We start from the raw sequence: 57,671 nt of genomic DNA on the forward strand, positions 1-57,671 counted from the left end.
AAAAAGTCTCAAAACCACCGGCTCAAAGCCCCCCTCAACAAGCACAAGGCCCTTAAATTATTGCACATAACCTTTCGTATCTTACACACAGTCAATTAAATATTGCACAATGCATTAATAATATGCGGCATAAAGCAAAAAATGTGCGGCATAGCCCAAAAAATATGCGGCATAACACTAAAATTCTTGCACACTGTCAATAAATTTTAAGGCTTTCCGCTAAAATTATTACACACAGCTTTTTAACTTTAGTACTCAAACATTTTTTTCTAACAATTTAATCTTTTCACTCATGGCATCAACTTCAGAAGTTACCATTGGAGCTAAGGTAACAAACGCAGAAAAAATCTCCACAAACCTAAAAGCATTTGCAGGTTACGCCCCGTCAGACCCTGCCCTCACAGCAGCCGAGTTAGACACCCTAATCAACAACACAAAAGCCAAAAACACCGAAGCCGCTTCCGCCGCCCAGGATTATTCTGCCGCGGTGGACACAAGGCAAAACTTATTTCAAAAAGACACCAATTCATTAATTAGGATAATGTCTCCAATTGGTGCAACGGTTCGTGCTTCCTGTGGCAAAACATCCAAAGAAGCCAGCGACATTGCCGCGATGATTACAAAAATCAGGGGCGTAAAAGTTAAGAAACCCACCAAAGAACCAACGGCAGATTTTGTAAGCCAAAGTGAACGTTCTTATGGCAGCATGACACAGAATTTTTCAGCCATGATAACCACACTTACAAAATATGGGGCTAAATATGCACCGGTAAATACGGATATAACTATAGCAACCCTTCAAACAAAACTTACCGCCCTTACAGCAGCAAACATTGCAGTAACAGCCACATACGGCCAGCTAAAACAAAAACGAGACGACCGTTCAGATTTATATAAACAACTTACAGACCTAACACAACGCATTAAAGACGCAGTAAAAAGTCAGTATGGGTTAAAATCAACAGAGTACAATTTAATCAAGGGAATAAGAGTGTAACGCTCCTTAGGGCAACCACACCAACCCAGGCACTTAAGCACGCTCTAAAGCCCCCCACGCCGCAAATCCAACCTGTCTAAAAGCCCCCTCAAACAGCCAATATCTTTCCATACAATCTAAGCCAATACTTCATGAAAGAATTATAAGCGTATGCAATGCAAATAAAAAAGGCCGTTGTAAATAACAACGGCCTTTTTATTATGTAGTTAGGTTTAATTAAAAACCTTTTGTAGCAACACCATCTGCAATAGCTTGTAAAGCTTTTGCTTCGTTTAAAATAGAAGCCATTTTGTTGCCTTTTCCATCATGACCGGTTGCCATATAACCACCTTTGGCAGTTTTGGTAACAACAGCATCCTGCATGGGAACATTTTTTTCTTTTGTTTTAAGGCAATAGGCCTTTAGCATTTTTGAAGTATCCATCTTTGTTATTTTTTGGATTAGTAATTAAAAATATGGCACAAACTACAAAGTTTTCACCTAAAAAAACAATTTAAACCATTTTAACCTTGCCTTGTGCCTGTTGCAAAAGTATCGCCTTTTACAAAAAGGGTAACATAAAAACTGTTGATTCGTAATTTTTTTATTATTTGTTGCAATTGTATAAAACTTTATAGATACTGGTTTAACCCAAATTTTGCAGTAGAATTTTTTTTAGCCGGGCAATATATTGCTATGGCATCGATACTTGCGTCGCACACTTGTACTGCAGCATTTAATTAAGCTTTTTACAGCCAATACAAATAATTACAAAATCTGGTTTTTAAAACTGTTCGCTGCAGAAAAAGCTATCAACACAACTGTCCTATACCCCCAGCTGCCATGAAAGAGGAACCTTGAACCGAGCGTGGCAAGCGGTGTTGCACATGGAACTTAAGCTGGTAACCAAATAATTGGCTTTAATAGCTAATTGAACATATGCAAGACTTTGGTAGCAATAAAAAAGGGTATGAAATAATTCATACCCTTTTTACTATAAGTGGCTTTTTTATACGCTGCTGGTAAATTGCTGCAAAAAGCGAATATCGTTTTGGGAATAAAGCCTTAAATCGTTTACCCTGAATTTTAGCTGACAAACCCGCTCTACACCCATTCCAAAGGCAAAACCAGTGTGTTTATTGGGGTCTATACCAAAATTCTCCAACACTTTGGGGTGTACCATGCCACTACCCAATATTTCTACCCAGCCGGTATGTTTACATACATTGCAGCCGCTGCCTTCGCATATTAAACAGCTAATGTCCATTTCGGCACTTGGCTCGGTAAATGGAAAATAAGACGGGCGGAAACGCACTTTTACATCTTTGCCAAACATTTCCTGTACAAAATAATAAAGGGTTTGCTTAAGATCAGCAAAGCTTACATGTTCATCAATACATAAACCTTCAATCTGGTGAAAAAAGCAATGTGCCCTTGCGCTAATGGTTTCGTTGCGGTATACACGGCCTGGGCATATTACCCTGATGGGTGGCTTTTGTTTTTCCATAACCCTGGCTTGTACACTGCTGGTATGAGTACGCAGTAACCAATCGGGGTTTTGGTTAATATAAAAGGTGTCCTGCATATCGCGGGCCGGATGATCTGCGGGCAGGTTCATGGCGCCAAAGTTGTGCCAGTCATCTTCAATTTCCGGGCCTTCGGCAATAGCAAACCCAAGGTGTTGAAAAATAGACACTATTTTATTGCGCACCATGGTAATGGGGTGCCGGGTACCCACCGGAAATGGATCGCCGGGTAGCGTCCAGTCAAAACTGGCATGACTGGCTGCACCTGTATTTTCGGTGGCTGCTTTTAACAGCTCGTATTTTTCTTCTGTAAATTTTTTAAACTCGTTTAGTAGCTGGCCAAAGTTTTTCTTTTGCTCATTGGGCACATTTTTCATTTCGCCCATAATGGCTTTTACAATACCCTTGGTGCCCAGGTATTTTATCCTGAATGTCTCGGCTGTATCTGCTGAATCGGGTTCATAAGCTGCAATATCTGCCTTATGTTGTTCTATCTGTTGCAACAATTCTTCCATGCCGCGAAGATAAGGAATGTGTGGTTGTACCTGTACATGCTTTGCTTTACCATTTTTTTAGATTTAATGTACTTAACTTGCTTATTCTTTAAAATAAACATATGAAAAAGGCAACCATATTTATACATGCCGGCACAGAACCTGACCCAAGTACCGGGGCTATTATGACACCAATTTACCAAACATCTACCTATGTGCAGGAGGCGCCGGGTGTGAATAAGGGCTATGAATATGCCCGTTCTCAAAACCCTACCAGGTTTGCACTGGAAGCAGCTTTTGCCGCAATAGAAAATGGGAAATACGGACTGGCATTTAGCAGTGGGGTTGCAGCAACAGATGCGGTTATAAAATTATTGGCACCGGGCGATGAAGTAATTGCAGGTAGTGATATGTATGGGGGTACATACCGTTTATTTACCAAGATTTTTGAAAAATTTGGTATTGTATTTAAGTATGTAAACATGCAACATGCACAAACTATTCAGGAAGCCATTAGCCCAAACACAAAGCTAATTTGGACTGAAACACCCACCAACCCATTAATGAATATTACAGATATAGCCGCTGTAGCAGCCATAGCAAAAGCAAATAATATTTTGCTTTGTGTGGATAATACATTTGCTTCTCCCTATTTACAAAACCCGCTTGATTTAGGTGCAGATATAGTAATGCACTCCGCAACCAAATACCTGGGTGGACATAGTGATGTAATACAGGGCTGCCTTGTAATGAATGATACTAATTTGCGGGATCAGTTGTATTTTATACAAAAAAGCTCAGGGGCTGTTCCGGGGCCGCAGGATTGCTTTTTGGTATTACGTGGGATAAAAACCCTGCACGTACGTATGCAGCGGCATTGTGAAAATGGCGCCAAAATAGCCCAGTATTTAAGGGCTAACCCAAAGGTGGCAAAAGTATACTGGCCTGGTTTTGAAGACCATCCAAACCATGATATTGCCCGCAAACAAATGAGCGGATTTGGCGGGATGATTAGCTTTGAATTAAAGAACGACAGTGCTGATGAAACACGAAGGGTGCTATCTTCTACCAAAATATTTGCGTTGGCCGAAAGCTTAGGCGGTGTAGAAAGCCTTATAAACCACCCGGCTACCATGACACATGCTTCAATACCTAGGGAAGAACGTATAAAAAATGGATTGAGCGACCATTTAATAAGATTGAGCGTGGGTATTGAAGATGCAGATGATTTAATGGCAGATCTGTCTCAAGCTATTGGTGAATGAGTAAGAATAAGCAGTTGAAAGATTTTCTGGATACTAAGGTTGCAGCGTATAATCAGCCTGCATTTATTAAAGATGATCCGGTTTGTATACCACATCTTTTTTCAAAACAGCCCGATATTGAAATTGCTGCATTATTTGCAGCTGTGTTTGCCTGGGGTGGCCGAACTACCATCATTAATAAGTCAAAAGAGTTGATGCAACTAATGCATATGGCCCCTTTTGATTTTGTAATGCACCATTCCACAGCAGATTTAAAAGCCCTGATGCAATTTAAACACCGTACTTTTAATACAACAGATCTTTTATATTTTATTGAGTTTTTGCGGTTTCATTATACAAAACATGCTTCATTAGAAACTGCATTTACTTTACAGTTTGATGCGGGGGAAGATAATACAGCTAAGGCTTTAACGGGTTTTCATGATTACTTTTTTTCCCTGGAAGATGTGCCGCACAGAACCAAAAAGCATATTGCCACCCCAGTTAAAAAATCTACCTGCAAAAGGCTGAATATGTTTTTGCGGTGGATGGTAAGAAATGATAATTGCGGGGTTGATTTTGGGCTATGGAAAAACATATCGCCGGCACAGCTTATTTGCCCGATTGACTTGCATGTGGCCCGGGTAGCTAAAAGATTTAACCTGATTCAAAGAAAGCAAATTGACTGGGAAACAGGGGTTGAATTAACCAATTACCTGCGTTTATTAGATGCTACTGACCCGGTTAAATACGATTTTGCCCTATTTGGCCTGGGCGTTATTGAACAATACTATTAAATTATATTTATGCAAACATCTGCTGCTATTGCATTACAAATGAAGGAAGTTTACGAAGGTGGCAACTGGAGCGAGGTGGATTTAGCCGCCACCCTGGCAGATATTACCTGGGCGGAAGCCAATATTATTACCCCGGTTTCTGCCAATAGCATAGCGGCTATTTTGATTCACCTGCAGTTTTACAATAATGTGGTGAAGGATAGGTTGGCTGGAATAAATACCGCCATACCAGATACCAATGGATTTGATGTACCCAAAATGAAAAATGCGGCTGATTGGAAACTGCTGCAACAGAATAGTTTTGCAAGCGCCCTTGCATTAATGGATGTAGTAAGTGCTTTGCCGGATGAAAAACTGTTTGAGGTATTGACTAGTAGTGGGGTCACCGTTTATAAAACATTGCATGGGGTGGTAGAACATGCTTATTACCATCTTGGCCAAATAGTAATGCTAAAAAAAATTATAAGAACCAAGTTAAGAATAGAGGAAAGAAACAATAGTTTATGACTTTAGAAGAAAATCTGATACAGGAAGAAATTCTGAAAGCAGTAAGCTACGATGTTTTATTGCCTCAATCTACCTATGAGTTGTTTAGAAAGCAATTGGCAGATTATATTAATGCACTGATTAATAATAATTTTCAGCAACTGATTTATTTGTTGTACCGGCTTGATATTAACGAGAAAAAACTAAAAGGCTTACTGGCTGGCCAACCCGGCAGCGATGCCGGCTTTTTAATTGCAGATATGATGATAGAAAGACAGCTGCAAAAAATACAATCAAGGCAGCAGTACAGGCAACCCTACAGGCCTATACCAGATGATGAGCGATGGTAATACACAATGTTGCATTACTTGATGCAGAACAAGAGTGCGACGCAAGCGGTGATTGGCTTTTTGTAAAGGCCGGGCCAATAAATCAGGGCAAAACAAACCCCACCGCGGCAACTGTATTATTATTTACATTGGGAAAAACTGATTTACCGGTGCTGATATCTATATAATCGTTAGGCACCAACGATTCTCCATACGATTTTACATATACCGAGTCGCCTGTACGATAGCCAAGACTATAGAAATCGGCATAAGAAAATCTGGCAGAACCGGTAGCTTGTTTGGCTTTATATAACCCGCTGAAAGAATTATAGGCAGTTGCTGAAACAGCCTGTGTACTGCCAAAAAACAAGCGAATACCCCGGGCAGTATCAGCATTGGCTGGTGGTTGTACAGTGGAGATTATTTTTATGGTATCGGCAAGCGTATCAATGGTAATACTAAGGTTAGAAATGGAGGTAGTGGCCATAGCGCCCAATATTTTTTCGGGAGCCAGCACCGGTGTATCAGAGAAATTATCGGCAAACCTGAAAGTATCCAGCTTATAAGTGCCAAAACCTTGTTTTGTAAATACCAATGTATAAGTACCAAAAGGTAAGTTTTTAAAAGAGTATTTGCCCGATGAGTCGGTAACTGTGCTATAACTGGTGCCTTGCAGACTAACTGTCATGCCATTTGAGATAATGGGGTTACCCAAATCGTCGTACAATTTTACAGAACCATTTAATTTTTCGTTAGAACCGCCGTTCGGCACAAAATCGCTTTTGTTACAGGCTACTGCTAATGCTATACAACCCAAAACCAATACTAATTTTTGTAAAAAAGATACCATAGAAAAATAGCTTGATAATTTCATATTTAATATTAAGTAATATGGCATTAGGAAAAATGCGATACCATATATATGCCGGATATTTTTTATTAGCCCGGCGCCAGAAAATCTATCAGGCACCGCTTGCGTCGCACACTGCATCAATTGGCAAATAGCCCGGCTTTATAGCGGCAAAGATAAAAACTGTACCATCTAAATAATGTTAAGCTATAGGCATAATAGCTGGTTTTTATTAAATTAGGCTTAAAGCCAATACTGCAGGTGGTCTTTGGGCACACTAATTTTATTGTAGGTTGTATTTCGCCAATACCACTTCTTCAATTATTCGTGGAAAATGTTCGTGTTCCAACTGGTGAATTTTATTAGCCAGTGTTTCCGGGGTATCTGTAGGTAAAACAGAGCAGGTTGCCTGAAATATATGTTTACCATGGTCATAGTGCTCATCTACAAAATGTATAGTAATACCACTTTTATCTTTTTTCGCGTTAATAACTGCTTCATGCACATGGTTGCCATACATGCCTTTGCCTCCAAAATCGGGTAATAAGGCCGGGTGTATATTGATGATGGCTGTTGGGTAGATATGGATAAGGTGGGCAGGTATTTTCCATAAAAAACCTGCCAGCACTAAAAAATCAATTCCAAATTCCTTAAGAACGGGTTCATAGGCATCCCCTTTAAAAAAACGCTCTTTTTCCAATATCAGGGTACTTATACTATTTGCCCGGGCTATGTCAAGTACACCAGCCTCAGGCTTGTTACTTACAATAAGTGCTATGGTAATAAATGAAGAAGCCTCAAAAAATTCAATGATTTTTTTGGTATTGCTGCCGGTGCCCGATGCGAATATGGCTAAGTTGTATTGCTTTGTTTCCACCAGAATGTATACTATATATTAAAGGTGCAAAACTGCCGCAAAACTTTGATTTAAAAGAATCTATTTATTGGGGTAAATAATTACACAAATAACAAAAAGCCTTAATAACAGATTTAATTTTACTAAGAATTAAATGTGGGTAACAATGAAAATAAGCGCTAAAAAAAAATTAAAACGTGTTATGTTTTGTCAAATTCCTGTCATACTTTTGTCGCCATTCAAGGATATTTCTCCACATCTATATAATAGTACTGTGAATATGATCCACTTAAGAAGCATTATGGGAAAACTAACTTTTATCGCAGCTTTCTGTTTTTTTGTGCTTTTCAGTAATCAATCTTTCTCGCAGGATGGTAAGGCGCTGTTCTCTCAAAATTGCGCTTCCTGCCATGCGATTAATAAAGATTTGACAGGTCCTGCGCTTGCGGGAGTTGAAGATCGCTGGCCCGACAAGAAAATGCTGTATTCCTGGATCAAGAATAATCAGGCAGTAATTAAATCCGGATATCCTTATGCGGTTGACTTGTACAATAAGTGGAATAAAACCCAAATGAACTTATTTACATCTCTTCCAGATAAAGATATTGATGCTATCCTCGGATATATCAAAGTAGAGGGAAGTAAGCCGGCTGTTGACCCCAACAAGCCCGTTCCTGGTGGAGTAGTTGCAGAAGAAGGCGATAATACCTTACTTTTTGGTATTCTTACCCTAATTCTTGCCATAGTAGCATTTGTTTTGTTACAGGTAAATGCCAATCTTAAAAAATTAGCCGACGATAAAGAAGGTATCCCAGCTACTGAACCGGTGCCAGTTTGGAGAAATAAAGTATACATTATGTTTGCCACACTGGTATTATTTACCATTGGGGGTTATTATACTGTTATGGGGGCTATTGGTTTAGGTCGATCGCAAGATTATCAGCCAGAGCAGCCTATATTCTACTCTCATAAGGTGCATGCAGGCACCAATCAAATCAGCTGTTTATATTGCCATGGAGGTGCACAGGAAAGCAAACATGCTAATATCCCTTCTGTAAATGTTTGTATGAACTGCCATATGGCAATTAACGAATATAAGGGTGAAGCTTTATATACTGCAGAAGGTGAAGAGGTTAATGGTACAAATGAAATAAAGAAATTGTATAAATACGCCGGATACGAAGAAGGTAAACCTTGGGATGCTACCAAAGCAAAGCCAGTTGAATGGGTTAAAATACATAGTTTGCCTGATCATGTTTACTTTAATCACTCTCAACACGTAGCTGTTGGTAAAGTACAATGTCAAACCTGTCATGGTGAAATAACCAAGATGAATGAAGTATACCAATTTGCAGATTTAAGCATGGGTTGGTGTATCAACTGTCACCGTGAAACTAAAGTACAGTTTGCTGATAATGGTTTTTACAGCATTTATGAAAAGTACCATGAAGATATGAAAAATGGTACAATGGATAGTGTAACTGTAGCTAATATAGGTGGTACAGAGTGTCAGAAATGCCACTACTAATATAAAGTGAATCTGTTTTTTCAAATTAGAGAACTGAAGTAACTGTAAATATAAATCCCTGATTTATACCATTATGAGTAATAATAAGCATTGGCAAAGTTTTGGAGAATTAAATAATTCAGCCGCTTTTCAGAAAGCCTCCAAGGATGAGTTTCAAGAGGATTTACCTTTTGTATCAGAAAATGAATCTTTTTTAGATGCTAAAGCGCCCAGAAGAGATTTTCTGAAATATCTTGGATTTAGTACTGCTGCAGCAGCAATTGCTGCCAGTTGCGAAATTCCGGTAAAGAAGGCAATTCCTTTTGCAAATAAACCTGAAGACATTGTTCCTGGTGTTGCTAATTATTATGCCACTACTTATGTACAGGAAGGGGATGCTGTAAGTATCGTTGCTAAAGTAAGAGACGGCAGACCAATAAAAGTGGAGGGAAATGATTTATCTCCCATCACCAAAGGCGGAACATCTGCCAGGGTACAGGCAAGTGTATTAGATTTATATGATACAGCCCGTTTACGTTTCCCTACAATTGATGGTAAAGAAGTTACATTAGAATCGGTAGATAAAGCCGTTGCCTCTTCATTAGGTACTGGCCCTGTTGTAATATTAACTTCTACAATTAATTCGCCAACTTCACTCGAAGTTATTAATCAATTTATAGCTAAATATCCTGGAAGTCGCCATGTTCAATATGATGCGATATCTTATTCAGGCTTATTATTGGCTAATGAAGCTTCTTATGGTAAAAAGGCAATCCCTTCTTATAGGTTTGATAATGCCAAAACCATTGTAAGTATTGCCGCAGATTTTTTGGGAACCTGGTTAAATCCTATTGAGTTTTCAAAACAATATGCCACCGGAAAAAGGATAGATGAAAAAAATCCTTCAATGAGCAAGCACATTCATTTTGAAACAGTGGCTAGCTTAACCGGTTCAAATGCTGATGACAGATTCTTATGTCGTCCATCTGAAATTGGAGCTGTAGCAGCAGCCTTATTATCTGCTGTAAATGGTCAGGGTGTTGCCGGAATACTTGATGCCAAATTAAAATCAGGTATTGAAAAAGCGGCTAAAGAATTAGTAGCTGCTAAAGGTGCATCATTGGTAGTTTGTGGTAGTAATGATGTAAATGTTCAAATTATTGTTAATGCAATAAATGATGCTATCCAATCAGGTGGTAAAACGATTGATTGGTCTGCAACATTAAATTATAAGGGCGGTATTGATGCCGATTTTGCAAAATTGGTGGATGATATGAATGCCGGCGCAGTTGGAGCCCTGTTTATTCAAGGCGCCAACCCAGCATATACCTGGTATGATGCTGATAAATTTGTGGCCGGTCTTAAAAAAGTTAAAACAACTGTTTCATTTAATTCCAGAAATGATGAAACAACGGCTTCTTGCAAATTTGTAATTCCGGATAATCACTTTTTGGAAAGCTGGGGTGATGCAGAACCTAAGTCAGGATATTATTCTTTGATGCAACCTACCATTCACCCATTATTCAAAACACGCCAATGGCAGGATAGCTTATTAAAATGGAGTGGTATAACTACTACCTATCTTGATTTAGTGAAAAGTTATTGGGTGGCTAAACTGGGTAATGAAGTAGCATGGGATAAAGCATTGCAGGATGGTGTTATTAATCCTGCTACAGAAGTTATGGCAACAGCTTTACCTTTCAATGCAGCAACTTTGTCTGGGGCTTTGGCTGCTGTTAGTGCTGCTAAAAAAGGCGGTAAAATTGAACTTTCTTTATATCAAAAAATTGCAATAGGGGCAGGTCAGGGTGCTACTAACCCCTGGTTACAGGAAATGCCTGACCCAATTACAAAAGCTACTTGGGATAATTACCTGATTGTTTCTCCGGCTCTGGCTAAAACATTACTGGATATTGATTTAAGTAATGGCGGGCAGTCTGATGATTACGAGGTACATCCTGAAAAGAAAGTAGTTTCTGTTACAGTAAATAATAAAACTGTTCAACTGCCTGTTTTGATAATTCCAGGTACGCAACCGGATACTGTTGGTATAGCAGTGGGTTATGGAAGATCTGCAGGAAATGGAAAAACAGCTGATGGTGTTGGTAAAAATGTGTTTCAATTTGCGTCATTATCTGGTGGTACAGTAAGTTTTGAAATAGCAAATGTGGATTTGAAACTTACAGATGACACCTATACTGTAGCACTAACACAAACACATGCTATTTATAATACAGATCAGGGTAACCGTACTGAAGTAATGAAAGAGCTTACTTTGGCAGATTACAAGAAAAATCCTGAAACTGTAAGAGAAGAAAGAGAAGAGGAATTAAAACCTTTTGGTGGTATTGAGAAATTTGAGACTCAGGGAACAATTTACCCTTATTATGACAGGCCAGGTATTCACTGGGGTATGAGTGTTGATTTAAACACCTGTACTGGTTGCGGAGCCTGTGTTGTGGCTTGTAATGCAGAGAATAATGTTTCTGTTGTGGGTAAAAGCGAAGTAGCACGTTTCCATGATATGCAATGGATAAGGATTGATCGCTATTACAGTGGAGATTTGGATAATCCAAAAGTGGTTTTCCAACCATTAATGTGTCAACATTGTGACAATGCGCCTTGTGAGAATGTTTGCCCTGTTGCAGCAACAAATCACAGCACTGAAGGTTTAAACCAAATGACGTATAACCGTTGTATTGGTACAAGATATTGTGCTAACAACTGTCCTTATAAAGTTAGAAGATTTAACTGGGCTGATTATACTGGCGCTGATAGCTTCCCTGATAATCAGAATCAACAGTTGGTTGGTAAACTTGATGATGTAGTATTTGTAATGAACGATGATTTATCCAGAATGGTGTTAAATCCGGATGTAACGGTACGTAGCCGTGGTGTTATTGAAAAATGTTCATTCTGCGTACAACGTTTACAGGAAGGTAAGTTAAAGGCTAAGAAAGCTAGCCGCCCATTAAAGACTGGCGCAGATGATGAGTGGGATTTAAAAGTTGCTTGTCAACAATCTTGCCCCACCAATGCAATTGTATTTGGTAATATCAATGACAGCAAGAGTGCCGTTGTTAAAAGCAGGGTAGATAATAAGTTTAGAGAGTTTTACTCAATTGAACAGGTACATACCTTGCCTAATGTTAGCTATTTGGCCAAAGTGCGTAATACTTACGACGAAGCCGAAAAAGCAGAAGGGTAAATATAGCTGCCAAATGCTTTGCAGTACAAGTGTGCGACGCAAGAATGATGATAATTGTACAGGTAGTTTGGCTAAACAAAATAATTTCTTTTATAGTACAAAGGACAGAATAAAATAACCAGATCAAATGCATCTTAAGTACGAATCACAATTACGAGAACCGCTGGTGTATGGTGAGAAAGATTTTCACCAGGTAACAGAAGACATTTGCAGGCCTATTGAAGCCAAGCCAAGTAAGCTTTGGTATGTTGGTTTCTTTATCGCTGTTGCTTTACTCATGTTTGGGTTCTATAGTATTTACAGCGAGGTAACTTATGGGGTGGGTCAGTGGAACCTGAATAAAACTGTAGGTTGGGGTTGGGATATTACCAACTTCGTTTGGTGGGTTGGTATTGGTCACGCAGGTACCTTGATTTCTGCCATTCTTTTACTATTTCGTCAAGGTTGGAGAACTGGTGTAAACCGCGCAGCAGAAGCCATGACTATTTTTGCGGTAATGTGCGCAGGACAGTTCCCAATATGGCATATGGGACGTGTTTGGATGGCTTTCTTTGTAATGCCTTATCCCAATACCCGTGGGCCGTTGTGGGCAAACTTTAATTCACCGCTTTTGTGGGACGTGTTTGCAATTTCTACCTACTTTACCGTATCACTTTTATTCTGGTATAGTGGTTTAATCCCCGATTTTGCTACAATCCGTGATAGAGCCAAAACCAAATTGCGTAAAAAATTATATGGAATTGCTGCTTTTGGCTGGACAGGAAGCACAAAGCATTGGCAAAGGCATGAATCATTATCATTGGTATTAGCTGGGTTAAGTACTCCTCTGGTACTTTCAGTACATACCATTGTATCTTTTGACTTTGCTACTTCGGTAATTCCTGGCTGGCATACAACGATTTTCCCGCCTTACTTTGTGGCTGGTGCGGTATTCTCTGGTTTTGCAATGGTGCAAACACTGATGTTGATTTTACGCAAAGTGTATGGTTTGGAAGATTATATTACACTTGGCCATATTGAAGCAATGAATAAAGTAATTGTACTTACAGGTTCAATTGTTGGTGTTGCCTATCTTACCGAGTTGTTTATGGGTTGGTATAGCCAAAACAAATATGAAGGATATACTTTCTGGTATAGCCGTGCAAATCTGTTTAGTCCTTACGGATGGAGTTATTGGGGAATGATGGCATGTAACGTATTAAGTCCGCAAATTTTCTGGTTTAAGAAAATGCGGCGCAACTTATTTGTTACCTTCTTTATGAGCATCATTGTAAATATTGGTATGTGGTTCGAGCGTTTCGTAATTATTGTTACCTCCTTGTACCGTGATTACTTACCAAGTAGCTGGAGTATATATTATAGTCCAACCATTTTTGAAATAGGATTTTATCTGGGTACATTTGGGCTATTCTTCACTTGTTTCTTCTTATTCTCAAAATATTTTCCGGTTATTGCCATTGCAGAAATTAAACATGTATTGCAAACAACTGGCGAAAGCTATAAAGAAAAAGTGGGAGGCATTGAAGCAATGCAGGGCGAAGAGTTTGCCCATGATTATGCTCATTAATAATGTAGGTTTAAGATAGTGTGGAAGCACCATTTTTTACCTGGCAGTGAATATAAATTTGGCTTTACTTGCGTCGCACACTTCAGGTTTCTGTTTATAATTTAGCTTGAGTAGCAGCAAATAATGGCTATGTATTTTTTAAAAAATTAAATTTCTCCTCATAGGAGGCAACAGGTATGGCAAAAAAGAAATTTGTTGTTGGCTGTTTTAAAGAGGAAGCAGTATTGTTTCCTGCTGTAAAAAAAGTGCGTACAGCAGGGTATAAAATTCATGATGTATATACTCCATATCCTGTTCATGGATTAGATCACGCACTTGGTTTAAGAGAAACGAGTCTGCATACTGCAGGTTTTATATATGGTATTACGGGTACTACTACAGCATTAAGTTGTATAAGCTGGATTTTAACCAGCGACTGGCCATTGAATTTTGGTGGTAAGCCCCATTTTGCTTTGCCGGCATGGATACCAATTATATTTGAGTTTACTGTATTATTGGCGGCTGTTGGCATGGTACTTACCTTTTGTTATTTGTGCCAGTTAGCTCCATTTCTTAAAAAGCATCATTTTCATTTAAGAGCTACCGATGATTATATGGTTATGGCAATTGAATGTACTGCTAAAACAAATGTGGCCGATTTAAAGGCTTTTTTAGAAAATGCAGGCGCATTTGAGGTAAATGAGCAGGAAGCCGAGACCCAATGGTGGTTAGGTACTTATGATAAGGATCAGCAACTAATTCGTGATACAACAATTGAAATAGCATAAAGAACAGAATAGTATAGCAATGAAAAAAATATCAGTTATAATACTCATGGTCAATGTTATAGCTATCTCAGGCTGTAGCGACGTTAAAAGAGAACCAGGCTCTATTTATATGCCCGATATGGCTTATAGTCGTGCATATGAAACTTATTCAGAAAGAGATTCTACTATATTTACGTCGGAAGAAAATCATTCTGATGATAAAATATTTTATAATACTTTGCCCGTTACGGGTACCATTGCCAGGGGTGAAGAATTGCCCTTTCCATTAACTAAGGATGCAGCTGGTGATACTGCTAATTATGCAGCATCAAAACTAATTGCCAATCCACTGCCTCCGCTAACAGCAGAAGAATTGAAAGAATCAGAGCGGTTATATCTTATTAATTGTGGTATATGCCATGGAGCTAAATTAAATGGAAATGGCCCTCTTTACAAAGATGGCAATGGTCCATATGCTGCAAAACCTGCTGCATTGGTTGGAGATGCTAAATATGAAAATATGCCTGATGGTCAAATGTATTATTCCATTTTGTATGGCAAGAATTTAATGGGTAGTTATGCCTCTCAATTAAATCGTGATCAGCGTTGGAAAATTATACATTATATAAAGGCAAAACAGGCGGAAGCAAAAGGTGGAAGTGCACCTGTAGCTGTAGACTCTGCAACAGTAGTAAAAAAATAATTCAATAAACCAGCGATAAAAATAATTACAATGGCTTCAATCAGAGCGCAATTCGAAGTGCCTTCCAAAACTAAAACCTGGTCGCTTGCATTAATCTTTATTGGTGTATTAAGCTTAATTGTTGGGTTTGTAACAAAAGGAATGAGTAGCGATGAGCATACTAAAACAGTTTTTTGGGGAACCTTAATGTATAACAGTATATTTTTTACACTTATTTGTAATGCTAGCATGTTTTTTATATGTGCTACAACGTTGGCAATGGGTGGATGGCAAATTGCTTTTCGTCGAATTCCTGAAGCAATCTCTGTAATGGTGAAAATATTTGGACCAATTACTTTAGCTATATTATTGTACGTTGTTCTTGTAGATCATAATCACGAAATATATCATTGGCTAAGTGAAGAGGCTAAAGTTGATCCAATATTAAAAGGTAAATTAGGATTTTTGAATCCAACCTTTTTTGCTATCTGGACAACACTCACTATTGTACTTTGGATTTTTCTTGGGGCCAGAATGCGTAAATTAAGTGCAGAATGCGATGAAGCTCCTATGGATGCTGAAACTGGCACTAAATTTATCTGGAGAAATACTGTGAGTGCGTCACTATTTATTGTTTGGTTCGCATTAACAGTTGCATCTACTATTCCGTGGTTATGGATGATGAGTATTGATGCACATTGGTATTCAACTATGTATAGTTGGTATACTTTTGCTAGTTCTTTTGTATCTGGAATGGCATTGGTAGCACTATGGGTTATTTTTCTTAAGAATAAGGGTTATTTGGAATATGCCAATGAAGAGCATCTTCATGATATAGGTAAATTCATGTTTGCTTTTTCAGTATTCTGGACTTATTTGTGGTTCTCTCAATATATGTTGATTTGGTATGGTAATATTCCAGAAGAGGTTGTTTATTTTAAGCACAGGGTACAAGGTGCATATAAGGGTATCTTTTTCCTTAATTTGATAATCAATTTTATTTGTCCTTTGTTAATCTTAATGAAGCGTTCGGCCAAAAGAAATTATACAATTGTTACATTCATGGCAGTGTTAATTATTTTTGGACATTGGATTGACTTCTATCAAATGGTTATGGGAAGTTTGTCAAAAGAAGAAGTGACCTTAGGATGGTTTGACTTTGGAATTGCATCCCTGTTTATTGGAATGATTATATTTTTTGTTAGTAAGGAGCTTGCAAAAAAGCCGCTTGTAATGAAATATCATCCTTTTCTCAAAGAAAGTATTATACATCACACATAATTTTAATTGGGTATAGTATTCTTTAATAAACTAAGCTTTAATTTATCTATAATATGTCAACAGTATTAGTTATTGCAGTAGCGGTCCTTGTTTTTCTTGTAATTTTTCAAATAGCTAAAGCAAGTGAGTATGTAGCTATACTAAAAGGAGAAGATAGGTCCAGAAAGGAAAATAATAAAATCAATGGATTTTTCATGATTACCTTCCTCATCGCTGGTTTAATTGGTGTTTACTATTGCAATGAGTTACTTGTTGATAAAACGCTGTTTGCACAGCCTTCTGCAAGTGTTCAGGGTGAAAGGGTAGATGATATGATGAAACTCACTTTAGTTATCACAGGTATTGTGTTTGTGCTAACTCAAATAGCATTATTTGTATTTGCCTATAAATATCAGGAAAACGATAACAGAAAGGTATTTTTCTTTCCACATAACAATACAATGGAAATTATTTGGACTGTAATACCTGCAATTGCATTAACTGTCCTGGTGGTAATTGGGTTGCGTAATTGGTTTTTCTTTACTAGTGATGCACCTAAAGAATCTGCAGTTGTTGAAGTTACCGGAAAGCAATTTGGATGGATTTTCAGATACGCCGGTGAAGATGGTGTTTTTGGAAAAAAATATTATCGAATGATTGATCCTGCTAATAACTCTTTGGGATTAAATTGGAGAGACAGTGCGGACATTAATATAAAGGATGATCCTGCAGCCCATGATGATATTGTTCAGGATCAAACGATGTATGTGGTGAAAGAAAAGCCTGTTAAATTAATTATTAACTCAAGAGATGTTATACATGATGTTGGTTTATCTGCCTTCCGTTTAAAAATGGATGCAGTACCTGGTACACCAACTACTCTTTGGTTTACTCCAAAATATACAACAAAGGAGATGCGTGAAATAACAGGTAATCCAAATTATCAATACGAGATTAGTTGTGATCAAATGTGTGGAAATGGGCACTATTCAATGAAAGGTATTATTGAGGTGGTTACACAAGCTGAATACGATGAGTGGCAGGCAAAACAAAAACCAGCCTATTATGCAGCATTTCCAGATAAAGATCCATCAAATCAACAACAAGCTGTTCCTGTGGCGGTAGATTCAGCTAAAAAAGTTACTGCATTATCTTCAGCTAAATCTATATCTACTGCTTCCAATTAACCATTTTAAACTATTAGAAGATTTTTCTTGTTATAAAATAATTCAAAGTATTAATATATGAGTAACGAAGCCATTTTGCATTCTAGTGTAGTAGCTCACGATCACCATGATTCACACGACGATACTCATCATGAGCATCATCATCATGAAACTTTCATCACTAAGTATGTATTTAGTCAGGATCATAAAATGATTGCTAAGCAGTTTCTCATTACGGGTATGTTTTGGGCAGTATTGGGTGGTTTTATGTCTGTATTGTTTAGGCTTCAATTAGGTTATCCAGACAGCACATTTCCGTGGCTTGAGGACATTATAGGTAAATGGGGGAAAGGTGGTCATATTTCTGCAGAAGCCTATTATGCTTTGGTTACTACCCATGGTACTGTATTGGTGTTCTTTGTATTAACTGCAGGTTTAAGTGGTACTTTTGCCAATTTGCTTATTCCTCTTCAGGTTGGTGCAAGAGATATGGCATCACCTTTTATGAATATGTTGAGCTACTGGTTTTTCTTTTTGGCTGGCTTGGTTATGTTGTCTTCTATTTTTGTTGAAACTGGTCCCTTTAGTGGAGGTTGGACAGCGTATCCACCATTAAGTGCTTTAGGTAGTGCTTCACCGGGCTCCAAAACTGGTATGGATCTTTGGATTATAGCCATGGCTTTGTTTGTTGTATCCTCTCTTTTAGGTGGATTAAACTATATAGCAACTATTCTTAATATGCGTACGAAAGGTATGAGTATGACGCGCTTACCTTTAACCATATGGGCACTGTTTTTTACTGCTGTATTAGGCGTATTATCCTTTCCGGTTTTGTTATCAGGATTTATTCTACTAATTTTTGATAGAAATTTTGGAACAAGTTTCTATTTGTCAGACATATTTGTAAGCAGTGTAGGGGCTTTACCAAATGAAGGTGGCAGTGCAATTTTATTCCAACACTTATTTTGGTTCCTGGGTCACCCTGAAGTGTATATTATTCTGTTGCCAGCGATGGGTATGGTGTCCGAGATTTTATCTACTAATGCAAGGAAACCAATTTTTGGGTATATGGCAATGGTTGGTTCTATGTTCGCCATTGCAATTTTAGCATTCCTTGTTTGGGCTCACCACATGTTTGTTACAGGATTGAACCCATTCCTTGGTTCTATATTTGTTCTTTTAACACTTTTAATTGCTGTACCCTCTGCCATTAAAGTATTCAACTGGATTACTACATTGTGGCGTGGTAATATAAGGTTTACACCTGCTATGTTATTTGCAATTGGTTTTGTTAGTTTGTTTATCTCTGGTGGGTTAACCGGTATTTGGTTAGGTAACTCTGCTATTGACATTCATCTCCATGATACTTACTTCGTAATTGCGCATTTCCATATTGTAATGGGTGTTGCAAGTATGTTTGGTATGTTTGCCGGTATTTATCACTGGTTCCCTAAAATGTATGGTCGTTATTTAAATAATAATCTTGGCTATATTCACTTTTGGCTAACAATGATTGGTGCTTACCTCATATTCTGGCCAATGCACTATCAGGGTTTTGCTGGTATGCCAAGAAGATATTACGACTTCAGCGTTTGGGAAAGTTTCAAGCAGTTTGCTGATTTGAATCGCTTCATTAGTACGGTGGCTACCATTGTATTCTTTGTACAGATTATGTTTTTATTCAACTTCTTCTACTCTATTTTTAAAGGAAGAAAAGTTACCTCAACAAACCCATGGAGCTCAAATACTTTAGAGTGGACAACGCCTATTAATCCTGGTCATGGTAACTGGGTAGGTGAAATTCCAGAAGTACACAGGTGGGCATATGATTACGGTAAGGATGGAAAGGATTTTATCCCTCAAACTACACCTGTTGGTGACGATGAAAGCGTTCACTAACCAAGAATATTGCTGATCAAAAATGCCCTGATGTTCATATCGGGGCATTTTAAATTAAAATCTTATTGTAAAATGCACAACCTGCATTTATGCAATCATTATAATGAATAATAATAATAATCAATCTGCTTCCTTCAGGATTGTAGCCAAATTAAAAGACTACCTGCAGCTTATTAAGATAACATTGAGTTTTACGGTTGTATTCTCTTGCGTAATCTGTTATTTATTGGCCCCTAATATCATTGATTACGACCTTAAAATGATTGTTATACTTTTTTTGGCTGGACTATTAGTTACTGGCAGTGCCAATGCAATTAATCAGGCAACAGAAAGAGACACCGACATAAAAATGCGTCGCACCAGTAAAAGGCCGGTTGCAGAAGGCAGAATGTCACATCAGGAAGCCTATACTTTTGCATTAATTGCTGGAGCAATAGGTACAATATTAATGTACTATTATTTTAATTTTTCAGCTGCATTCATATCCTTACTCAGTTTATTTATTTATGCTTACGTTTATACACCATTAAAAAAGGTTAGCGCAATATCTGTTTTAGTTGGTGGTTTGCCTGGTGCATTGCCTTGCTTAATAGGTTGGGTGGCAGCTACAAATGAAATCAGCCCCTTTGCAATAGTCAATGGAACTACAATGACAAATGCCGGCGGCTGGATACTTTTTGGGTTACAGTTTTTATGGCAGTTCCCACATTTTTGGGCTATTGCCTGGGTAGCTCATAATGACTATACCAAAGCTGGGTTTAAATTATTACCCGGAGGTGGTGAGCCTACAAAAATTACCGCGCTCCAATCAATTGCATATGCGGTAGTAATGATTCCTGTCGGAGTTCTGCCATACTATTTCGGCATTAGCGGCATTATTAGTTTGTGGATTGTTTTAGTCGCCAATCTTTTTATTGTATTTCAGTGTGTTAGATTATACATTGAAATGGATGTTACAGCTGCCCGCAGAGTTATGTTTAGTAGCTATATTTATTTGCCAATTGTATTGCTGGCCTTGTTAGCAGATAAATATCCACTACATTAATTTAAGTGATAAGTACAAATTTTGTTATCAGCAATTGAAAAAAAATTAAACTTAGTTGTGTCACTCACTTGTACTTTTAAAACAATAAGCATCAACATAAGAGTTTCATGACAAGTTTTATTTTCTTGTCAAATGAAAAATACAAATTATTCGTTTTCTTTTGCATTAAAGAATGCAGGTATATAAGCTGCATTACCAATTTTAAATATTCGATTAAATATAAATATGGTGTATATGACTACTGTGAGTAATAACCAAAGAAATAGAATTCATCCCCATAAATTTACTATGTGGGTTGCAATGGGTAGTATTGTAATGATGTTTGCAGGTCTAACAAGTGCATATATTGTAAGAAGTAATCAAGGTAACTGGTTAGAATTTAATTTACCAGTAGTTTTCTGGTATTCTACTTTGGTAATTTTATGCAGTAGTTTGTTTATACATTTATCGGTAAAAGCATTTAAAGCAAGAGAAATGCAAAGGTATCGCCTGTTAATAACTATAACAATGGCTCTTGGCCTGCTCTTTTCTGTATTGCAGTTTGTAGGCTTTTCCGATCTTAAAACCCATGGCGTACAATTATTAGGTGTTGGAAGTAATCCCGCTGCTTCGTTTTTAGCCATCATTTGCGGACTTCATATTTTACACGTATTGGGTGGGGTAGTAGTACTAATGATTATTTTTCTTAGGGCATATAGTAATAAATCCAAAAACTATAATCCGGTACCAGTAGAAATAGTGGCTACTTATTGGCATTTTGTGGATATACTTTGGATATATTTATTTATATTTTTTAGTATCATTCATACATAGGCAATATCTGGAAATCATCAATATGTTTCCCCAAATAACAAACATTCACTAAAATCAGCTAGCTTAAAATAAAAAAACTTTCAGTACTACTGAAAAAAGTTGTTTTTTTATATGCTCGTTTAACGGGCAGCCAATAAATTTGCAAACGAAATTAGAATTACCAACATGGCTACAACAACTGCAACAGCGCCAGTTAAATACTGGAGTGGGGGAAAAAGTCCTTTTAACGTAGAATACGGAAAATTAATGATGTGGTATTTCCTTATGAGTGATGCATTCACTTTTGGGGCTTTCCTTATCGCTTACGGGACAACTAGGTTTGCTACTAATGGTTGGCCTGACCCAAATAAAGTTTTCAAGTCTTATCCTTTTGCCTCAGAAAGCGCCAATGCGCCGTTGGTGTTTGTAAGTATAATGACATTCATTCTTATCATTAGCTCTGTTACCATGGTACTTGCGGTACATGCAGGGCATAAAATGGATAAAAAGGGAGTAGTAAAAAATCTTATTCTTACCATTATAGGTGGTTTAGCCTTCTTAGGTTGTCAGGCCTGGGAATGGACTCACCTACATCATGAAGGTGCCTGGTGGGGTCAAAATCCTTTCCCTAATGCAGATGGAACTGTGGCTACTACCAATTTTACCAATTTCTTTTTTACGATAACAGGTTTCCATGGTTTCCACGTTTTTTCAGGGGTTGTAATTAATGTCGTTATGCTTATTATGACTTTAAATGATAAATTTGAAAAGCGTGGACATTACCTTATGATTGAAAAGGCCGGTTTGTATTGGCACTTTGTAGATTTGGTTTGGGTATTTGTATTCACCTGTTTTTATCTTATTTAATCTTAAACTTATTAATAGTAATGGAACATAATTCAGCCGCAATTGCAGAACATGGACATTCAGATGATGGTGCCGTTAAAGAAATTTGGAAGGTTACGCTAATACTTAGTGTATTAACAATAATAGAATTGGTCTTAGGTTTTTGGATGATGGGTATGCCTGATGGTGCACTCAGGTATTCAATTAAAGGCTCTATCGTTATACTAATGTTAGCAAAAGCATTTTATATAGTTGGTTATTTCATGCACTTAAAACATGAAGTGAGAAACCTTATTATGACAATTGTAGTGCCTCTATTGTTATTTATATGGTTTATTGTTGCTTTTTTATATGAAGGAAATTCGTATAAAAATTTAAAAAACACCTACAATAGCTATTATAAAGAAAGAACCAGCCAGCAACAAGAAACAAAGGAAGAAACTAAAGAGGAAAAAGGCGAAGAACCAAAAAAATCTGATGCTGCGGAATAACCTTGTTTGAGTTTTAGTTATATATAACCAAAAAGCTTATAATATCTAAACCATCGCAGTAAGCGATGGTTTTTTATTAGCAAATATTTTTATGAATAAAAAAGCAATGGTAGCAATTTTGATAGCAGTGTTTATCCCACTGGTTTGCTATCTTATTTTAAAGTCATCCAGTGAGGAAGCAGTTTTAATTCCATCTCATTATCTCCCCGATTCAATCGTAACCTCGGTAAAAGATGGTAAACAAACTCAGGATACTGTATGGCATAAAGTAGCTGATATCAAACTGGTGAATCAACTGGGCGATTCTGTTAACCTCTACGATATTAAAGGCAAAGCCATTGTAATAGATTTCTTCTTTACCAGTTGCCTATACATTTGTCCAAAGCTCACAGCCAATATGGCTAAAATGCAGCAATCATTTATCCGTGGCGGCGATCCCATAAAAAAAATTGATACATCCATCGTTCAATTTGTTTCTCTTTCTATCGATCCTGAAAGGGATTCTGTTCCACGCTTAAAAGAGTATGCTGATAAGTTTGGCGTAAACAATGATAACTGGTGGATGCTAACAGGATCAAAAGACAGTATTTATAATTTTATTTTTCAGGAATTAAAAGTTGACAAATATGATCCCTCTGTACCTATCGACCCAACTTTCGCACATACTCAGCGTTTTGTATTGTTAGACCGTGATTATAATGTTCGTGGTTATTACAAAGGATTAGATACACTTTCTTTATCACAACTTTCCAGGGATATTGGTGTTTTAATGCTAGAGAAAGATAGTCTTAACCCCGAGCCTTTGCCTTTCGATCCGGGTCAATTGGCTATTTTCTTTGCAATTACTTTTGTAATTGTAATTACGGTTACTAGTATATTATCACGCAACAAAAAAAGAGAAGAAAAAAGATAACTATGTTACAGGCAACTTTAACCAAAAACGATACTAAAGCAAAACAACTCATCTGGATTTTTTCTGTTGTGGTTTTTCTGGCTGTAGTTTTATTAAGCAACTTTAAGCTCAATATTTCTTTACCATTCAACGTGCACATTTTTGCGCAAATCAATGCATTCATCAATGCAACTATAGCCATTTTATTGGTTATTGCTTTAGTAGCAGTAAAAAATAAGAATTTTCAGTTGCATAAAAAGCTCATGATGGCGGCTTTGATTTTTTCCGTCCTCTTTTTGGTTTCCTATATAGCCCATCACCTGCTTGCCGGCGAAGCTAAATTTGGCGATATCAATCACGATGGACTCCTTTCACCCGAAGAAATTTTACAGGTCGGCTCATTAAGAACAGTATACCTCATTATATTACTAACCCATATTTTTCTCGCTGCAGTTATTTTACCTTTTATACTTTTTACAGCATACCGCGCATTAATTGCAGAATATCCCGCTCACAAAAAACTGGCACGCTATACCTGGCCATTATGGTTCTATGTAGCTGTAACCGGCCCCATTATTTATTTAATGATTAGCCCTTATTACCGCTAAAAGCAAAATGCGTTTTTTAATACCGGCAACAAATCCATAAAGCAGCTGCTGTTGCGTCGCAATCCTTTCAGGGTTCCTCTTTCATGGCGGCAAAAAAAGGTTTGAGCTATTGTAATTATCGAACAAAGCTTCATCCGGCAATTTGCAATGTTTACCTCAATTGGGTTGTGGCTGCAGTGTTTTGGTATTGGCCCTTTACCATAACTGCAAAGGCCTTACATTTGCGCAATTTATCTAGATATGCCAAAAGACAATTCCATACAATCGGTACTTATAGTGGGCTCAGGCCCCATCGTAATTGGTCAGGCCTGCGAGTTTGATTACTCCGGTTCACAGGCAGCCCGCAGCCTGCGTGAAGAAGGTATTAAAGTTATCCTCATCAATAGCAACCCCGCCACCATCATGACAGACCCCATGATGGCCGATAAAGTATACTTATTACCCCTTACATTCGAAAGTCTGGAACAAATACTGGAAGAAAACCAGATAGATGCCGTGCTGCCTACCATGGGTGGACAAACAGCACTTAACCTTTGTAAAGAAGCCGATGAACTGGGTTTATGGGCCAAACACAATGTGCGTATGATTGGGGTGGATGTGGCAGCCATAGACCTGGCCGAAGACCGTGGGCAGTTCCGCGACCTGATGTTGCGTATTGGTGTGGCAGTAGCCCCCAGTAGGGTAGCCAACAGCTTTTTAGAAGGCAAGGAATTTGCCCAGCAAATAGGATTTCCATTGGTAATACGCCCTTCTTTTACACTGGGTGGTTCCGGTGGCGGCTTTGTACATAGTAAAGATGAACTGGATGATGCTTTAAAGAATGGCCTGCAAGCCTCGCCCATGCACGAAGTACTGGTAGAGAAAGCTGTACTTGGCTGGAAGGAATATGAACTGGAGCTACTGCGCGACAAGAATGATAATGTAGTAATTATTTGTACAGTAGAAAACCTGGACCCCATGGGCGTGCATACCGGCGACAGTATTACCGTAGCTCCTGCCATGACGCTGAGTGATACCGCTTTTCAGGGAATGCGTAACCAGGCCATACTGATGATGCGCTCACTGGGCAATTTTGCCGGTGGTTGTAATGTACAGTTTGCCTTAAACCCCGAAACAGAAGAACTGATAGCAGTAGAAATCAATCCAAGGGTAAGCCGTTCCTCGGCACTGGCCAGTAAAGCTACCGGTTACCCCATTGCCAAAATAGCGGCCAAGCTGGCCATAGGCTATGCACTGGATGAGCTAAAGAACCAGATTACCCAAACCACATCGGCTTATTTTGAGCCGGCACTGGATTATGTGATAGTAAAAGTACCCCGCTGGAACTTTGATAAGTTCAAAGGGGCCAATGATACATTGGGTTTACAGATGAAGAGTGTGGGCGAAGTAATGGCTATAGGCAGAAGTTTTACCGAAGCAATACAAAAAGCCTGTCAGAGTTTGGAGAATGAGGCAGTGGGATTGGGATATTATGGTAAAAGCCTGATGAAGAGTGAGGAACTGATACAGTATATTAAAATACCTAAATGGGACCGCATCTTCCGCATAAAGGATGCACTGATGCAGGGCATATCGGTAAAAACAATTGTACAGGCTACGGGCATAGACAGGTGGTTTATTTACCAGATACAGGAAATATGCAGGATAGAGAAAGAGATTGCAGGCCATTCACTGGAAACCATCTCTGCAGCCCTGATGAAGGAAGCGAAGCAGAACGGTTTTAGCGATGAGCAGATGGCGCGGATATTGCACAATAACTGCACAGCCGAACAGGTATATGAAACCCGTAAAGCCATGGGTATTACCCGTGTGTACAAAATGGTAGATACCTGCAGTGCAGAGTTTGAAGCAAAAACGCCTTACTTCTACAGCACATTTGAATAAAGAACAAAAACAAATGGCCAGCCTGGTGTGAAATTATGCACCCAACTGCTGCAACAACCTGCAGCCGCCATACTTGTTGCAGATGAACGTATTGCGACGCAAGAAAAGCTGCATTATGTTACTGTTGCCGGACAAATAATAAGGATACTTACCTTAATTTTATAAGATTGCAAAAAGGCAATTGAAAACCGTATTGCCGTTGAAAGTATTAACCATTGCTTTTTAATTGTCGTTTGAAAACACTCAACTCATTCTATGGCATTTATAGATTTTACTTCGATTGTTAAAGAAGCCTGGCAGGCCTATGATAATACCAGGGAAATTGTTAGGATTGTTGATATTAGTGCCAAAGTATCTACCAACTATGTATTTAAAATAACTTTTAGCGATAGAAATTTTATCATCGCAAAACTGTCGTATTTTGGTAAATACGAACATTTTGTTGAAGATCATACCATCATAAATTCTCTGTCAAACAACCTGCCTGCGCCATTTGAAAATCTGTTAGCCCGGTCTTTAATGAAAGGGAACAGCCTTTTTGTATACCGGTTTCAAAATGAAATATTAGATGCCTGGGTTGTATTTTACAGGCCTATTACCATAAAAAAACGCTTACCCCGAAGATTAAATGATGAGGAAATAGTTAAATTAGGGGAACAGGTGGCTTTATTGCACAAATCATGTCATAGCATACGAAATACATTGCCCGCTTCTTCTAAAACTTTGAAGGTAGATGTGGATCATTTATTGCGCATACTTGAAACAGATTATGGCAAATATGAACACAGAATGCATTTGGAGGATATTAGAAAGCAAAGTGATTTGTTTATTGAAAATATGCAATTGCTTAAGGCTGATGAGTTTGATAAAATACCCGTTTTTATTGATTGGAATATTGGTAATTTCTCAGTAACCTCATCGTTTAAATTATTTTCCAGGTGGGATTACGACTGGTTTAGAATGGGCTCCAGAATGCTGGATTTTTATTTTTTAAGTAGGGTAGTTTCTGATATTGGCGATAAAACTGTTTTCAGCTATAATGTAGGCCCCTTAATGGAGGAACGCTTCCTGCGTTTCTTAAAAGCCTATCATGATATTTATCCGTTAACAGAGCCGGAAGTTAGATTTTTAAAGGAGGCCTACCGTTTCTTTATTTTGAATTATGTGATAAAAGATGGTCGCCACTTTTTTCACGAGATTTTTGCTACCAAGCTACAAAAAGAAGCCTATTACAAATACCTGCCTTCGATAGATAAAGAATTTAATGCAGATATTATTTTAAAAGCCCTCAACTTATAAAGCCGATTCATAATGATGCAGCCATCTTTTTTACAAATCGCTTCCACGTTTAAAGCAGTTTTTCTTGACTCTTATGGGGTAATAAAAAATTATAATGGTTTAATTGAGGGTGTTCCGCAAGCCATAGAATCATTAAGAGAAAAAGGCATTGCCATTCGTATACTCACCAACGATGCCTCACGTAGCCAGGAACAACAGGCCGAAGGCTTTTACAAGCTTGGGTTAAAAAGTATACAGTACCACGAAATCATCACATCGGGTATGATGGCCAAGCAATACCTGCAACACAAAATATTGCACGGCAAAATTGGTTATCTCGGTACTGAGAATTCTGCCCAGTATATTTTACAATCAGGCCTGGAACATATTGCGGTAAAAGACATCAACCTGGATGATATTAATGATATTACCGCCTTTGTATTTCTTGATGATGAAGGCTTTGATTGGAACTACGATATAAGCAAAACTGTAAACCTGTTAAGGCGTAAAAATATACCTGTAATTGTGGCCAATTCCGATAAGTTGTACCCTGTTTCTAAAAACGATGTAGCCGTTGCAACGGGTGGTATAGCCAAGCTGGTAGAAAATATGCTAACCAAAAAATTTATCCATTTTGGCAAGCCCGATTCGCAAATGTTTATGTATGCATTCGACGAGCTAAATCAGTTTGGTACATTTAACAAAAACGAGATTTTAATGGTGGGCGATACCCTGCATACCGATGTACTTGGGGGTAATAAATTTGGCGTAAAAACAATGCTGGTGCTCAGCGGTAATACAAGGGCCGACCATGCAGATGCCCAAATTGATGCATCAGGAATTATTCCAGATTTTATATGTTCCTCAATTGGTATTTAAATGATTGGCCCAGCCACTAAATACTATTGGGCAACACTTGCGTCGCACACTTGTACTGCAACAACAAATGCAGCTTTATACAGCCACATTAAACTGTTTTGGTAAGCGATCTAAAAACTTCTTCAAGGTTATTACCCTCCGTTTGCAGCGATACAATATTGTAATTACCGTCAATAGTAAGTTGCATTAATTGCTTGCGTAATGCATCGGGGTTATCGGTACTTATTTTCCAGCCATAAGCATTTTCCTGAATCACTTTTTTGGCTGCATGCAGCTGTTGTAGCTTATTCGCATCCAATGCTTCTTTAAATACAATCTTTACAAAATTGCCTTTGGTATTATGCTGCAAATTGGCCAGTGTATCATCTGCCACCAATACTCCCTTATTTATTATAATTACCCTGTTGCAAATTGCTTCTACTTCTTGTAAAATATGCGAAGAAAAAAGTACCGTTTTGTTTTGTCCCTGTTGCTTAATTACATTTCTAATTTCAATAATCTGGTTAGGGTCTAATCCACTTGTGGGTTCATCCAATATCAATACTTCAGGTTCATGCACCAGTGCTGCAGCTAATCCAACCCTTTGTTTATAGCCTTTAGAGAGCTGGCCTATTTTTTTACCTTGTTCAATACCTAATCCGGTAAGTTCAATTACATTTTTTATTTTTTGAGGCACATTATCCAATTGGTGCACACCCGCAGCAAATGACAGGTATTCTTTAATATAAATATCAAAATAAAGCGGATTCGCTTCTGGCAAATAGCCTATTTTTCTTTTAATATCTATGGGTTTGGCGCTTACATCAATACCACAAACCATAGCTATTCCACTATCGGGTTGTAAATAACCCGTAATCATTTTCATGGTAGTACTTTTGCCAGCCCCATTAGGGCCAAGAAAACCAACTATCTCTCCTTTACCAACCGCAAAAGAAATATGATTAACAGCTTTTTGCTGGTCGTATGTTTTAAGCAACTCCTTAACTTCTATTGACATGTTTCAAAGATAATACGAACAACAGTGTTACATGCATCAAACTCTGTTAAGATATTTACGGGGTAATTTTACAATTCCAATTGCAATTACCCATGCTGCTATTTTGTAAGTTTGCAGATTAAATGTATGGTTATGCAGTTTGGAATTATAGGAAGTGGTAGTTGGGCAACCGCAATTGCAAAAATATTAACCGATAACCAGCACCCCATTAACTGGTGGATAAGAAATACAGACACCATTGCTGCTATCAACAAAAGAAAACACAATCCCCATTACCTTAGCAGTGCTTATTTTGATACCAGTCTGCTGCATATGAGCAATCAAATTGCCGATGTGGTTCAACAATCAGATATCATTATCATAGCTGTACCCAGTGCCTATATACAGGAAACTTTCGCACCATTAAATGCAACTGCATTTGCAGGTAAAAAAATAGTATCTGCCATTAAAGGCCTGGTACCATCAACCAATCAACTTGTAAATGAATTCCTGCTGCAAAACTTTAACGTTCAACTATCCGATTATTTTGCAATTCTCGGCCCTTGCCATGCCGAAGAAGTGGCCGCTGAAAAACTCTCCTATCTTACATTTGGCGGCCTTGATGAATCCGCTGCCGCAGATATTGCCCTGCATTTTAAAACCGACTATATTAACACTGTAGTTAATCAGGATATTATGGGCGTACAATACGCCGCTGTTTTAAAAAACATTTATGCATTAGGCGCAGGAATAGCACACGGACTGGAATATGGCGATAACTTTTTAAGTGTATACATTGCCAATAGCGCCAATGAAATGGTAGGCTTTTTACGTAAAGTAAAGCACGAAGAAAATAATAATACCATCAACTATGCCGCTTCAGTTTATTTGGGCGATTTATTGGTAACCTGCTATTCCCTCTATAGCCGTAACCGTACTTTTGGTAATATGATAGGCAAAGGCTATTCAGTAAAAGCAGCTCAATTAGAACTAAATATGGTAGCCGAAGGTTTTAATGCCAGTCGCTGTGTTTATGAAACCAATCAGCAGGTGCAGGCCAATCTTCCCATTGCAGAAAATATCTATCAAATTTTGTGGAATCATGTATCCGCCGCTACAGGTTTTAAGAAAATAGAAACAGTATTAATTTAAAAAATGGTGTAACTTTAAGTATGCCAATTTCAATAACAATATATGGTTCTTTGGGTGCTTTACTGCTGGCCATTGTAATAGTTGTTAATGGCGTTAAAAAGCTGGTTGCACGAAGACACAGTTAATATTTGCAGCCAGGCAATATGCCATTGTAATAGCTTTACTTGCGTCGCACTCTTGTACTGCAACAAGACTGTCAGCAGAACAAATCTGCAGCAATACCATCTGCAAAAAGCCTTCCATTTCGGGTAAGTATCAGGCTGTTGTTATTTAATACCATCATATCATTTTTCAAATATTTTTCAGCACCGGCTCTTAGCTTGTGCACGGCATTAATATCCCATCTGGCAGCAATTTCGTTCAAAGAAAGTCCTTCCATAGTACGTAACCGAATCATTATATATTCATTCAGTTGCTGTGTATTGGTAAGTGTTTCAACCTCAACGGGCAGTACATTGCCTTCAATACTTTTTAAATAAAGGGCATTATTAGCAATATTCCATTGCCGGCTAATACCATTAAAAGAATGTGCCGATGGCCCTAAGCCCAAATAATGTTTACCCTGCCAATAACTGCTATTGTGCCTGCTGCGGAAACCAGGCTTTGCAAAATTAGAAATTTCGTAATGTTCAAAACCGGCATCATCAGCCCATTGCATTAATTGTGTAAACTGACGGCTTTGTGTTTCGCTGTTAACGTTTTCCATCTTATGCAGGGTAATCATTTTATCCAGTGCGGTTTTAGGTTCAACTGTTAAGGCATAGCAGGATATATGTGGAATATTTAACGACACAGCTGTAGCAACATTTTGTTGCCATTTTTCATCGGTTAAAGTGGGCGTGCCATAGATTAGATCAATAGTAATATTATTAAACCCAGCCTGTTGCGCCAATTGTATACAGGCTTTTGCCTGATCAGCAGTATGTGCCCGGTTCATCCATTGCAGGTCTTCGGCAAAAAAAGATTGTATACCAATACTTAAGCGGTTAATACCCGCATTTTTCCAGTAGGTAAGCTTCTCTGTACTTATATCATCGGGGTTGGCCTCAAGGGTAATTTCTGCATCGGTATTCACCGTAAATTGTTTAAATACCTGTTGTAAAATTTGTTCTAATTCTGCGGGGCTAAGCAAGGATGGGGTACCGCCACCAAAATAAATGGTATCTACCGGCTCCTGAATATACGATTGTTGCAAAGCAGCTTCTGTACAAATTGCACTAACCATTGCTGCTTTTTGCTTAACTGATGTAGAGAAATGAAAATTACAGTAATGGCAGGCTTTTCTGCAAAATGGAATATGAATATAAATACCGGCCATATTGTGGTTAACTTTTGTAAACTTGCCTGTTGTTATACTTTGCTGTTTTGTTGGCTGCATAGCGTTACCGCCGTACAAGAGTGCGACGCAACGAATGCCCTATAGCAGTTAATAACTATGGCTCAATAATTTAATATTAAAAACAGCGTTCACTGTTAAATGGCAAAAATACTTGAATACCGTTGTTACCTGTTATTTATCTGTTGCATAGCTTGTGTACAGGTAACGGCCCAAAAAAAGTATACCCTACATATTACTTCCACGGATAATAAAACCGATCTTTTGCAGGCTTTGCCCTTGCAAACCACATTTACCCAAAAAAATGTTTGCTGGCAATATGCACAGCAATTGCCTGCATTACTTGCAACCAGGGGCTATATTTCAGCGGCTATAGATAGTATTTGGCAAACAGATAGCACTGTTTACCTGCAACTTTTTGTAGGAGAAAAATATGTGTGGAACCAATTTGCAGTAGCTACGGCCGATTGGCCCTTGCTAAACCAGTTGGGTGTTTACCCGCAAACTTTTGCCACCAAACCCTTTAACCAACAAAAACTACAGCAGTTATTTGAACAATTGATACAATATTTTGCTGATAATGGATATCCTTTTGCCACGGTGGGTTTGGATAGTGTAAAACTGGAGCAAGGTAATATTAGCGCCAAACTGCATATAGAAAAAGCAAATGCTTATCTAATTGATACGGTTATAGTAAGTGGTAACATAAAAATATCGGCCAATTTTATTAATCGTTACCTGGGCATTAACAATAAAGATGTGTACCGCCAAAACAAGATAGACGATATTAATCAGCGGCTTGCTACCTTACCTTTTTTGGTACAATACCAGCCCTATCAGATTGAAATGGTAAATACCGGAGCTGTTGTGCGTTTATACCTTAACAGCCGAAGCAGCAACCAAATAAATGCTTTAGTGGGATTTCAACCTGCTAATCAGCAATTGGGTGGTAAATTATTGCTAACAGGAGAGGCCAATATAAACCTGCGTAACCCTTTTGGAAATGCCGAAACACTGGCTATAAACTGGCAGCAATTACTGGCAAAATCGCCCCGGCTAAACCTGTCTTTTCAACGGCCTTATATTGGGCATTCTCCATTGGGTGTTACGGCCGGTTTTGAATTGTATAAACGTGATTCTTTTTTTATTACTGTTCAAGGTAAACTGGGGGCTAATTATGCCATATCGGGTAAAAAACAACTTTCGGTATTTGTGCAGTGGAATAATACCGCGGTGCTTAACATGGATACCAGCTATATAAAAATAACCAAACGCCTTCCCGATATTGCAGACCTTGCTACAACAGGCATTGTATTGCAATACGATTTTAATAATACCAATTACCGGTTTAACCCACGTATGGGTAACGAATTGCAACTAAGTACCGGCTTTGCCAGCAAAAACATACAGCGTAATAGTGCTGTACTGGCTATAAAAGACGAGGCGTTTAATTATAGCAGTTTGTACGATACCGTAAAACAAAAAACCTATGCTGTAAAAAGCAAAATGGTGGCGGCGCATTATTTCCCCTTGGGTAAGCAGGCTACTTTAAAAACGGGAGTGCAGGCAGCGTGGTTACAATCTGCCAATTATTACCAAAACGAAATGTACCAGATAGGTGGTTTTAAAACCTTACGTGGTTTTGATGAGGAAGGAATTTTTACCAACCGCTATGCCATTGGCACTGTAGAATACAGGTATTTGCTGGCACAAAACGGCTATTTCTTTGTGTTTACTGATGGTGGTTATGCAGCCTATAAAAGCAATAGTACCAGCAATAGCCATACCTATATAAGCGCCGGCACCGGCATTTCGCTGGAAACAAAAACAGGCATTTTTACCATTGCCTATGCATTGGGTAAACGAAACGATGTACAGTTAGATGTGCGCCAATCTAAAATTCATATAGGGTTTGTGAGTATTTTTTAGCCAGGCAAAAGAATATGCATTTGGCTTTACTTGCGTCGCACACTTGTGCGGTTGGATTGTGTTGCAGCAATACCTTTCAATATAATTGGCCAGTATTTGTTGCCATGAAAACAGAACGCATAAGAGTGCGACGCAAGCGGTGATGCCACCTGCATCTGCAGCCGGGAACAAAAAAAATGAATAAACAGTACAGTTACAAAATGTACAAGTATTTTTGCGCTTTACTATTATGTTCAAATACCTTTTTACCATAATCTTTTCAGTGTGTTTTGTACCGTTATTTGCTCAAAATACCGATACAGCCCTGCAAAGGATGATTGATAGCATGAAGAACCATGCTGCAGCCAATAAGCCAGCCACCACAATAAAAGATACCAGCCGTAAAGTGGTAAAAGTGCTGCCGGTTAAAAAAGATTCAGGAATTAGTCCGGCCATTATACCAATTGATTCTTTGGCAGCAGGTGATAGCACAATAATAGATAGTTTGAAGGATTCATTGCATGTAGATTCTGCTTTGCTGGCGGCACAGGTTATTATTAAAAAACCACTAAACTGGCAACAGGATACTGCCTTTATGCGGTTACTTAATATTGATTTTATTGGGAACCATATTGTTACCTTAATAAAGGATGGTACTGTAAGAATGGTGGAGCGTAAAGACTTTTTATTTTACTTATTACTGGCCGTGGTGTTGCTTTTGGCTATTATAAGGCAGCTTTTCCCCAAGTATTTGCAAAATGTTTTCCACATTATGTTTCAGGCATCGTTTAGGCAAAAGCAAACCCGCGAACAGCTGATGCAGGAAACTTTGCCCTCGTTACTAATGAATATTTTGTTTGTAATTGTTTGCGGTTTGTTTATTGCCATACTGGCTTATCAGCGGCAATGGCTGCAAGCCGATTTTTGGCAATTATCGCTCTATAGTATTACAGTTCTTGCATTGGCATATATGTTTAAGTACCTGATTATTCAATTTATGGGCTGGGCTTTTCAGGCAAAAGAACCTGCGGCGGTGTATGGGTTTATTGTGTTTATGATAAATAAAGTAATAGGGCTGGCCCTTTTGCCGCTATTGCTGATGGTGGCATTTTCCTCCGGATATATTGTTGATATTACTGTTACGGTAGCTGCTGTAGTGGTTATTTTATTGTTTTTATTCAGATATATTGTTTCGCTTACAGTAATGCGGGGCACGCTACAGGTGCATCCTATACATTTTTTCATTTATCTTTGCGCCGTTGAAATAGTACCTATGCTTATAATTTACAAGGTATTGTTTTCATATGTAGGCAAAAGCATTTAAAACATAGTTTACAGCATGCTAAAGAATGGCGCAAAATCAACGGGCGGTGCTAAGCAAACCAAGAAAATATTGATAACGCAGCCCAAGCCTGAGAGCGAAAAATCACCGTATTTTGAACTGGCGAGAAAGCATGGTGTGGAACTTACATTTCACCCTTTTATTAGGTTAGAGCCTATACCTTCCCGTGAGTTTAGAAGACAAAAAATTGATATTGTATCTTTTACCGGGGTAATATTTACCAGCAGAAATGCCATTGATCATTTTTTTCGTACCTGTGATGAAATGAAGGTGAGCATTAACCAGGATACCAAGTATTTCTGTATTACCGAAGCAGTAGCACTTTATTTACAAAAATTTATTCTTTACCGCAAACGCAAGGTGTTTTACGGTGCCGATGGTACCAATAAAAGCATGTTTGATGTAATTAATAAACATAAGGAAAATGAAAAGCTATTGTATGTATGTAGCGAAAACCAGCAGGATAACGAAATTGTAAACTGGCTAAAAAACAATAAATGTGCTTTTCAGCTTGGGTTTATGTATCGCAGTGTAAGTAATAATGTGCAGGAAGCATTGGAAGGTAAAGACTATCATATGATTTGCTTTTTTACCCCCAGTGGTGTGAGAAGTTTGCTGGAAAACTATCCTGGCTTTTCGCAAAACGGCACTTTAATCGGGGCTTTTGGTAATAATACCATTAAAGCCATAGAAGAAGCTGGGCTAACCCTTTCAATTAAAGCCCCTGCTCCGCAATCACCCAGTATGATTGCAGCGTTAGACCAGTTTTTATCGGCACCTAAAAAATAATTCATTTGTAAATACACAAAAAAACCTGCAGTCTGCAGGTTTTTTTGTGTATTTGGTGTAGCTGTTCTTGTAAAATAAGAATCAGGAATGTATATAAGAATGCAGGTGCGAAATGGTTTCCTGCTGCGTTAGAATGGTTTCTTTAACTACATCATTAATAGAAATGATGCCACTTAATTTGCCATTTGTCATAACAGGTAAATAACGAAGATTTTTAGAGGAAAGTAACTCCATACAATGTTCAATAGTATCTGATTCTGCTACGGCAGGAAATTGGTCAGACATAATTTCGCCAACGGTTGTATCAGTCGAAGATCTGCCATTTAGTACAACTTTTCTGGAATAATCCCTTTCGGTCATAATACCTAAAAATTTGCCTTCTTCGGCCACAACTACGGAACCGATATTTTGATCGGCCATGATATGTAATGCGTCAATTACAGTTGTGGTGGAGGGCACCGTAGTTACTTTACTTCCTTTACGGCGCAATACGTCAGATACTTTTCTCATACTTCAATTTTAAATGGTGGCAATACTGATAGCTTACTAAATTAAGGAATGTAAACAGTAAACAAGACAAATAATAAAATATTTTAGTTAACAATTTTTTAGACATGAGGGCGGTAATGGTTATTAAACAACCGCTATAAAAGCAGGTCTGTTGTTATTATCCATTTTAAAAATTAAAACAATGAAAAAGATTCTAATTGCAGCTACTGTTATACTGTTGGGTACCGGCATATGTTTTGGTCAAAATGCAACTAAACAAACCGCCAAAAAAGCAAAAGAAAACCCTGAATTGGTTAAAAAGGCTGCCAATAATCCGGCAAAAGCCAAAAAACTTGCTGAAAAGCCGGCCATAGCAAAAAAGGCAGTAAATAACCCGGCAAAGGCCAAAACCGCAGCTAACAATCCTGCGAAAGCAAAAAAAGCTGCAGCAAAAAAGGCGAATAAATAGCTGACCTTTTCATTTCACAATTGATAGAAAAGAAAATTTAATAGAAAAGGCGGGCATGTGCCCGCCTTTTCTATTTTACCTGTAGCTAAACAGAATTATATCTTTTCAATTTTGCCACTTCCAGATACTTTTGAATTTATATTGGGCGCTTTACCGGTATAATATATTTTTCCGCTGCCACTAATACGGGCATCAATATTTTCTGTGGCATTAATTTTAATGGTTCCACTGCCGCTCATTTTAGCATTTACCGTTGCACAGGGCGTATTCAAACAATCAATCTGGCCACTGCCACTTTGGGTAATATCAAGACTGCTGGCAATATTGCCCTTTAAATCAATTTTTCCGCTACCACTCATATTTATATCCGTTTCATGAAAGTTGGCAAATGCCAATTGTATGCTTCCCGAACCTGAAATATTAAAATTGGCCTGACCGTCATTGCTAAATTTACCCTCTCCGGTAATACTGCCACTCCCACTTTGACTAATGCTGTTAATGGTTTTCATACTCACTTCCAGCTGAATGGTGTTTTTAGGTTTTAAAATCACCAAATCTTTTACTTTAATAAGCAGTTTACCATCTTTTACGATGGTTTCAATATAAGGCAAAATGTTCTCATCGCCTTTAATGCTTATTGTAGAAGCAGTGCCATAGTGTATTTCAATGTTAAAAGGACCGCTTGAGGTAATAGAAGTATATCCCTCTGCATTTCTGCTTTCAGTTTTTAATACGCCATTACCTGTAATATTTTTCCAAATTGCAAAACTTTGTAAACTGCTGCAAATGCAAAGCAGTAGAAGTATTTTTTTCATTTTCGGCTTGTTTAATTTTTTATGAAACGAAACCGTTTACAAAAAGTTACACCGGACAGTTTTTTATTTTGTTAAACCACTTCGCACAGGTATTGTAACAGGTTGTAAACCATGTTATGGTTAATTTTTACTGTAAATAGGATAATATCATTACGTCCTTATTTTTTTAACGAAAACCTACCGTTGTAATTATGTTTGTACATTACATTTGCCCCGGCATCTAGCCATATGTACATGATAAAAACAAACTAATATTCATTAAAACTTTTCACATGCGAAACAAACAATGGTTGCTGGCAGTATTGCCTTTCTTTTTATTTTCTTGCGTAAGCACTAAAAAATTTAAAGATGCAGAAGCCAAAAATGCAGAAATAACATCCAAGTATTCTACTTTATTGGGCGAATACAATGATTGTATGAAGCAAAAAACGGATCTCAATACCCAAAAAGCAACTACCGATAACGATAATAGCAACCTTAGAAACCAGATTGCTGATTTACAAAAACAAAACGATTTTTTAAAGCAGAACAGTACTACCATGCTTAATCAGCTGGAATCATTGTCTGTATTATCAAATAGCCAGGCCGAAAGTGTAAAAAAATCATTGGAAAGTCTGGGTGCCAAGGATATGTATATCCAAAACCTGCAATCTTCTATGGCCAAAAAGGATTCATTAAATATGGCATTGGTAATGAATTTAAAAGGCGCTATTGGTAACCTCGACGATCAGGATATCAATATTAAAGTTGATAAAGGTGTAGTGTATATCGATATTTCTGATAAACTGTTATTTAAAAGTGGCAGTTACGATATTACCGACAAAGCCAGTGTAGTATTAGGCAAAGTGGCAACAGTACTTAAAAACCAACCCGATATTGAATTTATGGTAGAAGGACATACCGATAATGTAGCCTATAAAGGCTCAGGCGATTTAATTGATAACTGGGATTTAAGTGTAAAACGTGCTACTTCTGTAGTAAGAATTTTGCAAAATAAGTATGGCATCACACCGTCTAAAATGACAGCCGCAGGCCGTGGAGAATATGTGCCATTAACTGGCAATGGTTCTGCTCAAGACCGTGCTGCCAACCGCAGAACTAGAATTGTTATTTTGCCTCAGTTAGATCAGTTCTTTAAACTGCTGGAACAACCTAAATAATTATCAATTTTACTATTTATTAAAAGCCATTCCTAAATAGAATGGCTTTTTTTACTTAAAAAATCATGGGCAACTAAATCCCAAATAGGGCAATAAATTTTTTTAGCCAGGCATCAAGCCATATGGCAGCACCGCTTGCGTCGCACACTTTTACCGTAGAATACAAATTGGCCTTAACAACCGAATTAACCAACTAAAACCGAAAAAGATTTTAAAAGCGCAATAAAAAATCTACAGCCTTTCAATATTGTAAATTGGTACAAAAGGGTCAAGCTCCTGGTCGTATTCCGGGGCGTTATAAATGATGCGTACTATATCCATACCCTTTACTACTTTACCAAATGCTGCATAACCTTGTCCATCCGGGTTATTTGCACCGCCATAATCAAATCCTGGCTGGTCGCCAACACAAATAAAAAATTCGCTATTGGCGGTGCCAGGGGCTAGCCGCGCCAAAGAAATAACCCCATTCTTATGCAATATGTGTGTTTGAGCGGTGGTTTCATGGGCAATGCCAGGTAATTTTGATGATAAGCGATACTTCGATTTCCAAATGCCACCCTGTATTAATTCCGATTTTGGCGCATTAGAAGGTTGATTATCATCGGTAAGTACCCGGTAAAAATTACTATTTTCATAATAGCCAGAGTCTACATACCTAAGAAATGCTGCTACGCTTTGCGGTGCCTGATCTGGGTATAATTCAATTTCTATATCGCCAAAACTGGTGGCTATAAGTATATGCGGGTTTTTATATTCAGGCTGGCAGCCTACCAATGCAAGGCAGAAAAAAAATATATACAACTGTTTCATAACGCTATAAAGGGTATTGTTTTTATTAGATGCAGTATGAAGATAATGCATACACCAATTACAATTAATTAGTGGCTAATGCAGCATTTTCCAGCAAAGCCATGTCTCTCACCTTAATATATTTTAAGCAATATTTTTTTTGATATTCAAAAAAAACCAATACTTTGCTGCGTTGAAAAAAATTGCCGCCATATTATTGTTAATCCTTTTTGTATTCAATTCAGTTGGATACAGACTATACATTTCTTATGTAAAGGACAAAGAAGATATGGCTTTTACTGCTACACTTGACAGAGGTAATTATACAGATGATGAACTGATAACAGTAAAAGTTCCCATAAACCTGCCATACCAAACCAACTGGAAAAATTTTGAAAGAATTGATGGGGAAATTACAATGCCCAATGGTGAAGTGTATAAATATGTAAAGCGTAAAATATATAACGATACTATGATTTTGCTTTGTATACAGCACGATGTAAAAACCAGGCTGGAGCAAAAAGCAAATGATTTTTTTGGAAAAACCAACGATTTGCCTGGCAATGAAACGAATAAAAAAGCTGATGCTTTAAAGCAAATCATCAGCGATTATGAGGCCGTTGCTAATACCCATGCGTCTTTTGTAAATTCTTTGCAATTGACAGAATTTAACCTTGATAAGGAAGATTTTCTTCCTGCCCATTTTATCCCCCTTCATGGCCAACCACCAGACATGGTTGCGTAATACTAACAAGCAAAATTTTGCCTGAGACCATGTTTTTATGATTTCTCTCATGTTGTGCTGTTTTGTGTGTTTGTATCTTGCCAGAAGTTGATACTATAATGGCCTGATTTGTTTTGCGCATGCAGGGTATTTTAAAGGAAAAATATACCCAATAAAACTGCTGAATAACTTGTTGCAGTTGAAGTGTGCGACGCAAGTAAAGCCAAATAGTATTAATTAGCAGGGTTCAACATTCCTTATTCACTTTTAGTTTTATGAAGAATTTATTCGTTAGCATTATATTGGCTTTAGTTGTGTTGCCATCATGCAAGGATGCAGATTATGCAAAAGAAATTCATAACCCATTACTGTATTCAAAAACAGTAAAAAGGTTGAATGACATTGTGCTGGAAAACAATTTCCCTCCCATGATTGCTTCGCGCAATTATGCTTATGCCAATATTGCTGCTTATGAAGTAATTGCTGCCGGTGATAGCAATTATCTTTCGCTGGCCGGCCAAATAAAACATTTACCTTCTATGCCAAAACCAGCTGCAAAGGCTGAAACAGATTTTCAGTTTGCTGCTTTGCTGGCTTTTTGTAAAGTAGGTAATGCCGTTACTTTCCCCGAAGGAAGTATGGATGAATATGTTGAGGAATTAAAGCAAAATGCAAAAGATGCAGGCATGCCTTCTGCCATTTTTGATAATAGTGTGGTATATGCCAATGCAGTTGCAGACAGTATTTTAAGCTGGAGCAAAAAAGACCATTATGCACAAACTCGCAGTGCCAGCAAATACACCATTACCAATGAGCCGGGCACCTGGCAACCTACGCCTCCTGCATATGCACAAGGGGTAGAACCGCACTGGAGAGAAATAAGAACATTGGTTATGGATTCAGCATCGCAGTTTATGCCGGTGCGTCCACCAAAATATGAGCCGGAAAATAAATCAAGTGTATTTTACAAAGCTGTAAACGAAGTAAAAAATATTGTAGATAGCCTTACAACAGAACAAAAACACATTGCCGATTTTTGGGATGATAATCCCTTTAAATTAAATGTGGTGGGTCACGTTCAATTTGCTACCAAAAAATTTTCACCTCCGGGTCACTGGATGAATATCGTGGGCATTATTGCACACAAGCAAAATGCCGATTTTGATGCAACTGTAAGTGCTTATGCTAAAACATCTATTGCATTGTTCGAAGGTTTTATCAGCTGCTGGGATGAAAAATACCGCAGCAGTTATGTAAGACCTGAAACTGTAATTAATAAATATTTTTCTCCCGAATGGCAACCATATATACAAACGCCTCCATTCCCCGAGTATACCAGCGGCCATGCAGTAATATCTGCTGCTGCAGCAGAAGTTATGACCAATTTATTTGGCGATAACATATCGTATACTGATACATCAGAGCTTGAGTTTGGAATATCCAACCGCTCATTTACCTCTGTAAGGGAAGCTGCAAAAGAAGCAGGCATTTCACGCGTATATGGTGGCATACACTACAGATACTCCTGCGAAATTGGTACCGAAGAAGGCAAACTTGTTGGTATTCTTGTAAACGATCGCATAAGAATGAAACGTAAATAGCAGCTATCTGTTTTAGGGTAATATATTATTAGCCAAACTTAGTTACTGTAATTAAACATTCTTGCGTCGCACTCTTGTGCTGCATTGCACAATGCAGCAATCTATTCATTTATTCAATAACGTACATCATGAATGCATTGGCAGCTATAGCTATGCATTGCCAAAACTTGCAACCAATTACAACCAATTAACTGTTTAAATTTCTTTTATGAAAAAAATATTTGCCTTCATCATTATAATTGCTGCTGTATTAAATGTAACATATGCAAATGCACAAGGCTGTGTTGCCATTAGGGGTAATGGTGCGGCCTGCATGTTACAACATGCCGATCAACAAAACAAACCAGGTTGGCAGTTTAGTTCAAACCTCAGGTATTTTAAATCTGATAAACATTTTAAAGGAACCGATTATCAGGAAGAAAGAATAGCCAATGGCACAGAAGTAATCAATCATCAGGCCGCTGTAGACCTTGCATTAACAAGGGTATTTAATCAGCGTTGGTCTGCCATGATTGATGTGCCAGTATTATCAAATGCCCGCTCCTCATTATATGAACATGGGTTAATCAATGGTGTAAATACCTTTCAACAAAGACATTCTATGCATACCTTCGGTATAGGCGATATTCGTGTAGCAGCCTACCGTTGGATGCTGGATCCTGCAAAAAACAAAAATTTTAATTTTCAGTTAGGACTGGGTATCAAGTTTGCAACTGGAGATTATAATGCCAAAGATTACTGGTACAATGTTGGCCCGGGTGGCACAAAAGAATTGCGTAATGTAGATCAATCTATTCAATTAGGCGATGGTGGTACAGGTTTAACAACTGAATTAAACACCTTCATTAATATCACCAAAAATTTAAATGCTTACGGTAATTTTTATTATTTAATTAATCCAAGAGAACAAAATGGTTCAAGAACTTACCGCGAAACACTTGCCCCATCTTTGGCTAACGAGGCCATCTGTAGTGTTCCAGATCAATACATGGCCCGCTTTGGCGTTAATTACTCATTCAATCATATTAAAGGATTAAGTGTTGCTACAGGTTTGCGTTGGGAAGGTATTCCAGTAAATGACCTTGCAGGTGGCAGTGGCGATTTCCGCAGACCAGGTTACGTAATGTCAATAGAACCAGGCATCAATTATACTATTAAAAACGTAAATCTCTTTACATCTGTTCCCGTAGCATTAGTGCGTAACAGAACCCAAAGTGTAACAGATAAAGAATATTCAAAATTAACTGGCACATTTAAACAAGGCGATGCAGCATTCTCTGATTATGTGATTAACATTGGGTTCGCCGTTAAATTTTAAATCAAAGCACTTTAAATAAAATACAATTCATGAAATCTTTTTTCAAAAAAATTGCCGCTTTTTTTTGTATTGGAGTAGCAGCAATATTAATTTCTAACAGTGCATTGGCACAAACAGATCAGGATGCCATTATGATGAGCAAAAACAATTTTTGTGTTGGCCTCATGTATGGTTATGGTAGCTGGAAAAATTATTGGGAAGGAACTTATAAAAGAGATAATGAAAACCTGGGAAGGGTTTCTTCTCAAATGGTTGGCTTAATGGGTAATTACGGCATTAAACGTAATTTAAATATTCTATTTAGTGTTCCCTATATCAGCAATAAACCTTCTGCCGGCACTTTGCATCCTATGCATGGTATTCAGGATTTGTCTTTATGGGCAAAATGGATGCCTGTAAAAACATCCGTGGGCAATGGTGCATTATCTGTGTTTGCAATAGGTGGCATATCTACTCCTTTAACCGATTATACACCAGATCTATTACCTCTTTCCATTGGTTTACATAGTACCAATCTTACAGCACGGGTAATGGCCGATTATGAGTTAGGTAAATTTTTTGTAACAGCATCAGGTACGTATACATACCGGAATAATATCACCATTGACAGGAATGCTTATTATACAACAGAACTGCATTTAACCAACGATGTAGAAATGCCTGATGTGGCATCTGTTAACTTCAGAACAGGTTATCGTACAGGTCATTTAATAGCCGAAGCTGTTGTAAACAGCTCAAAAACACTGGGTGGTTTTGATATTCGTAAAAACGATATGCCTTTTGCCAGCAACGAAATGAATGCAACTACAGCGGGTGCGGCTTTTAAATACACGTTTAAAAAAATCCATCAGTTGGCATTGGTTGGTAGTGCCAATTATGTAATTGCCGGCCGAAATGTAGGACAATCATTTTCCGTAAGCGGAGGTGTATTCTACGCTTTCAATGTAAAGGGTACCAACAAAAAAGAAGAAAAAAGTACATCAAATTAATTAGTCATAAGTAGTATAACATGAAAAAGACATTCATACTGTTATCTGTTTTGGTTTCGGGTATTTTATTAATGCAGTCATCCTGTTCAAAAGCGGTTTCTAGCCGTACAGATGGAGCACCTGCTTTAAACCCCGCCAGCACTGATTTAACCGCCGGTACCTGGAAACTGGTATTATTATCCCGGCCAGATTCTTTTGCCGTAGCTGCCCCTGCAGCCACCAATACACCTGGTTATATTGGTGAATTAAACGAAATAAAGGGCCTGCAATCTAATTTAACCGATGCTCAAATAGGCAATATTAAGTATTGGAGTGCCGGGGCCGTATTAAGGTGGAATGAAATAATGCGTGAATTGGTTGCCAAACACAATTTGCCACCTTATCAAAACGAAGATGATACTTATCCTATTCCAAGTGCAGCCAATCCATTTAGTTATCCTCAGTTTCCATTCGCCAACCCGCCATATGCGGCAAGAGCATATGCCTATATAAGTGCTGCACAATATGATGCGCTGGTAGCCTGCTGGCATTATAAAAAGCAATACAACAGAATGGCTCCATTTAAAATTGATTCTGTTATTAATGCAAACAGTACTTATATTAATAAATCTGATTTGCCATCCTATCCATCAGAACAGGCTGTACTGGCAGGCGTTACCGCAGAATTAATGAAAGCATTTTTCCCAACAGAAATTGCATTGGTAAATGCCAAAGTTGATGCATTGCAAAATGCTACCATGGCTTCGGGTGCTTGTACCCGCAGCGACTGGACGGCAGGTGAAACGCTTGGCCGGCAGATAGCTTCGGTATTTAGTGCACGGGGCAGAACAGATAATACTTCAAAAGCAGTGGGTACACCTGCACAGTGGGATAGCCTGGCTACCGCCACAACAGCAAAGGGCGAAACGCCATGGATAAGTTTGGAAACACCAAAACGTCCTCCTATGTTGCCATTCTTTGGTAATGTAAAACCTTTTCTATTCGATTCTTTAACCGTGGTAAATGTATTAAGGCCAGGCCCGCCACCATCTACCAGCAGCGATCAAATGAAAAAAGAAACCGCCGAAATTTACGATATGGTTAAAAGCCCTAGCAGTAAAGAAATAGAATTGGTACATTTTTGGGCAGATGGTGCAGGCACTTATACACCACCCGGCCATTGGAATGCCATAGCCGCAGAAGATTTTATATCACAAAACTTTAGTGAAGTACGCTGGGCACGTAATATGGCATTGTTAAACATGTCATTAATGGATGCCGGTATAGTTTGCTGGAATACCAAATACTTTTATTTTAACCCCCGTCCTTCTCAGTTAAATACGGCTTTAAAATCAACAACAGGTATACCAAACTTCCCTGCGTATATTTCGGGGCATTCTACGTTTAGTGGCGCAGCAGCAGCTATTTTGGGGCATATTATTCCATCAAGGGCTGGCGATTATGATGCAATGGCAAAAGATGCTTCTATGTCCAGAATGTATGGTGGGTTACATTTTCGAACCGATTGTGAAGTGGGTTTAACTGTGGGTAAAAATGTAGGTAATTATGCCATACAAAGGGCGGTTACAGATGGTGCAGAATAAAATAAGCAGAAATTTTTCCTCATAACAATTCAAGCAGTTTAGTTGTGTAACCTTCCTGTCTCTACAGGAAGGTTGTTTTTCTTTTATTGAAAAGTATTTTGAGCCGGGCTGAATATCCTATTGCAACTTTACTTGCGTCGCACACTTGTACTGTTGCCGCAGCAGGCAACAAAATACAAATGCTGCTAGAAATTAGCTGCTGCCATATAATCCGAACCCTGAACCGAGCGTGGCAAGTAAAGCTAAATAGCTAAGCTTAAGCCGGCTTAATAAATTTTAATTGCATGTATAACGGGTATGATAGAAATCATAACAAGCCCGCTGCAAGAAAAATATTTTTGTAACTATTCTTAAAAATGGAAAATGAAAAAGCAATTAGGCAGTATATTTTTTTTGTTATTGGCTAATATGGTAACTGCACAGGAACAAACAGATACCATTGTAGGCAAACAAATAAATAAGGTGAGGGTAAAGGCTTTTACCAATACTATTGAACGTATGCCTGCCATAACCGGCACCCGTATTTGGAACGGTAAAAAAACCGAAGTACTAAATTTAAATGGCATTGATGCCAATATTGCCGAGAAAACTGCCCGCCAGGTATTTGCAAAAGTGCCGGGTGTTTTTGTGTACGATATGGATGGTAGCGGTAATCAGGTAAATATTTCTGTTCGCGGCCTTGACCCTCACCGCGGCTGGGAGCTAAACATCCGCAGCAACGGTGTACTTACCAATACCGATATGTACGGTTATCCTGCCAGCCATTATAGCATGCCAATGGAAGCTATAGACAGAATTGAATTGGTACGTGGTACAGGTTCATTACAATTTGGCGCACAGTTTGGCGGTATGCTTAATTATGTAAGTAAACAACCCGATACCACTAAACAAGCTGCTTTTGAATCAATTAATTCCGCAGGTTCATTTGGAATGCTAAGTACCTATAACGCCTTAAGCGGCCGTATTGGCAAAGTAGATTATAGTACTTATTACAGCAAACGCAGCTCCGATGGTTACCGCAATAATAGCCATAGCGATTATGAAGCGCAATATGCCATGCTACGTTATGCCATTAATAAAAGCATGGTATTAAAAGCCGAATTTGGAAGGTCAAAATATGTGTATCAATTACCGGGTCAGTTAACGGATAGTATGTTTTATGCCAATCCCCGCCAGTCAACCCGGTCAAGAAATTATTATAGTCCAGATATTTATATTCCATCACTTAACCTGGAATGGCAGCTATCGCCACAAACAAAATTATCTGTTACCAGTTCTGCAGTATTGGGCAGCAGAAGCAGTGTTATGTTTGATAAAACAGCGGATATAAAAGATTCGTTAAACGCTGCCACCATGCAATACAATAACCGTCAGGTTGATATTGATAATTACCACAGTTTTACAACAGAGGCCATCGTATTACATCAATATAAACTGGGCAAGCAAATACATGCATTAACCCTGGGGGCACAACTTATTAATAACGATTTGCATCGCCGCCAGCAAGGCAAAGGCACAACCGGCAGCGATTTTGATTTAACCCTTTTTACGCCAGGCTGGGGTCGAGACCTGCATTTTAAAACCAACAATATTGCCTTGTTTGCCGAAAATATCTTCAGGGTTAACAATAAACTTACGGTTAGTCCGGGTATAAGATGGGAACATGGACAGTCAGACATGAGCGGCACCATTAGCTATTATAACGAAGCTAATTTACCCAATAGCATTAAACATAATTTTGTGCTGCTGGGTTTAAACACACAATACGAAATAAATAAAAACACCAACTTATATGCTGGCTTTGCGCAAGCCTACCGCCCTGTAATTTTTAAAGATATTATTCCGGCATCTATTTACGAAGCGGCAGATAAAAATTTAAAAGATGCTTACGGTTATACCGTTGAAGCAGGTTTTAGAGGCAATGCCAGTGGCTTAAAATGGGATGCCAGCCTGTTTCATATTACCTATAATAACCGGATAGGGGCACTAAGCACTAAAGACGATGCGGGTAATTATTTACTATATAGAACCAATATTGGCAACTCTGCCACCAATGGAATTGAACTATTTGCAGAGTATGGATATACTTTACCCAACAAAATTTATGTATCCGTATTTAGCTCCACTGCATTTATGCAGGCCACTTATACAAAAGCTGCAGTAAAATCGGGTAACAATAATATTGACATTAGTGGCAATAAAGTAGAAAGTGTGCCTGGTGTAATTACCCGTAATGGAATAACCACCAAATACAATGGAGCCAGTATTTCGTTGTTGTATAGTTATACTGCCAAAACCTTTGCCGATCCTTTAAATACGGTACAGCCATCCTTTAATGGTGCAGTTGGGCTGGTACCTGCTTATGGGTTATTTGATATTAATACCACCTTTCGTTTATCGTCTAAATGCATGTTAAGGTGTAATGTAAATAATGTATTCAACAAGCAATACTTTACCAAGCGACCAGGCTTTTATCCCGGCCCTGGCATCTGGCCATCAGATGGTCGCAGCTTTAATGTGAGCGTTGGTGTAAAATTGTAATTAGTGTAAACCATGATTCTCATCAGTGTTTTACAAAAAGGGGCCTTCTATTTTTGAAGCCTTGTAAAAGCTAAATTTTTCTATGCAACACAAAACTATTGTTACGCCGCAGCAATCGGCAGTTTCAGCTATGTCATTATTAAGAATTAGTGTGGGTATTGTATACCTGTGGTTTGGGGCACTAAAGTTTATACAGGGATTAAGCCCAGCAGAGCAATTGGCAATGGCCACCATACATAAACTCACATTTGGGTTAATAAACGATCATACCAATATTATGCTTCTGGCCAGTTGGGAATGCCTGGTTGGGTTAATACTAATTACAGGTAAGTTTTTAAAACCAGCACTTTACTTTTTATTTCTGCATATGGTGTGTACGTTTACACCCTTTATATTTTTTCCCGAACAAACATTTCGCTTTGCACCTTATGGGCTCACATTAACCGGCCAATACATTGTAAAAAACATTATCATCATTGCAGCCGGAATAGTATTATGGAAGGCTGAAAAAGAAAAAGTAGCCAGCAAATCCTTTCAGCAAATGGCATATGCAGGGCATTAGTAACTGCTACAATTATGTACCGGGCAAAAGCCCTAATGGCAACATCCTTGCGTCGCACTCTTGTACTTGCAGATGCTTTAAGCAACTTTTTTAAAAACAGGCTGTAGGGTGTAAACGGTATCTATTATTTTATAGATAATATTTTTTTGTAAATGCGCCTTTAGGTATAGCAAAACGTTTTTTGTTTTCTATAACACCATATAAAAATGCTGGCACCGTATTTGGCTTACACCTGTTATTAAAACAGGAAGTCATGAAAAAATTAATTTTACTTGCGGCATTAATAATAGCCGGCACAGCATTTAACAACACCAAAGCACAAATAAAAGTTAGCCTTAATGTTAATATTGGCAGCCAACCTGCCTGGGGTCCGGTAGGTTACGATTATGTGCAATACTACTATATGCCCGATATTGATGTGTACTACTATGTGCCCACACAACGTTATGTGTATCTCGACCGCGGACATTGGGTTTTTTCTCCTTATTTACCCGTTAGGTATCGTAATTACAATATGTATTCAGGGTATAAAGTGGTTATCAACGAACCCAAAGCCTATATGCACCATAATGTGCATGTAATAAACTACCAGCGTTATAAGGGCAATAATGGCAAACAGGTCATTATTCGTAATAGTACAGATCCTAAATATGTGGTGGTAAACGCCAAATACAAAAAGGAAAATGAACAAAAAGAAAAAGCTAAAGCCAAAAAGCCCGGCGAGAATAAGAACAAAAGGGACAGAAGATAATAAACAATAAAAAAAGCCCCGCAAAAAAATGCGGGGCTTTTTTGTTTAAAAAATAGCTTCCAGCTCTTTTAAATGATAAACTGTATAGGTGGGTTTAATATGCGTTTCAATACGCAGGTGATTTACAAAGATGGTATCCAGTCCAGCATTAATACCGCCCTGTATATCTGCTTCCAGGTTATCCCCAATCATGATACTTTCCTGTTTAACCGCACCGGTTTTTGCCAGCGCATAGTTGAAAATCTCTATATTGGGTTTAAGGCTGTTTGAAGTTTCAGAAGTAATTACTTCGCCAAAATAATGGGTAATATTACTTGCATTTAATTTGCTAAACTGAATACTATCAAAGCCATTGGTAACCAAATGTAATTTATAATCCTTTGCGGTTAGGTAATCCAGTATTTCTATTGCATAGGGAAACAGCTTTTTCTTATAAGGTAATCTTTCTAAAAAATGTAAAGACATTAATTTAGATAATTGCTCATCGCCAATTTTAAAATCTAGTAAGGCAAACCACATTCTTTTCCATCTTAGTTCTTCCTGCTTTATAAAGCCCTTGGTATAGCGGCTCCAAAGCCTTTCATTGTGAAAACTGTAACGTTCAAAAAATAAATCAAAATCATCAATACCTTTTGCGCCCAGGTTGTTAAGTACAAAAACTTCCTGCATGGTTTCTTTGGCATTGGTTTCAAAATCCCATAAGGTATGGTCTAAATCAAAAAACAAATGGCGATACTTCATGCTGCAAAATAATACTTACTGTGTATGTTTTGCATTTTCAATATTAACTTGCCGTATTTAAAACAAGTAAAACTGTTTATATGATAGTGGTTATTACTGGTGCTTCTAAAGGGTTGGGTAAGGCAATTGCCGAGGTATTTGCCAAAGATGGCCATACCATATTGGTTTGTGCCCGTAGTGAAGTGCAATTGTATAACATGATGCAGGAACTATTAAATAAGTACCCGCAATGTACCATAAAAGCCAGGCCAGTAGATATGGCTATAAAAGACGAGGTAACAAGTTTTGCCCAATGGTGTTTGCAATACGGCAACCCCGATATTTTGGTAAATAATGCGGGGCAGTTTATACCGGGCAGCGTAATAACAGAAGCAGATGGACAACTGGAGCAGCTAATGCCAGTAAACCTGTATAGCGCCTATTATTTAACCCGGGCATTATTACCTGCCATGCAGCAACAAAAAGGCGGACATATTTTTAATATGTGTTCTATAGCATCCTTAAAAGCCTACGAAAACGGGGGTAGTTACAGTATTACAAAATTTGCGCTGGCAGGCTTTTCTAAAAACCTGCGCGAAGAACTAAAAAATACCGGCATAAAAGTAACCGGAATTTACCCCGGTGCAGCATATACCGATAGCTGGAGTGGCAGCGACGTAAACCCCAACCGAATAATGGAAGCAGCAGATGTTGCCGCTATGGTGTATGCGGCAGCCCAATTATCGCCTCAGGCCTGTGTAGAGGATATTGTACTTAGGCCGCAATTGGGCGATCTGTAATTTTTTTTTAGCCCGGCTGATTTATTGTGTAGCATCTTACTTGCGTCGCACTCTTGTACAGTAGTAATTTTATTCGGCTTTTTACAGCCATAACCATATTTGCAGCTAATTGACTTTTATTTAAAAATACCATTTCTTCAAACAGTTGAAACCCTTGACAAACGTACAAGTGAGTGACACAACCGGTGCTAAATAGCAATATTTTAGCTGGTTTCAGCAGATAAGATAAAAATTTGTACAAAAATTTTATTGAAAATCAATTTGTTATAAAGGTCTAATAAAAAATAGTTCTTAAATGCTTGGTAAATTAATTGCTTACCTGCACCTTTGCACCCCATTTAAATCTGGCGGGATAGCGCCGGAATAATTAAAACAAATTACGATGAGTAAATTACATTTCACAACCAAACATGCGAACGAGGCTACCGTAGAGCGTAATTGGTACGTTGTAGACGGTACTAATCAAACCGTTGGTCGCATTAGTTCAAAAATCGCTGCTGTTCTTCGCGGAAAGAACAAAGCGTATTACACGCCACACGTAGATTGTGGTGATTTTGTAATTATTATTAACGCTGAAAAGGTACTTTTCACTGGTAATAAATTCCACGACAAACAATACATTAACTATTCTGGTTACCCAGGTGGTAAAAAAGAAGAAGCTGCGCAGGATTTAATTAAGCGCCGCCCCGAGGTTATTATGGAAAGAGCTGTAAAAGGCATGCTTCCTAAAAATCGCCTTGGCCGTAAAATGTATAAAAAGCTGTTTGTATATGCCGGCGATAAACATCCGCATACTGCACAACAACCAAAGGAATTAAAATTCTAAAATTTAAAAATTCGCTGAAAGCTACACGCTGAAAGCTAAAAGCAATAATAAATGGAAAAGCAAAAAAATGCAGTTGGTCGCCGTAAAGAAGCCGTTACCCGTGTTTTTATAAGCAAGGGTGAAGGTAAGATTATCGTGAACGACAAAGACTACAAAGAATATTTTTCACTGGCCTACCTGCAAAATCAGGTGGTTGCCCCATTTAAAGTGATAGAAGCTACTGATAAATTTGATGTAAAAATCAATGCAACCGGTGGTGGAGTAAAAGGCCAGGCAGAAGCTGCCATGCTGGGTATTGCCCGTGCATTACTGGAAGTAAATCCTGAATATCGCCCTGTATTAAAGGCGGCTGGCTTGCTTAAACGTGATCCACGTAGTGTTGAACGTAAGAAATTTGGTCACAAAAAAGCACGTCGCAGCTACCAGTTCAGCAAACGTTAATCTGGGTACAGTTTCTGGTTACCGTTACCGGTATCTGGCAAACGGCAACCGGAAGCAAACAATATTCAAAACAATTACAACAATAAAGTACAATGGAACAAAATACTTCTTTACAACAACAGCTGCTGGATGCTGGTGTACACTTTGGTCACTTAAAAAAGAAGTGGAACCCCAAGATGTTACCATACATCTTTGCTGAAAAGAAAGGTATCCACATTATAGATCTTAACAAAACAGTTGATGGTTTACAGGAAGCATCTGCCGCATTAAAGCAGATTGCCAAATCAGGTAAAAAAATCATGTTTGTTGCTACCAAAAAACAAGCAAAAGAAATTGTTAGCGAATGTGCTAAACGCGTTAACATGCCTTATGCTACAGAACGTTGGTTGGGTGGTATGTTAACCAACTTCAACACTGTTCGTAAAAGCGTTAAAAAAATGCAGAGCATTGAAAAAATGCTGAACGACGGTAGCGCAGAAAGCTTAACCAAAAAAGAACGTTTAACCTTAACACGTGATAAAGAAAAAATGGAAAAGGTATTGGGTGGTATTGCCCAGTTAAGCCGTCTTCCATCAGCTTTATTCCTGGTTGATATTGGACACGAACATATTGCATTGGCAGAAGCTAAACGTTTAGGTATTGCTACATTTGGTATGGTAGATACCAATTGCGATCCTAATAAAGTAGACTATGCTATTCCCTCAAACGATGATGCTACTAAATCTATCGCCATCATTACCAACTACATTATTGCTGCTATTGCCGAAGGTGCTGCAGAGCGTCAACTGGCAAAAGAAGAAGATGTAGAAGAAGTAGATAACGAATCAGAAAAGAAAGCAGCTCGTTTATTAGCCGAAGCTGAAGCAGAAGCAGCACGTGGTGGCCGTTCACGAGGTGGTGCCGGTGCAGGTGCTGGTCAGCCTAAGCGCAGGGTTCCAGGCGGTGCAAGCCGCAGGCCACAAGGTGGCGGAACCGGCCCTGGCGGTGGAAGAAGATAATCGCTAAATTTTAATAACTGGGTCAATGGTCGTTATATGTATAATGGATTATTGACCCAGCTTTTATAATGCTATCCAGCATCCGTTGCGTCGCACACTTGTACAACACAACCCCATGCAGCTATAACCAAAGCAGATAGCGTAGGTTCACAGTAAAATAATACGGCTTGCTATTTTAGCCAGCTATTTTTACAGTGTATTTGCAAAACAATATTCCAAAAAATTTCTAAATACATTTATATGTCAACATCAGTAGCTATTACAGCCGCAGACATCAACAAATTACGCCAGGCAACCGGCGCCGGCATGTTAGACTGCCGTAAAGCATTAACCGAAACCAATGGCGATTTTGAAGCCGCTATCGATTGGTTACGTAAACAAGGCCAGAAAGTTGCAGCAAAACGCAGCGACCGTGAAGCAAAAGAAGGTGTTATCATCGCCAAAACAACTCCTGATAATAAAACAGGTCTTATTGTTTGCATTAGCTGCGAAACAGACTTCGTATCTAAAAATGCGGACTTTGTTGCCTTCGCACAAAGTATTGCTGATGCAGCAGTAGCCCACAATGTAAAAAGTGTTGATGAATTGAACGAAGTATTGATTAATGGTGCCAAAGTATCGGATATGATTAACGATAAACTGGCTTCTATTGGTGAAAAAATTGGTGTTGCTAAATTCGAAAGAGTAGAAGCGCCATTTGTAGCTTCCTATATTCACGGTGCTAACCGCATGGGTGTATTGGTTGGTTTATCCAGCGAAGTAGCAGAAGCAGGTAAAGATATTGCCATGCAAATTGCCGCTATGAACCCATTGGCAGTAGATGCTGATAGCATCCCCGCTTCAACTATTGAAAGGGAAAGAGCTATTGTTATTGAAACCATGAAAGCCGATCCTAAAATGGCTGGTAAACCAGAAGAAATGATTGCAAAAATTGCTGAAGGTAAATTAAATGCTTTCTTCAAAGAGCAAACATTACTGGCCCAGGCCTTTGTAAAAGATGGCAGCAAAAGCGTAGCTGAATATTTAAAAAGTGTTGGCAGCGATTTAAAAGTAACCGAATTTAAACGTGTTGCTTTAGGATAATTGCTAATAGCAGAATATATAATTAAGGGAATGATTTTTATAATCATTCCCTTTTTATTTTTAGGTAATGGAACAACAATATTTCGATGCAAATAAACAAGCCTGGAATAAAAGGGCCGCTGTGCATAAGCATAGTAGTTTTTATGATGTAGCAGCATTTAAGGCCGGTAAATCGGCTTTAAATGCCATTGAGCTACAAGCAATGGGAAATGTTCAACAAAAGCGTTTATTGCACCTGCAATGTCATTTTGGAATGGATACACTTAGCTGGGCCAGAGAAGGCGCCATAGTTACGGGTATAGATTTCTCCGACGAAGCAATTGTAACTGCAAATTCTTTAAGCAATGAATTACAGATTCCGGCTACATTTATTTGTGCCAATGTATACGATACACTTAGTCATATTAATACGGAATTTGATATTGTTTTTACTTCCTATGGAGTGGTAGGCTGGCTGCCCGATTTAGATAAATGGGCTGCAGTTATTGCCGGTTCACTGGCAAAAGGTGGTGTATTTTATATGGTGGAATTTCATCCGGTGGTTTGGATGTTGGATGAGGGTTTTAGCTATATAAAATATCATTACCACAATGCTGGTGTAATTGAAGAGCTGCAAACCGGCACCTATGCAGATAGAAATGCGCCAATTGAATACCTGGAATATAGCTGGAACCATAGTTTAAGTGAAGTAATAAATGCATTAATTAAACAGGGCCTAACTATTGCCAGCTTGGATGAATATAATTATAGTTGCTACAATTGTTTTAATAATACCATACAGGGCGAAGATGGATTTTGGCGCATTAAAGGCCTCGAAGATAAACTCCCCATGATGTATGCCATTAAAGCAACTAAACAATAACAGGTAGATTTTGCAAACGCTTTTTTGCTGCATTTACAACCGACAGTACAAGAGTGCGACGCAACGGATGCTGCCAATTGTTGTAAAAGCCGGGCTAATACATTAAATATTAAAGCCAAGGTTATTGATAAGTGCATTGGGAAGTGCAGGTAATTTGCTGCGTTCTATTAAAAAACTGGTGAGTGCAGCAAATTCCTTGAAAATATAATGCTTGTCTAAAGCTGCCCGCAGATAATCTTTACCAGAACTGCCACCTGTTCCAATTCTGGTACCAATCATACGGTGCACCATATTCATGTGGCGGTAGCGCCAGGTGCTCATTTGCTCATCTATTTCCAGTAAATTATTAATAAGTTCAAAAGGCAGATGCAGCAGCGGATACCCGCGGTACAGCATTATAAACAATGCGGCCCTGCTTGCTTTGGCAGATAGTTGCCCAGTGGTTTGCCCCTGGATAAATATGTTGTTAAAGGCCTGTAGGTTATTGCGTTCTGCTTCTGCAAGGCTATGGCTGTAACAGTGGCGGTAGGTGCTCCAATAAGGGTGCAAATCAGGCGTTGATTCGCCCTGATGTACAAATTCCTCCCAATGGGCGGTATTTTCAAAATAGGGCATACGTTCCAGCCATTTGTTTACTACATACAATAAAGATTTTTCCTCTTCTGCCTGCTTAATAATATCTATCTCGGGCTGTTTTAATTGCGAGGTATAATATTCCTTTCCGTATCGCTCGTTATAAGGTAAACCCAATTTTGCTTCCAGTGTTTTAAATTGCCAGCTTTGAAAACCGGAAGCGGGTCTTAACAAATCACGAAAATCCAGGAAATCCATGGGTGTCATGGTTTCCATAATATCTATCTGGTGTACCAGCACTTTTAAAATGGTAATTACCCTGTTTAACCGGTGTACTACAGTTTGTAAAGCGGGTGTATTATCGTTTATGGATGGTTGGTTTAACACATCAATAGCGGCATTAACTTCAAACAATATTTGCTTAAACCACAGTTCGTAGGATTGATGAATAATGATGAAAAGCATTTCATCGTGTGCAGGTGTATTGCCTTCCTTAAAGCTTTCGGGATGCTGGCTGTTTAATAGCTGTTGCAACTGTAGGTAATCGTTGTAATACACCGCATTTTCTTTCATATGGTTTGCTTTAGTATGCAAAGAAACAGTTTGTTTTAGATGCACACAATACTATACTTAAATTTGTAACATGAGAAAATTGGCACTAATACTTTTATTGTTGGTATCAACAAATTTGTGGGCGCAGAACCGCCTTTCCGAATACAACCAGATTGGTTGGTATGCTTTATTTATAACACCAAAAATTTCAAATAAGGTAAGTGCACATATAGAATACCAATGGCGCCGCGAAGCCTGGATTAAAAACTGGCAGCAATCATTGCCCAGGGTGGGTATTAATTATAAAGTAAACAATAATATTACTTTACAGGCAGGTTATGCCTGGATATTTACCTACCCTTATGGAAATACAACTCTGGCGGCCATTCCCAAAACCTTTCCTGAGCACAGGCTGTACCAGCAAATAACCGTAAGTAGACCGGTGGGTAAAACCAATTTGTCGCACCGCTTAAGATTAGAAGAAAGATGGTTGGGCAAGTATACCAATATAAATAGTACCAAACCCGATGAATGGGTATATGTTAACCGGATACGATATATGCCTAGGCTGGATATTCCATTTAATAAAAAACTGTATGCAGCTGCCTATGATGAGATTTTAATTGGCTTTGGAAAAAAGGTGGGCGAAAATATATTCGACCAAAACCGTATGGCTTTTATGCTGGGCTATAAGTGGGATAAACATATCCGTACCGAAGCCGGATATTTAAACCAAACACTCCAATTGGGCCGGGAAATAAATAATAAAAATCTTTTTCAACATAATAATGGGTTGGTGATTAATACCTACCTAACTTTATAATAGGTTGGTGCTTAAAATATTTTTACTGTTATTTGCACTACAATTTACCTAACAAACACTTCAATATCATGTTACCAAAGTACAACAGAATCTTATTAAAGTTATCAGGCGAGGCATTTATGGGCGAAGGCAATTCCACCAATCCTTTTGACCCCCAGATTATTGAACAATATGCAACCGAAATTAAAGCAGTAACAGAGTTGGGTGTACAGGTGGCATTGGTTATTGGGGGTGGCAATATTTACAGGGGTTTAAACGAAAAAGACAGTGGTATAGAACGTGCCCATGGCGATTATATGGGTATGCTGGCCACTATGCTTAACGGTATGGCCATGCAGGCTATGCTGGAGCGTATGGATGTACACACCCGTTTGCAAAGCGCCATTAA

The 57,671-nt window shown here is 38.3% G+C and carries 55 protein-coding genes (1 of these 55 running past the window's edge); 44 read left to right on the forward strand and 11 right to left on the reverse strand.

Going from position 1 to position 57,671, the window contains the following annotated elements; all coding sequences use genetic code 11:
- Window positions 1-292 precede the first annotated feature (292 nt).
- The gene (locus tag GD597_RS13230) at window positions 293-997 is read left to right on the forward strand and encodes a hypothetical protein (protein WP_171608352.1); all 705 of its coding nucleotides are present in this window, start codon (window positions 293-295) and stop codon (window positions 995-997) included.
- 216 nt (window positions 998-1,213) lie between these two features.
- Here the strand turns inward: GD597_RS13230 and GD597_RS13235 are convergent, their stop codons facing one another.
- Both GD597_RS13235 and pheS read right to left on the reverse strand, forming a co-directional pair.
- Window positions 1,214-1,420 carry a hypothetical protein gene (locus GD597_RS13235; protein ID WP_171608353.1) on the reverse strand — a complete coding sequence of 69 codons (207 nt, stop codon included), beginning with the start codon at window positions 1,418-1,420 and terminating at the stop codon, window positions 1,214-1,216.
- A gap of 565 nt (window positions 1,421-1,985) precedes the next feature.
- Window positions 1,986-3,017, reverse strand: a complete 1,032-nt coding sequence (pheS, locus tag GD597_RS13240; RefSeq protein ID WP_171608354.1) for a phenylalanine--tRNA ligase subunit alpha — start codon at window positions 3,015-3,017, stop codon at window positions 1,986-1,988.
- Between the two features lie 101 nt (window positions 3,018-3,118).
- On the opposite strand from pheS, the gene GD597_RS13245 reads away from it, so the two are divergent.
- The 4 genes from GD597_RS13245 to GD597_RS13260 are packed head-to-tail and all read left to right on the forward strand — an operon-like array spanning window position 3,119 to window position 5,873.
- Window positions 3,119-4,261, forward strand: coding sequence for a cystathionine gamma-synthase (locus GD597_RS13245; RefSeq protein WP_171608355.1), 1,143 nt, complete (start codon window positions 3,119-3,121; stop codon window positions 4,259-4,261).
- Complete coding sequence (locus tag GD597_RS13250) at window positions 4,258-5,037, forward strand: TIGR02757 family protein (protein ID WP_171608356.1); 780 nt, start codon at window positions 4,258-4,260, stop codon at window positions 5,035-5,037. Before GD597_RS13245 ends, GD597_RS13250 begins: the two co-directional genes overlap by 4 nt.
- A gap of 9 nt (window positions 5,038-5,046) precedes the next feature.
- Entirely contained in the window at window positions 5,047-5,544 is a 498-nt protein-coding gene (locus tag GD597_RS13255; RefSeq protein WP_171608357.1) for a DinB family protein, read from the forward strand.
- Window positions 5,541-5,873, forward strand: a complete 333-nt coding sequence (locus GD597_RS13260) for a hypothetical protein (protein WP_171608358.1) — start codon at window positions 5,541-5,543, stop codon at window positions 5,871-5,873. Before GD597_RS13255 ends, GD597_RS13260 begins: the two co-directional genes overlap by 4 nt.
- 82 nt (window positions 5,874-5,955) lie before the next feature.
- Here GD597_RS13260 and GD597_RS13265 read toward each other — a convergent pair whose 3' ends face one another.
- Both GD597_RS13265 and purN read right to left on the reverse strand, forming a co-directional pair.
- The gene (locus GD597_RS13265) at window positions 5,956-6,726 is read right to left on the reverse strand and encodes a carboxypeptidase regulatory-like domain-containing protein (protein ID WP_171608359.1); all 771 of its coding nucleotides are present in this window, start codon (window positions 6,724-6,726) and stop codon (window positions 5,956-5,958) included.
- Window positions 6,727-6,985: 259 nt separating this feature from the next.
- Entirely contained in the window at window positions 6,986-7,579 is a 594-nt protein-coding gene (gene purN / locus GD597_RS13270; RefSeq protein WP_171608360.1) for a phosphoribosylglycinamide formyltransferase, read from the reverse strand.
- Window positions 7,580-7,859: 280 nt separating this feature from the next.
- Here purN and GD597_RS13275 point away from each other — a divergent pair, with 280 nt between their 5' ends.
- The 17 genes from GD597_RS13275 to GD597_RS13355 all read left to right on the forward strand — a co-directional run bounded on the left by GD597_RS13275 (window position 7,860) and on the right by GD597_RS13355 (window position 28,308).
- Window positions 7,860-9,086, forward strand: a complete 1,227-nt coding sequence (locus GD597_RS13275; RefSeq protein WP_235954296.1) for a c-type cytochrome — start codon at window positions 7,860-7,862, stop codon at window positions 9,084-9,086.
- A 73-nt stretch (window positions 9,087-9,159) separates the two neighbouring features.
- Complete coding sequence (locus tag GD597_RS13280; protein ID WP_171608362.1) at window positions 9,160-12,273, forward strand: TAT-variant-translocated molybdopterin oxidoreductase; 3,114 nt, start codon at window positions 9,160-9,162, stop codon at window positions 12,271-12,273.
- A gap of 127 nt (window positions 12,274-12,400) precedes the next feature.
- Window positions 12,401-13,840 carry an NrfD/PsrC family molybdoenzyme membrane anchor subunit gene (nrfD, locus tag GD597_RS13285; protein ID WP_171608363.1) on the forward strand — a complete coding sequence of 480 codons (1,440 nt, stop codon included), beginning with the start codon at window positions 12,401-12,403 and terminating at the stop codon, window positions 13,838-13,840.
- Window positions 13,841-14,016: 176 nt separating this feature from the next.
- Entirely contained in the window at window positions 14,017-14,607 is a 591-nt protein-coding gene (locus tag GD597_RS13290; RefSeq protein ID WP_171608364.1) for a DUF3341 domain-containing protein, read from the forward strand.
- Between the two features lie 19 nt (window positions 14,608-14,626).
- A complete protein-coding gene (locus tag GD597_RS13295; protein ID WP_171608365.1) occupies window positions 14,627-15,289 on the forward strand; it encodes a c-type cytochrome in 663 nt (220 codons plus the stop codon).
- A 30-nt stretch (window positions 15,290-15,319) separates the two neighbouring features.
- Window positions 15,320-16,549: a quinol:cytochrome C oxidoreductase gene (locus GD597_RS13300; RefSeq protein WP_171608366.1), complete on the forward strand. Its 1,230-nt coding sequence runs from the start codon at window positions 15,320-15,322 to the stop codon at window positions 16,547-16,549.
- 53 nt (window positions 16,550-16,602) lie between these two features.
- On the forward strand, window positions 16,603-17,715 hold the full coding sequence (locus GD597_RS13305) for a cytochrome c oxidase subunit II (protein WP_171608367.1): 1,113 nt from the start codon (window positions 16,603-16,605) through the stop codon (window positions 17,713-17,715).
- A 57-nt stretch (window positions 17,716-17,772) separates the two neighbouring features.
- Window positions 17,773-19,593: a cytochrome c oxidase subunit I gene (locus GD597_RS13310; RefSeq protein WP_171608368.1), complete on the forward strand. Its 1,821-nt coding sequence runs from the start codon at window positions 17,773-17,775 to the stop codon at window positions 19,591-19,593.
- 103 nt (window positions 19,594-19,696) lie between these two features.
- The gene (cyoE, locus tag GD597_RS13315) at window positions 19,697-20,638 is read left to right on the forward strand and encodes a heme o synthase (protein WP_171608369.1); all 942 of its coding nucleotides are present in this window, start codon (window positions 19,697-19,699) and stop codon (window positions 20,636-20,638) included.
- A gap of 234 nt (window positions 20,639-20,872) precedes the next feature.
- A complete protein-coding gene (locus tag GD597_RS13320) occupies window positions 20,873-21,451 on the forward strand; it encodes a cytochrome c oxidase subunit 3 (protein WP_171608370.1) in 579 nt (192 codons plus the stop codon).
- 165 nt (window positions 21,452-21,616) lie between these two features.
- Complete coding sequence (locus GD597_RS13325) at window positions 21,617-22,297, forward strand: cytochrome c oxidase subunit 3 (RefSeq protein ID WP_171608371.1); 681 nt, start codon at window positions 21,617-21,619, stop codon at window positions 22,295-22,297.
- A 20-nt stretch (window positions 22,298-22,317) separates the two neighbouring features.
- Complete coding sequence (locus GD597_RS13330) at window positions 22,318-22,767, forward strand: cytochrome C oxidase subunit IV family protein (RefSeq protein WP_171608372.1); 450 nt, start codon at window positions 22,318-22,320, stop codon at window positions 22,765-22,767.
- A 91-nt stretch (window positions 22,768-22,858) separates the two neighbouring features.
- Window positions 22,859-23,680 carry an SCO family protein gene (locus GD597_RS13335; RefSeq protein WP_171608373.1) on the forward strand — a complete coding sequence of 274 codons (822 nt, stop codon included), beginning with the start codon at window positions 22,859-22,861 and terminating at the stop codon, window positions 23,678-23,680.
- A gap of 2 nt (window positions 23,681-23,682) precedes the next feature.
- Window positions 23,683-24,267 carry a DUF420 domain-containing protein gene (locus GD597_RS13340; RefSeq protein WP_171608374.1) on the forward strand — a complete coding sequence of 195 codons (585 nt, stop codon included), beginning with the start codon at window positions 23,683-23,685 and terminating at the stop codon, window positions 24,265-24,267.
- A gap of 240 nt (window positions 24,268-24,507) precedes the next feature.
- Entirely contained in the window at window positions 24,508-26,151 is a 1,644-nt protein-coding gene (gene carB / locus GD597_RS13345) for a carbamoyl-phosphate synthase large subunit (protein ID WP_171608375.1), read from the forward strand.
- Window positions 26,152-26,406: 255 nt separating this feature from the next.
- Window positions 26,407-27,450, forward strand: a complete 1,044-nt coding sequence (locus tag GD597_RS13350; protein ID WP_171608376.1) for an aminoglycoside phosphotransferase/kinase family protein — start codon at window positions 26,407-26,409, stop codon at window positions 27,448-27,450.
- 12 nt (window positions 27,451-27,462) lie between these two features.
- Complete coding sequence (locus GD597_RS13355; protein ID WP_171608377.1) at window positions 27,463-28,308, forward strand: HAD-IIA family hydrolase; 846 nt, start codon at window positions 27,463-27,465, stop codon at window positions 28,306-28,308.
- 88 nt (window positions 28,309-28,396) lie between these two features.
- On the opposite strand, the gene gldA is transcribed toward GD597_RS13355, so the two are convergent.
- Window positions 28,397-29,305, reverse strand: coding sequence for a gliding motility-associated ABC transporter ATP-binding subunit GldA (gldA, locus tag GD597_RS13360; RefSeq protein WP_171608378.1), 909 nt, complete (start codon window positions 29,303-29,305; stop codon window positions 28,397-28,399).
- Between the two features lie 132 nt (window positions 29,306-29,437).
- Between gldA and GD597_RS13365 the strand changes: the two genes are divergently transcribed.
- Window positions 29,438-30,436, forward strand: a complete 999-nt coding sequence (locus GD597_RS13365) for an NAD(P)H-dependent glycerol-3-phosphate dehydrogenase (RefSeq protein WP_171608379.1) — start codon at window positions 29,438-29,440, stop codon at window positions 30,434-30,436.
- A 196-nt stretch (window positions 30,437-30,632) separates the two neighbouring features.
- Here GD597_RS13365 and hemW read toward each other — a convergent pair whose 3' ends face one another.
- Window positions 30,633-31,814: a radical SAM family heme chaperone HemW gene (gene hemW, locus GD597_RS13370; RefSeq protein WP_317170310.1), complete on the reverse strand. Its 1,182-nt coding sequence runs from the start codon at window positions 31,812-31,814 to the stop codon at window positions 30,633-30,635.
- Between the two features lie 99 nt (window positions 31,815-31,913).
- On the opposite strand from hemW, the gene GD597_RS13375 reads away from it, so the two are divergent.
- The 3 genes from GD597_RS13375 to GD597_RS13385 all read left to right on the forward strand — a co-directional run bounded on the left by GD597_RS13375 (window position 31,914) and on the right by GD597_RS13385 (window position 35,811).
- A complete protein-coding gene (locus GD597_RS13375; RefSeq protein WP_171608380.1) occupies window positions 31,914-33,701 on the forward strand; it encodes a BamA/TamA family outer membrane protein in 1,788 nt (595 codons plus the stop codon).
- A 325-nt stretch (window positions 33,702-34,026) separates the two neighbouring features.
- A complete protein-coding gene (locus GD597_RS13380; RefSeq protein ID WP_171608381.1) occupies window positions 34,027-35,004 on the forward strand; it encodes a DUF4271 domain-containing protein in 978 nt (325 codons plus the stop codon).
- A gap of 15 nt (window positions 35,005-35,019) precedes the next feature.
- Window positions 35,020-35,811 (forward strand): uroporphyrinogen-III synthase, encoded by a 792-nt coding sequence (locus GD597_RS13385; RefSeq protein WP_171608382.1) that lies wholly within the window; start codon window positions 35,020-35,022, stop codon window positions 35,809-35,811.
- Between the two features lie 81 nt (window positions 35,812-35,892).
- On the opposite strand, the gene GD597_RS13390 is transcribed toward GD597_RS13385, so the two are convergent.
- On the reverse strand, window positions 35,893-36,321 hold the full coding sequence (locus GD597_RS13390) for a CBS domain-containing protein (protein ID WP_171608383.1): 429 nt from the start codon (window positions 36,319-36,321) through the stop codon (window positions 35,893-35,895).
- Window positions 36,322-36,502: 181 nt separating this feature from the next.
- On the opposite strand from GD597_RS13390, the gene GD597_RS13395 reads away from it, so the two are divergent.
- Window positions 36,503-36,769: a hypothetical protein gene (locus GD597_RS13395; protein WP_171608384.1), complete on the forward strand. Its 267-nt coding sequence runs from the start codon at window positions 36,503-36,505 to the stop codon at window positions 36,767-36,769.
- Between the two features lie 95 nt (window positions 36,770-36,864).
- On the opposite strand, the gene GD597_RS13400 is transcribed toward GD597_RS13395, so the two are convergent.
- On the reverse strand, window positions 36,865-37,584 hold the full coding sequence (locus tag GD597_RS13400; protein WP_171608385.1) for a head GIN domain-containing protein: 720 nt from the start codon (window positions 37,582-37,584) through the stop codon (window positions 36,865-36,867).
- Window positions 37,585-37,856: 272 nt separating this feature from the next.
- Here GD597_RS13400 and GD597_RS13405 point away from each other — a divergent pair, with 272 nt between their 5' ends.
- Window positions 37,857-38,744 (forward strand): OmpA/MotB family protein, encoded by an 888-nt coding sequence (locus tag GD597_RS13405; protein ID WP_171608386.1) that lies wholly within the window; start codon window positions 37,857-37,859, stop codon window positions 38,742-38,744.
- A 231-nt stretch (window positions 38,745-38,975) separates the two neighbouring features.
- Here GD597_RS13405 and GD597_RS13410 read toward each other — a convergent pair whose 3' ends face one another.
- Window positions 38,976-39,557, reverse strand: a complete 582-nt coding sequence (locus GD597_RS13410; protein WP_171608387.1) for a peptidylprolyl isomerase — start codon at window positions 39,555-39,557, stop codon at window positions 38,976-38,978.
- Between the two features lie 172 nt (window positions 39,558-39,729).
- Here GD597_RS13410 and GD597_RS13415 point away from each other — a divergent pair, with 172 nt between their 5' ends.
- The 8 genes from GD597_RS13415 to GD597_RS13450 all read left to right on the forward strand — a co-directional run bounded on the left by GD597_RS13415 (window position 39,730) and on the right by GD597_RS13450 (window position 49,605).
- Entirely contained in the window at window positions 39,730-40,281 is a 552-nt protein-coding gene (locus GD597_RS13415) for a hypothetical protein (RefSeq protein WP_171608388.1), read from the forward strand.
- Window positions 40,282-40,535: 254 nt separating this feature from the next.
- Complete coding sequence (locus tag GD597_RS13420) at window positions 40,536-41,861, forward strand: vanadium-dependent haloperoxidase (RefSeq protein ID WP_171608389.1); 1,326 nt, start codon at window positions 40,536-40,538, stop codon at window positions 41,859-41,861.
- 208 nt (window positions 41,862-42,069) lie between these two features.
- Entirely contained in the window at window positions 42,070-43,179 is a 1,110-nt protein-coding gene (locus GD597_RS13425) for a transporter family protein (RefSeq protein ID WP_171608390.1), read from the forward strand.
- Between the two features lie 29 nt (window positions 43,180-43,208).
- Window positions 43,209-44,168: a hypothetical protein gene (locus GD597_RS13430; protein ID WP_216368585.1), complete on the forward strand. Its 960-nt coding sequence runs from the start codon at window positions 43,209-43,211 to the stop codon at window positions 44,166-44,168.
- Window positions 44,169-44,188: 20 nt separating this feature from the next.
- Window positions 44,189-45,751, forward strand: coding sequence for a phosphatase PAP2 family protein (locus tag GD597_RS13435; protein WP_171608391.1), 1,563 nt, complete (start codon window positions 44,189-44,191; stop codon window positions 45,749-45,751).
- Between the two features lie 363 nt (window positions 45,752-46,114).
- The gene (locus GD597_RS13440; RefSeq protein ID WP_171608392.1) at window positions 46,115-48,292 is read left to right on the forward strand and encodes a TonB-dependent receptor family protein; all 2,178 of its coding nucleotides are present in this window, start codon (window positions 46,115-46,117) and stop codon (window positions 48,290-48,292) included.
- 82 nt (window positions 48,293-48,374) lie between these two features.
- Window positions 48,375-48,854: a hypothetical protein gene (locus tag GD597_RS13445; RefSeq protein WP_171608393.1), complete on the forward strand. Its 480-nt coding sequence runs from the start codon at window positions 48,375-48,377 to the stop codon at window positions 48,852-48,854.
- 253 nt (window positions 48,855-49,107) lie between these two features.
- Complete coding sequence (locus tag GD597_RS13450) at window positions 49,108-49,605, forward strand: hypothetical protein (RefSeq protein WP_171608394.1); 498 nt, start codon at window positions 49,108-49,110, stop codon at window positions 49,603-49,605.
- A 45-nt stretch (window positions 49,606-49,650) separates the two neighbouring features.
- Here the strand turns inward: GD597_RS13450 and GD597_RS13455 are convergent, their stop codons facing one another.
- Window positions 49,651-50,346, reverse strand: coding sequence for a YjjG family noncanonical pyrimidine nucleotidase (locus GD597_RS13455; protein ID WP_171608395.1), 696 nt, complete (start codon window positions 50,344-50,346; stop codon window positions 49,651-49,653).
- A gap of 80 nt (window positions 50,347-50,426) precedes the next feature.
- On the opposite strand from GD597_RS13455, the gene GD597_RS13460 reads away from it, so the two are divergent.
- From GD597_RS13460 to GD597_RS13485, 6 genes are all read left to right on the forward strand, one after another.
- Entirely contained in the window at window positions 50,427-51,125 is a 699-nt protein-coding gene (locus GD597_RS13460) for an SDR family oxidoreductase (RefSeq protein WP_171608396.1), read from the forward strand.
- Between the two features lie 382 nt (window positions 51,126-51,507).
- A complete protein-coding gene (gene rplM, locus GD597_RS13465) occupies window positions 51,508-51,951 on the forward strand; it encodes a 50S ribosomal protein L13 (RefSeq protein ID WP_171608397.1) in 444 nt (147 codons plus the stop codon).
- Window positions 51,952-52,002: 51 nt separating this feature from the next.
- Window positions 52,003-52,392, forward strand: a complete 390-nt coding sequence (rpsI, locus tag GD597_RS13470; protein ID WP_171608398.1) for a 30S ribosomal protein S9 — start codon at window positions 52,003-52,005, stop codon at window positions 52,390-52,392.
- Window positions 52,393-52,484: 92 nt separating this feature from the next.
- Window positions 52,485-53,390, forward strand: a complete 906-nt coding sequence (gene rpsB / locus GD597_RS13475; protein ID WP_171608399.1) for a 30S ribosomal protein S2 — start codon at window positions 52,485-52,487, stop codon at window positions 53,388-53,390.
- 240 nt (window positions 53,391-53,630) lie between these two features.
- On the forward strand, window positions 53,631-54,473 hold the full coding sequence (tsf, locus tag GD597_RS13480; protein ID WP_171608400.1) for a translation elongation factor Ts: 843 nt from the start codon (window positions 53,631-53,633) through the stop codon (window positions 54,471-54,473).
- 67 nt (window positions 54,474-54,540) lie between these two features.
- Window positions 54,541-55,335 (forward strand): class I SAM-dependent methyltransferase, encoded by a 795-nt coding sequence (locus GD597_RS13485; protein WP_171608401.1) that lies wholly within the window; start codon window positions 54,541-54,543, stop codon window positions 55,333-55,335.
- Between the two features lie 102 nt (window positions 55,336-55,437).
- Here the strand turns inward: GD597_RS13485 and GD597_RS13490 are convergent, their stop codons facing one another.
- Window positions 55,438-56,481, reverse strand: coding sequence for a tryptophan 2,3-dioxygenase family protein (locus GD597_RS13490; RefSeq protein ID WP_171608402.1), 1,044 nt, complete (start codon window positions 56,479-56,481; stop codon window positions 55,438-55,440).
- Window positions 56,482-56,551: 70 nt separating this feature from the next.
- Here GD597_RS13490 and GD597_RS13495 point away from each other — a divergent pair, with 70 nt between their 5' ends.
- Window positions 56,552-57,283, forward strand: coding sequence for a DUF2490 domain-containing protein (locus GD597_RS13495; protein ID WP_171608403.1), 732 nt, complete (start codon window positions 56,552-56,554; stop codon window positions 57,281-57,283).
- A 68-nt stretch (window positions 57,284-57,351) separates the two neighbouring features.
- Window positions 57,352-57,671: the start of a UMP kinase gene (gene pyrH / locus GD597_RS13500; protein ID WP_216368586.1), read on the forward strand. 397 nt of this gene lie beyond the right edge of the window; the window shows 320 of its 717 coding nt (coding positions 1-320); the start codon lies at window positions 57,352-57,354; its stop codon lies off the right edge, out of view.

It is taken from the genome of Limnovirga soli, from assembly GCF_013106755.1.
Classification (GTDB): Bacteria; Bacteroidota; Bacteroidia; order Chitinophagales; family Chitinophagaceae; genus Limnovirga; species Limnovirga soli.

Excerpts from the sequence above, each read along its gene's own strand:
- gldA (WP_171608378.1), bottom strand. The coding sequence starts at position 29,305 with ATGTCAATAGAAGTTAAGGAGTTGCTTAAAACATACGACCAGCAAAAA.
- GD597_RS13440 (WP_171608392.1), top strand. The coding sequence starts at position 46,115 with ATGAAAAAGCAATTAGGCAGTATATTTTTTTTGTTATTGGCTAATATG.
- GD597_RS13335 (WP_171608373.1), top strand. The coding sequence starts at position 22,859 with ATGAATAAAAAAGCAATGGTAGCAATTTTGATAGCAGTGTTTATCCCA.
- GD597_RS13425 (WP_171608390.1), top strand. The coding sequence starts at position 42,070 with ATGAAAAAAATATTTGCCTTCATCATTATAATTGCTGCTGTATTAAAT.
- GD597_RS13320 (WP_171608370.1), top strand. The coding sequence starts at position 20,873 with ATGACTACTGTGAGTAATAACCAAAGAAATAGAATTCATCCCCATAAA.
- GD597_RS13255 (WP_171608357.1), top strand. The coding sequence starts at position 5,047 with ATGCAAACATCTGCTGCTATTGCATTACAAATGAAGGAAGTTTACGAA.
- rpsI (WP_171608398.1), top strand. The coding sequence starts at position 52,003 with ATGGAAAAGCAAAAAAATGCAGTTGGTCGCCGTAAAGAAGCCGTTACC.
- GD597_RS13400 (WP_171608385.1), bottom strand. The coding sequence starts at position 37,584 with ATGAAAAAAATACTTCTACTGCTTTGCATTTGCAGCAGTTTACAAAGT.
- cyoE (WP_171608369.1), top strand. The coding sequence starts at position 19,697 with ATGAATAATAATAATAATCAATCTGCTTCCTTCAGGATTGTAGCCAAA.
- GD597_RS13420 (WP_171608389.1), top strand. The coding sequence starts at position 40,536 with ATGAAGAATTTATTCGTTAGCATTATATTGGCTTTAGTTGTGTTGCCA.
- GD597_RS13300 (WP_171608366.1), top strand. The coding sequence starts at position 15,320 with ATGGCTTCAATCAGAGCGCAATTCGAAGTGCCTTCCAAAACTAAAACC.
- GD597_RS13325 (WP_171608371.1), top strand. The coding sequence starts at position 21,617 with ATGGCTACAACAACTGCAACAGCGCCAGTTAAATACTGGAGTGGGGGA.
- nrfD (WP_171608363.1), top strand. The coding sequence starts at position 12,401 with ATGCATCTTAAGTACGAATCACAATTACGAGAACCGCTGGTGTATGGT.
- GD597_RS13350 (WP_171608376.1), top strand. The coding sequence starts at position 26,407 with ATGGCATTTATAGATTTTACTTCGATTGTTAAAGAAGCCTGGCAGGCC.
- GD597_RS13380 (WP_171608381.1), top strand. The coding sequence starts at position 34,027 with ATGAAGAACCATGCTGCAGCCAATAAGCCAGCCACCACAATAAAAGAT.
- GD597_RS13485 (WP_171608401.1), top strand. The coding sequence starts at position 54,541 with ATGGAACAACAATATTTCGATGCAAATAAACAAGCCTGGAATAAAAGG.
- hemW (WP_317170310.1), bottom strand. The coding sequence starts at position 31,814 with ATGCAGCCAACAAAACAGCAAAGTATAACAACAGGCAAGTTTACAAAA.
- GD597_RS13245 (WP_171608355.1), top strand. The coding sequence starts at position 3,119 with ATGAAAAAGGCAACCATATTTATACATGCCGGCACAGAACCTGACCCA.
- GD597_RS13385 (WP_171608382.1), top strand. The coding sequence starts at position 35,020 with ATGCTAAAGAATGGCGCAAAATCAACGGGCGGTGCTAAGCAAACCAAG.
- tsf (WP_171608400.1), top strand. The coding sequence starts at position 53,631 with ATGTCAACATCAGTAGCTATTACAGCCGCAGACATCAACAAATTACGC.
- GD597_RS13405 (WP_171608386.1), top strand. The coding sequence starts at position 37,857 with ATGCGAAACAAACAATGGTTGCTGGCAGTATTGCCTTTCTTTTTATTT.
- GD597_RS13290 (WP_171608364.1), top strand. The coding sequence starts at position 14,017 with ATGGCAAAAAAGAAATTTGTTGTTGGCTGTTTTAAAGAGGAAGCAGTA.
- GD597_RS13455 (WP_171608395.1), bottom strand. The coding sequence starts at position 50,346 with ATGAAGTATCGCCATTTGTTTTTTGATTTAGACCATACCTTATGGGAT.
- GD597_RS13490 (WP_171608402.1), bottom strand. The coding sequence starts at position 56,481 with ATGAAAGAAAATGCGGTGTATTACAACGATTACCTACAGTTGCAACAG.
- GD597_RS13390 (WP_171608383.1), bottom strand. The coding sequence starts at position 36,321 with ATGAGAAAAGTATCTGACGTATTGCGCCGTAAAGGAAGTAAAGTAACT.
- GD597_RS13265 (WP_171608359.1), bottom strand. The coding sequence starts at position 6,726 with ATGAAATTATCAAGCTATTTTTCTATGGTATCTTTTTTACAAAAATTA.
- GD597_RS13250 (WP_171608356.1), top strand. The coding sequence starts at position 4,258 with ATGAGTAAGAATAAGCAGTTGAAAGATTTTCTGGATACTAAGGTTGCA.
- rpsB (WP_171608399.1), top strand. The coding sequence starts at position 52,485 with ATGGAACAAAATACTTCTTTACAACAACAGCTGCTGGATGCTGGTGTA.
- GD597_RS13340 (WP_171608374.1), top strand. The coding sequence starts at position 23,683 with ATGTTACAGGCAACTTTAACCAAAAACGATACTAAAGCAAAACAACTC.
- GD597_RS13495 (WP_171608403.1), top strand. The coding sequence starts at position 56,552 with ATGAGAAAATTGGCACTAATACTTTTATTGTTGGTATCAACAAATTTG.
- carB (WP_171608375.1), top strand. The coding sequence starts at position 24,508 with ATGCCAAAAGACAATTCCATACAATCGGTACTTATAGTGGGCTCAGGC.
- GD597_RS13435 (WP_171608391.1), top strand. The coding sequence starts at position 44,189 with ATGAAAAAGACATTCATACTGTTATCTGTTTTGGTTTCGGGTATTTTA.
- GD597_RS13330 (WP_171608372.1), top strand. The coding sequence starts at position 22,318 with ATGGAACATAATTCAGCCGCAATTGCAGAACATGGACATTCAGATGAT.
- GD597_RS13365 (WP_171608379.1), top strand. The coding sequence starts at position 29,438 with ATGCAGTTTGGAATTATAGGAAGTGGTAGTTGGGCAACCGCAATTGCA.
- GD597_RS13395 (WP_171608384.1), top strand. The coding sequence starts at position 36,503 with ATGAAAAAGATTCTAATTGCAGCTACTGTTATACTGTTGGGTACCGGC.
- GD597_RS13410 (WP_171608387.1), bottom strand. The coding sequence starts at position 39,557 with ATGAAACAGTTGTATATATTTTTTTTCTGCCTTGCATTGGTAGGCTGC.
- GD597_RS13355 (WP_171608377.1), top strand. The coding sequence starts at position 27,463 with ATGATGCAGCCATCTTTTTTACAAATCGCTTCCACGTTTAAAGCAGTT.
- GD597_RS13375 (WP_171608380.1), top strand. The coding sequence starts at position 31,914 with ATGGCAAAAATACTTGAATACCGTTGTTACCTGTTATTTATCTGTTGC.
- GD597_RS13450 (WP_171608394.1), top strand. The coding sequence starts at position 49,108 with ATGAAAAAATTAATTTTACTTGCGGCATTAATAATAGCCGGCACAGCA.
- GD597_RS13310 (WP_171608368.1), top strand. The coding sequence starts at position 17,773 with ATGAGTAACGAAGCCATTTTGCATTCTAGTGTAGTAGCTCACGATCAC.
- GD597_RS13260 (WP_171608358.1), top strand. The coding sequence starts at position 5,541 with ATGACTTTAGAAGAAAATCTGATACAGGAAGAAATTCTGAAAGCAGTA.
- GD597_RS13295 (WP_171608365.1), top strand. The coding sequence starts at position 14,627 with ATGAAAAAAATATCAGTTATAATACTCATGGTCAATGTTATAGCTATC.
- GD597_RS13460 (WP_171608396.1), top strand. The coding sequence starts at position 50,427 with ATGATAGTGGTTATTACTGGTGCTTCTAAAGGGTTGGGTAAGGCAATT.
- pheS (WP_171608354.1), bottom strand. The coding sequence starts at position 3,017 with ATGGAAGAATTGTTGCAACAGATAGAACAACATAAGGCAGATATTGCA.
- GD597_RS13275 (WP_235954296.1), top strand. The coding sequence starts at position 7,860 with ATGGGAAAACTAACTTTTATCGCAGCTTTCTGTTTTTTTGTGCTTTTC.
- GD597_RS13430 (WP_216368585.1), top strand. The coding sequence starts at position 43,209 with ATGAAATCTTTTTTCAAAAAAATTGCCGCTTTTTTTTGTATTGGAGTA.
- rplM (WP_171608397.1), top strand. The coding sequence starts at position 51,508 with ATGAGTAAATTACATTTCACAACCAAACATGCGAACGAGGCTACCGTA.
- GD597_RS13305 (WP_171608367.1), top strand. The coding sequence starts at position 16,603 with ATGTCAACAGTATTAGTTATTGCAGTAGCGGTCCTTGTTTTTCTTGTA.
- GD597_RS13230 (WP_171608352.1), top strand. The coding sequence starts at position 293 with ATGGCATCAACTTCAGAAGTTACCATTGGAGCTAAGGTAACAAACGCA.
- GD597_RS13445 (WP_171608393.1), top strand. The coding sequence starts at position 48,375 with ATGCAACACAAAACTATTGTTACGCCGCAGCAATCGGCAGTTTCAGCT.
- GD597_RS13235 (WP_171608353.1), bottom strand. The coding sequence starts at position 1,420 with ATGGATACTTCAAAAATGCTAAAGGCCTATTGCCTTAAAACAAAAGAA.
- GD597_RS13280 (WP_171608362.1), top strand. The coding sequence starts at position 9,160 with ATGAGTAATAATAAGCATTGGCAAAGTTTTGGAGAATTAAATAATTCA.